General features: G+C 50.1%; 50 protein-coding genes (1 of these 50 running past the window's edge). 26 read left to right on the top strand and 24 right to left on the bottom strand.

What is annotated here, in order from left to right; all coding sequences use genetic code 11:
* A protein-coding gene (locus ACLPHM_RS08460; RefSeq protein ID WP_430220819.1) for a retention module-containing protein crosses the window boundary here: on the bottom strand, positions 1-3,879 show its 5' portion. 1,035 nt of this gene lie to the left of the window's left edge; only the first 3,879 of its 4,914 coding nucleotides appear in the window; its start codon is at positions 3,877-3,879; the stop codon falls past the left edge of the window.
* Between the two features lie 654 nt (positions 3,880-4,533).
* On the opposite strand from ACLPHM_RS08460, the gene ACLPHM_RS08455 reads away from it, so the two are divergent.
* From ACLPHM_RS08455 to ACLPHM_RS08415, 9 genes are all read left to right on the top strand, one after another.
* The gene (locus ACLPHM_RS08455; protein WP_430220818.1) at positions 4,534-4,761 is read left to right on the top strand and encodes a DUF2061 domain-containing protein; all 228 of its coding nucleotides are present in this window, start codon (positions 4,534-4,536) and stop codon (positions 4,759-4,761) included.
* 401 nt (positions 4,762-5,162) lie between these two features.
* Positions 5,163-5,927 carry an IclR family transcriptional regulator gene (locus tag ACLPHM_RS08450; protein ID WP_430220817.1) on the top strand — a complete coding sequence of 255 codons (765 nt, stop codon included), beginning with the start codon at positions 5,163-5,165 and terminating at the stop codon, positions 5,925-5,927.
* 89 nt (positions 5,928-6,016) lie between these two features.
* Entirely contained in the window at positions 6,017-7,615 is a 1,599-nt protein-coding gene (locus ACLPHM_RS08445) for an ABC transporter substrate-binding protein (RefSeq protein WP_430220816.1), read from the top strand.
* Between the two features lie 461 nt (positions 7,616-8,076).
* Positions 8,077-9,042: an ABC transporter permease gene (locus ACLPHM_RS08440; RefSeq protein WP_430220815.1), complete on the top strand. Its 966-nt coding sequence runs from the start codon at positions 8,077-8,079 to the stop codon at positions 9,040-9,042.
* Between the two features lie 5 nt (positions 9,043-9,047).
* On the top strand, positions 9,048-9,947 hold the full coding sequence (locus ACLPHM_RS08435) for an ABC transporter permease (protein ID WP_430221382.1): 900 nt from the start codon (positions 9,048-9,050) through the stop codon (positions 9,945-9,947).
* Positions 9,944-10,960, top strand: coding sequence for an ABC transporter ATP-binding protein (locus ACLPHM_RS08430; protein WP_430220814.1), 1,017 nt, complete (start codon positions 9,944-9,946; stop codon positions 10,958-10,960). The genes ACLPHM_RS08435 and ACLPHM_RS08430 overlap by 4 nt, the downstream gene beginning before the upstream one ends.
* Positions 10,957-12,060, top strand: coding sequence for an ABC transporter ATP-binding protein (locus ACLPHM_RS08425; protein WP_430220813.1), 1,104 nt, complete (start codon positions 10,957-10,959; stop codon positions 12,058-12,060). Before ACLPHM_RS08430 ends, ACLPHM_RS08425 begins: the two co-directional genes overlap by 4 nt.
* Positions 12,057-13,721 carry an amidohydrolase gene (locus ACLPHM_RS08420; protein ID WP_430220812.1) on the top strand — a complete coding sequence of 555 codons (1,665 nt, stop codon included), beginning with the start codon at positions 12,057-12,059 and terminating at the stop codon, positions 13,719-13,721. Before ACLPHM_RS08425 ends, ACLPHM_RS08420 begins: the two co-directional genes overlap by 4 nt.
* Positions 13,718-14,683 (top strand): CobW family GTP-binding protein, encoded by a 966-nt coding sequence (locus ACLPHM_RS08415; protein WP_430220811.1) that lies wholly within the window; start codon positions 13,718-13,720, stop codon positions 14,681-14,683. The genes ACLPHM_RS08420 and ACLPHM_RS08415 overlap by 4 nt, the downstream gene beginning before the upstream one ends.
* 25 nt (positions 14,684-14,708) lie before the next feature.
* On the opposite strand, the gene yfaE is transcribed toward ACLPHM_RS08415, so the two are convergent.
* From yfaE to ACLPHM_RS08390, 5 genes are all read right to left on the bottom strand, one after another.
* Positions 14,709-15,023, bottom strand: a complete 315-nt coding sequence (gene yfaE / locus ACLPHM_RS08410) for a class I ribonucleotide reductase maintenance protein YfaE (RefSeq protein ID WP_430220810.1) — start codon at positions 15,021-15,023, stop codon at positions 14,709-14,711.
* The gene (gene nrdB / locus ACLPHM_RS08405) at positions 15,020-16,174 is read right to left on the bottom strand and encodes a class Ia ribonucleoside-diphosphate reductase subunit beta (RefSeq protein WP_430220809.1); all 1,155 of its coding nucleotides are present in this window, start codon (positions 16,172-16,174) and stop codon (positions 15,020-15,022) included. Before nrdB ends, yfaE begins: the two co-directional genes overlap by 4 nt.
* A gap of 18 nt (positions 16,175-16,192) precedes the next feature.
* Complete coding sequence (gene nrdA, locus ACLPHM_RS08400) at positions 16,193-18,454, bottom strand: class 1a ribonucleoside-diphosphate reductase subunit alpha (RefSeq protein ID WP_430221381.1); 2,262 nt, start codon at positions 18,452-18,454, stop codon at positions 16,193-16,195.
* A 595-nt stretch (positions 18,455-19,049) separates the two neighbouring features.
* On the bottom strand, positions 19,050-20,108 hold the full coding sequence (locus ACLPHM_RS08395) for an ATP-binding protein (RefSeq protein ID WP_430220808.1): 1,059 nt from the start codon (positions 20,106-20,108) through the stop codon (positions 19,050-19,052).
* Entirely contained in the window at positions 20,105-20,839 is a 735-nt protein-coding gene (locus tag ACLPHM_RS08390) for a response regulator (RefSeq protein WP_430220807.1), read from the bottom strand. The genes ACLPHM_RS08395 and ACLPHM_RS08390 overlap by 4 nt, the downstream gene beginning before the upstream one ends.
* 255 nt (positions 20,840-21,094) lie before the next feature.
* Here ACLPHM_RS08390 and ACLPHM_RS08385 point away from each other — a divergent pair, with 255 nt between their 5' ends.
* Both ACLPHM_RS08385 and ACLPHM_RS08380 read left to right on the top strand, forming a co-directional pair.
* On the top strand, positions 21,095-21,403 hold the full coding sequence (locus ACLPHM_RS08385) for a glycine zipper 2TM domain-containing protein (protein ID WP_430220806.1): 309 nt from the start codon (positions 21,095-21,097) through the stop codon (positions 21,401-21,403).
* A 48-nt stretch (positions 21,404-21,451) separates the two neighbouring features.
* Positions 21,452-21,940, top strand: coding sequence for a GNAT family N-acetyltransferase (locus ACLPHM_RS08380; protein WP_430220805.1), 489 nt, complete (start codon positions 21,452-21,454; stop codon positions 21,938-21,940).
* A gap of 111 nt (positions 21,941-22,051) precedes the next feature.
* Here the strand turns inward: ACLPHM_RS08380 and ACLPHM_RS08375 are convergent, their stop codons facing one another.
* On the bottom strand, positions 22,052-23,695 hold the full coding sequence (locus ACLPHM_RS08375) for a Na+/H+ antiporter (protein WP_430220804.1): 1,644 nt from the start codon (positions 23,693-23,695) through the stop codon (positions 22,052-22,054).
* 126 nt (positions 23,696-23,821) lie between these two features.
* Here ACLPHM_RS08375 and ACLPHM_RS08370 point away from each other — a divergent pair, with 126 nt between their 5' ends.
* Genes ACLPHM_RS08370 through ACLPHM_RS08355 form a run of 4 tightly spaced genes read left to right on the top strand, consistent with a single transcriptional unit; the run spans position 23,822 to position 28,435 of the window.
* Positions 23,822-24,088 (top strand): YtcA family lipoprotein, encoded by a 267-nt coding sequence (locus tag ACLPHM_RS08370; protein ID WP_430220803.1) that lies wholly within the window; start codon positions 23,822-23,824, stop codon positions 24,086-24,088.
* Between the two features lie 5 nt (positions 24,089-24,093).
* Positions 24,094-25,152, top strand: coding sequence for a multidrug transporter subunit MdtN (gene mdtN / locus ACLPHM_RS08365; RefSeq protein ID WP_430220802.1), 1,059 nt, complete (start codon positions 24,094-24,096; stop codon positions 25,150-25,152).
* A complete protein-coding gene (locus ACLPHM_RS08360) occupies positions 25,152-26,987 on the top strand; it encodes an FUSC family protein (RefSeq protein WP_430220801.1) in 1,836 nt (611 codons plus the stop codon). Before mdtN ends, ACLPHM_RS08360 begins: the two co-directional genes overlap by 1 nt.
* Entirely contained in the window at positions 26,984-28,435 is a 1,452-nt protein-coding gene (locus ACLPHM_RS08355; protein ID WP_430220800.1) for a TolC family protein, read from the top strand. Before ACLPHM_RS08360 ends, ACLPHM_RS08355 begins: the two co-directional genes overlap by 4 nt.
* 49 nt (positions 28,436-28,484) lie before the next feature.
* Here the strand turns inward: ACLPHM_RS08355 and ACLPHM_RS08350 are convergent, their stop codons facing one another.
* Both ACLPHM_RS08350 and ACLPHM_RS08345 read right to left on the bottom strand, forming a co-directional pair.
* Complete coding sequence (locus ACLPHM_RS08350) at positions 28,485-29,879, bottom strand: amidase (protein ID WP_430220799.1); 1,395 nt, start codon at positions 29,877-29,879, stop codon at positions 28,485-28,487.
* Between the two features lie 31 nt (positions 29,880-29,910).
* Positions 29,911-32,016 carry an LTA synthase family protein gene (locus ACLPHM_RS08345; RefSeq protein WP_430220798.1) on the bottom strand — a complete coding sequence of 702 codons (2,106 nt, stop codon included), beginning with the start codon at positions 32,014-32,016 and terminating at the stop codon, positions 29,911-29,913.
* A gap of 198 nt (positions 32,017-32,214) precedes the next feature.
* Here ACLPHM_RS08345 and ACLPHM_RS08340 point away from each other — a divergent pair, with 198 nt between their 5' ends.
* The 3 genes from ACLPHM_RS08340 to serA all read left to right on the top strand — a co-directional run bounded on the left by ACLPHM_RS08340 (position 32,215) and on the right by serA (position 36,016).
* Complete coding sequence (locus ACLPHM_RS08340; protein WP_430220797.1) at positions 32,215-33,411, top strand: amino acid aminotransferase; 1,197 nt, start codon at positions 32,215-32,217, stop codon at positions 33,409-33,411.
* Positions 33,412-33,703: 292 nt separating this feature from the next.
* Complete coding sequence (locus ACLPHM_RS08335) at positions 33,704-34,657, top strand: cytochrome-c peroxidase (RefSeq protein ID WP_430221380.1); 954 nt, start codon at positions 33,704-33,706, stop codon at positions 34,655-34,657.
* 153 nt (positions 34,658-34,810) lie between these two features.
* Complete coding sequence (gene serA, locus ACLPHM_RS08330; RefSeq protein ID WP_430220796.1) at positions 34,811-36,016, top strand: phosphoglycerate dehydrogenase; 1,206 nt, start codon at positions 34,811-34,813, stop codon at positions 36,014-36,016.
* Between the two features lie 687 nt (positions 36,017-36,703).
* Here the strand turns inward: serA and ACLPHM_RS08325 are convergent.
* A complete protein-coding gene (locus ACLPHM_RS08325) occupies positions 36,704-37,144 on the bottom strand; it encodes an RrF2 family transcriptional regulator (RefSeq protein WP_430220795.1) in 441 nt (146 codons plus the stop codon).
* Complete coding sequence (locus tag ACLPHM_RS08320; protein WP_430220794.1) at positions 37,135-37,548, bottom strand: group III truncated hemoglobin; 414 nt, start codon at positions 37,546-37,548, stop codon at positions 37,135-37,137. Before ACLPHM_RS08320 ends, ACLPHM_RS08325 begins: the two co-directional genes overlap by 10 nt.
* Positions 37,549-37,720: 172 nt before the next feature.
* Here ACLPHM_RS08320 and ACLPHM_RS08315 point away from each other — a divergent pair, with 172 nt between their 5' ends.
* Together ACLPHM_RS08315 and ACLPHM_RS08310 are read left to right on the top strand one after the other, a co-directional pair.
* A complete protein-coding gene (locus tag ACLPHM_RS08315; protein WP_430220793.1) occupies positions 37,721-38,062 on the top strand; it encodes a protein tyrosine phosphatase family protein in 342 nt (113 codons plus the stop codon).
* Positions 38,063-38,156: 94 nt separating this feature from the next.
* Positions 38,157-38,624 carry a universal stress protein gene (locus ACLPHM_RS08310; protein WP_430220792.1) on the top strand — a complete coding sequence of 156 codons (468 nt, stop codon included), beginning with the start codon at positions 38,157-38,159 and terminating at the stop codon, positions 38,622-38,624.
* A 169-nt stretch (positions 38,625-38,793) separates the two neighbouring features.
* On the opposite strand, the gene ACLPHM_RS08305 is transcribed toward ACLPHM_RS08310, so the two are convergent.
* The 7 genes from ACLPHM_RS08305 to ACLPHM_RS08275 all read right to left on the bottom strand — a co-directional run bounded on the left by ACLPHM_RS08305 (position 38,794) and on the right by ACLPHM_RS08275 (position 46,623).
* Positions 38,794-38,928: an MFS transporter small subunit gene (locus tag ACLPHM_RS08305; RefSeq protein ID WP_430220791.1), complete on the bottom strand. Its 135-nt coding sequence runs from the start codon at positions 38,926-38,928 to the stop codon at positions 38,794-38,796.
* 12 nt (positions 38,929-38,940) lie between these two features.
* Positions 38,941-40,350: an L-lactate MFS transporter gene (locus ACLPHM_RS08300; RefSeq protein ID WP_430220790.1), complete on the bottom strand. Its 1,410-nt coding sequence runs from the start codon at positions 40,348-40,350 to the stop codon at positions 38,941-38,943.
* A gap of 110 nt (positions 40,351-40,460) precedes the next feature.
* Positions 40,461-40,718 carry a formate dehydrogenase subunit delta gene (locus tag ACLPHM_RS08295; protein WP_430220789.1) on the bottom strand — a complete coding sequence of 86 codons (258 nt, stop codon included), beginning with the start codon at positions 40,716-40,718 and terminating at the stop codon, positions 40,461-40,463.
* Positions 40,719-40,734: 16 nt separating this feature from the next.
* A complete protein-coding gene (fdhD, locus tag ACLPHM_RS08290) occupies positions 40,735-41,583 on the bottom strand; it encodes a formate dehydrogenase accessory sulfurtransferase FdhD (RefSeq protein WP_430220788.1) in 849 nt (282 codons plus the stop codon).
* 14 nt (positions 41,584-41,597) lie between these two features.
* Positions 41,598-44,534: a formate dehydrogenase subunit alpha gene (fdhF, locus tag ACLPHM_RS08285; protein ID WP_430220787.1), complete on the bottom strand. Its 2,937-nt coding sequence runs from the start codon at positions 44,532-44,534 to the stop codon at positions 41,598-41,600.
* Between the two features lie 11 nt (positions 44,535-44,545).
* Complete coding sequence (locus tag ACLPHM_RS08280; RefSeq protein WP_430220786.1) at positions 44,546-46,120, bottom strand: formate dehydrogenase beta subunit; 1,575 nt, start codon at positions 46,118-46,120, stop codon at positions 44,546-44,548.
* A complete protein-coding gene (locus tag ACLPHM_RS08275; RefSeq protein ID WP_430220785.1) occupies positions 46,117-46,623 on the bottom strand; it encodes a formate dehydrogenase subunit gamma in 507 nt (168 codons plus the stop codon). Before ACLPHM_RS08275 ends, ACLPHM_RS08280 begins: the two co-directional genes overlap by 4 nt.
* A 198-nt stretch (positions 46,624-46,821) precedes the next feature.
* Between ACLPHM_RS08275 and ACLPHM_RS08270 the strand changes: the two genes are divergently transcribed.
* The 3 genes from ACLPHM_RS08270 (at position 46,822) to mobA (ending at position 49,745) form a co-directional block, all read left to right on the top strand.
* Positions 46,822-47,925 carry a substrate-binding domain-containing protein gene (locus ACLPHM_RS08270; protein WP_430220784.1) on the top strand — a complete coding sequence of 368 codons (1,104 nt, stop codon included), beginning with the start codon at positions 46,822-46,824 and terminating at the stop codon, positions 47,923-47,925.
* Positions 47,926-48,079: 154 nt separating this feature from the next.
* A complete protein-coding gene (gene moaA, locus ACLPHM_RS08265) occupies positions 48,080-49,153 on the top strand; it encodes a GTP 3',8-cyclase MoaA (protein ID WP_430220783.1) in 1,074 nt (357 codons plus the stop codon).
* A gap of 1 nt (position 49,154) precedes the next feature.
* A complete protein-coding gene (gene mobA / locus ACLPHM_RS08260) occupies positions 49,155-49,745 on the top strand; it encodes a molybdenum cofactor guanylyltransferase MobA (protein ID WP_430220782.1) in 591 nt (196 codons plus the stop codon).
* A gap of 20 nt (positions 49,746-49,765) precedes the next feature.
* Here the strand turns inward: mobA and ACLPHM_RS08255 are convergent, their stop codons facing one another.
* The 6 genes from ACLPHM_RS08255 to ACLPHM_RS08230 form a co-directional block, all read right to left on the bottom strand.
* The gene (locus tag ACLPHM_RS08255) at positions 49,766-50,971 is read right to left on the bottom strand and encodes a molybdopterin molybdotransferase MoeA (protein WP_430221379.1); all 1,206 of its coding nucleotides are present in this window, start codon (positions 50,969-50,971) and stop codon (positions 49,766-49,768) included.
* Positions 50,972-50,979: 8 nt separating this feature from the next.
* Positions 50,980-51,438, bottom strand: a complete 459-nt coding sequence (locus ACLPHM_RS08250) for a molybdenum cofactor biosynthesis protein MoaE (protein ID WP_430221378.1) — start codon at positions 51,436-51,438, stop codon at positions 50,980-50,982.
* A gap of 2 nt (positions 51,439-51,440) precedes the next feature.
* Entirely contained in the window at positions 51,441-51,698 is a 258-nt protein-coding gene (gene moaD / locus ACLPHM_RS08245) for a molybdopterin converting factor subunit 1 (RefSeq protein ID WP_430220781.1), read from the bottom strand.
* Positions 51,691-52,230 carry a cyclic pyranopterin monophosphate synthase MoaC gene (gene moaC, locus ACLPHM_RS08240; protein ID WP_135864006.1) on the bottom strand — a complete coding sequence of 180 codons (540 nt, stop codon included), beginning with the start codon at positions 52,228-52,230 and terminating at the stop codon, positions 51,691-51,693. Before moaC ends, moaD begins: the two co-directional genes overlap by 8 nt.
* Before the next feature lie 80 nt (positions 52,231-52,310).
* The gene (locus ACLPHM_RS08235) at positions 52,311-52,952 is read right to left on the bottom strand and encodes a response regulator transcription factor (protein WP_430220780.1); all 642 of its coding nucleotides are present in this window, start codon (positions 52,950-52,952) and stop codon (positions 52,311-52,313) included.
* Positions 52,945-54,837, bottom strand: a complete 1,893-nt coding sequence (locus tag ACLPHM_RS08230) for a PAS domain-containing sensor histidine kinase (RefSeq protein WP_430220779.1) — start codon at positions 54,835-54,837, stop codon at positions 52,945-52,947. The genes ACLPHM_RS08235 and ACLPHM_RS08230 overlap by 8 nt, the downstream gene beginning before the upstream one ends.
* Positions 54,838-55,021: 184 nt before the next feature.
* Between ACLPHM_RS08230 and ACLPHM_RS08225 the strand changes: the two genes are divergently transcribed.
* The 3 genes from ACLPHM_RS08225 to ACLPHM_RS08215 all read left to right on the top strand — a co-directional run.
* The gene (locus ACLPHM_RS08225; RefSeq protein ID WP_430220778.1) at positions 55,022-56,008 is read left to right on the top strand and encodes a TRAP transporter substrate-binding protein; all 987 of its coding nucleotides are present in this window, start codon (positions 55,022-55,024) and stop codon (positions 56,006-56,008) included.
* A 136-nt stretch (positions 56,009-56,144) separates the two neighbouring features.
* Complete coding sequence (locus ACLPHM_RS08220) at positions 56,145-56,765, top strand: TRAP transporter small permease (RefSeq protein ID WP_430220777.1); 621 nt, start codon at positions 56,145-56,147, stop codon at positions 56,763-56,765.
* A partial coding sequence (locus ACLPHM_RS08215; protein ID WP_430220776.1) for a TRAP transporter large permease occupies positions 56,762-57,671 on the top strand: 910 nt, incomplete at its 3' end. The genes ACLPHM_RS08220 and ACLPHM_RS08215, both read left to right, overlap by 4 nt.

Here is a 57,671-nt window from a genome sequence, read left to right as displayed (position 1 = left end):
AGAGCCTTGGCTGACGAACGAACCCGGTATAACGGTGCTAATTTTGAGCCCGTTGCTGTCAATGCCACTGTGATCGCCGGGGATGATAACGGTACCATCCTTGATGGGGATCTCAATTTTCTTGTCTTCCACTACGTCAACGTGAGTCAGACTGATGTCGACGCTAGGCAACTCTGTAGCGATTGGTTTCAGGTTAACGGTTTCAGAGAAGGCGTACTGCGAATCGTGATTGCCTTCCATGACGCGGTTACCGTTATCCAGCTCAGCGCCATTGGCTGGGTGGTTATCCAGTGGGTACTTGACGTTGCCATCCTCATCTTTTTGAGGATTGTTGATATCAGGTTCGTAGCGAGCACCCAATTTCCACTCGGTTTCCTCAAAGTATTTGCCACCATCGTGGTTGACGTTTACATTGAGGCCGTTTTCGGCGTATTGATTCCATACGTCGGCGCGCACATAAACTTCATTACTTTTATCGCCTACGCCTTGGATAAGCTCAGGGTACTCACCATTTTTAATGGCATCTGAGCGTGTGGCGCCGCTTACCGTAACGTCAGTCTCGGTCTCAACGCCAGTGCGGTTGAGTTCGTTTTGGGCATTACCAAAAATCTTGTCGGATGCATGCAAGGAGATTTTGATGTACTCATGCTCGCCACCCAGAAGATTCTGTGTGAAGACGGCTTTACCGTCCTTGCCTGCCACAAAGTGCTCACCATCACGCTCTTCAATTTTGTTGAGCGTGACCAAGAACTCCATGTAATTGTTCAGGCCCACTTCTTTGCTTGGGTTCAAGCTGCCATCTGGGTCTGCATCAGGGTTCTTGCTGTAGCCTAGGTAGTTAGTGCTGCAGACTACGTTACCGTTGCAGCCCACTTCGCCGCCCGTGTCCATATCGATAGTGTATGGGCGATCTTTTTCAGCCGAGGCAGTATTGCCTGCTGCGTCTTCTGTCTCGACTTTGGCGTGTACATTGGTGTCTTGGGCCAACTCGGAACCTGGTACCTTAACACCCCATGTTTTGCCGTCAGTATTAACCGTGGTGGTGTAGTCTTGACCGTTAACGGTCACCGTCACGGTGTCGCCAGCTTTGACATCTTTACCTACAGTACCGGTAATCTCTATTTCGGACTCAGATTCGGTTTGATCAATGACGTCGTCACCCGCGATGGTGTCGATGGTGATTTCAGCTTCAAGCTCTGTCGTATTAACGCTGTAGCCGCGATCGTTTTCGGCCGATGCTGTGTTACCGGCGTCGTCTTCAGTTTCGACTTTAGCGTGAACGTTAGTGTCTTTGGCGAGCTCAGTACCGGGAACGTTTACAGCCCACGTTTTGCCGTCAGTGTTAACGGTGGTCGTGTAGTCTGTGCCGTTCACCGTCACAGTGACGGTGTCGCCAGCTTTCACGTCTTTACCGACTGTGCCTGTGATGGTCACATCAGATTCAGACTCTGCCTTGTTGATCACGTCATCGCCAGCAATGGTGTCGATGGCGATTTCAGCTTCAAGCTCGGCAGTGTTAACGCTGTAGCCACGGTCAGTTTCAGCTGAGGCGGTGTTACCGGCGTCGTCTTCCGTTTCGACTTTAGCGTGAACATTAGTGTCTTTAGCTAACTCAGCACCAGGAACATCAACGTTCCACGTTTTGCCGTCAGTGTTAACAATGGCGGTGTAGTCTTTACCGTTGACGGTGACAGTTACAGTGTCGCCGGCTTTAACGTCTTTACCGACGGTGCCAGTAAGAGTTACGTCTTTTGTAGACTCAGCTTTGTTAATGACATCGTCACCAGCGATGGTATCGATAGTGATTGTTGCTTCAAGCTCTGTCGTGTTAACGCTGTAGCCACGATCAGTTTCAGCCGAGGCGGTGTTACCGGCGTCGTCTTCGGTCTCGACTTTAGCGTGAACGTTAGTGTCTTTGGCTAACTCAGCCCCCGGAACATCGACGTTCCACGTTTTGCCATCGGTGTTAACAATGGTGGTGTAGTCTTTACCGTTAACAGTCACAGTTACGGTGTCGCCGGCTTTCACGTCTTTACCGACGGTACCGGTGAGCGTTACGTCTTTTGTAGACTCAGCTTTGTTAATGACATCGTCACCAGCGATGGTATCGATAGTGATTGTTGCTTCAAGCTCTGTCGTGTTAACGCTGTAGCCACGGTCAGTTTCAGCCGATGCTGTGTTACCAGCGTCGTCTTCAGTCTCGACTTTAGCGTGAACGTTAGTGTCTTTGGCTAACTCAGTCCCCGGAACATCAACGTTCCACGTTTTGCCATCGGTGTTAACGGTGGTCGTGTAGTCTGTGCCGTTGACGGTGACAGTTACGGTGTCGCCAGCTTTGACGTCTTTACCGACTGTACCGGTGAGCGTTACGTCTTTTGTAGACTCAGCTTTGTTAATGACATCGTCACCAGCGATGGTATCGATAGTGATTGTTGCTTCAGGCAGATCAGTGTCTACGCCGTATGGTCGTTCAGCGTTGGCGGTAGCTGTGTTACCAGCAGCATCCTCCACGGTAACTTTGGCTTCCACTTTGGCGTGGCCCAATAGCTCTTTGCCGGGAACATCCAAGTTCCAGCTTTTACCGTCTGCATTCACGGTAGTGGTGTAGGTTTTGCCACCGATAGTAATGATGACGGTGTCGCCCGCTTTCACGTCTTTGCCAACTGTGCCGGAGAGCGTGATGTCTTTTTCGGACTCCGCTTTATTGATCACATCGTCGTCCGTGATGGCGCTGATGGTGATTGCTGCCTCTGGCAGATCTGTACTGACACTGTAGCCACGATCTGTTTCAGCGGTAGTGCTGTTGCCCGCTGCGTCTGTAGTAGTGACCGTAGCGTGTACGTTGTCGTCGTTGGCCAACTCAGCACCGGGAACATCTACAGCCCACGTTTTGCCGTCAGTGTTAACCGTGGTTGTGTAGTCTTTACCGTTTACAGTGATGGTCACGGTGTCGCCAGCTTTAACATCTTTGCCAACGGTGCCGGTGATGGTCACGTCTTGCTCGGACTCGGCTTTGTTGATCACGTCGTCACCAGCGATCACATCAATGGTGATTTCTGCTTCTGGCGCTAAGGTGTCTACCGTCGTGGTATCTTGATCGCCCAAGCCGGGTACGCCAGCTTCGTTGGTGTAGCTGCCATCAGGCACGCGCACCACGATATCGCCTTCGTAGTTGTCTGGCACGATTAAATCGGCCACCCACTTGGTTGGATCGGTTGTGTCTGGACGCAGGTTTTCAATACGGCCACCGTTTGATACGTGTACGTCCGTCGCGTCAAAGCCCACAGGCTTCTCGCTAAAGCTAAAGCTCACGGTGCCATCTTTATTGATGGTGACTTTGAGGGTTGGTGTTGTAGGAGTAGTGGGCTCTCCCGTATTCTCGGTGTCGCCTGCACGACCATAGCCACCCATGCGCGGCAGTTCGCCTGCTGGAGTGATAGGTTTAGGATAGGCCAATGCTAATGGAGAGGTGCTTTCTACGACACTCATTAATCGTGTGAAGCTGCTACCGCCCGCACCGTCACCACCACCGCTAGTCACAGCAGCAGTGGGGTTGAGTTGTTCAAATGGGTCTTCGCCCGCTTGCACTGCTGCGAGTACACGTGCAACGTCTGGGTCTACGTGTGCAGAGATGGCTTGACCACTGGGATCCACATCATCATTGATGAGATCGTTCGTTACTTGGAATTGGCGGTTCTCGCCCACCATCAGCGGTGGCATGCCGTCTGCTTGCAGTTGTACGTTGGCACCACTGTCAGTGACGACCTCAGCGTTCACAGGGACACGCATTCCAGCACGCAAAGCCAGCAGAGAACCGTCAGCTTGGCGTACCCAAGCATTACCTGAAACATTGTTTACTAAAACCGTATCTACAGCCATTTACTACGCTCCGTAAGGATTACGCCATATTGGGGTGGGGAAATAGCGCAATATAAACCCACAGTAATTATTTAAATTTTACGGGTGATAGCGAACAAAGAGTATTGGCTGCGGCGACAGGTTTTGCGAATGTTTTTGTTTAATCATGTGGTTTTTATTGCTGATTCACAATTATTGATGATTTTGGATTTTTAATCACAAAGCTGTGAGCATGGTCTGGAGGATCTTGGGGTGGACTGGCTTGTAGTCAGGCTTTCTGTCATACATAGATAGCGTAGCGAGAAGGGAGAGAGCAGAGTGTCGTATAGGTAAACTTGTTGTTATCAACTGAGGAGCCATAATTTATTTTTTACTTTATTTTTGATATGGAAATTGTTTAATTGTTCATTATGAAAAATAAAAGATATGGATTATTTTCTATTTATAACGCTACAGATGTAGTTGTTTTGTACAAGTTAACTTTCTATTAGTTTAGGTTTCAAGTATTTGGTGCCATGTTACGTGCTTGATCTAGTGGTATATAGAGCGAGTTGTCTGAGTGAGTGTCTGATAAGCGCTACGTTCATAGCGTGTGACTATAGGCTCAGTAAAAATAATTTACTGCAAATAAGATTCATTATCATTAGAATGGAATTATTGTCTTAGGAGCAAATCATGCTACTCGTTGCCTTTAAAACCAGCCAAATATGTCTTCACATGAGTGTGGCCTTTGCCGTGGCCTATGCGTTCACGGGGTCGCTAGCGGTGGGTGGAGTAGCAGCAGTGGTAGAGCCTATTTGCAACGTGACACTTATGCCACTGCACGATAAGTTATGGCAGCGTGCGCGCCAGCATCGCTTACGAGTGAAAGGCGTAGCGGCTAGTAGGGTTTCGGCGATTTAAGGCTGTATCACTCATTACTTCATCACTGATACATATCTTTATATAGACACAAGGGCATGCGTGACGCTGCCCTTTGTTTTTTTAAGGTTACTGGTGGGCTTGTTGTGTTCTGATACAAGTTTGGTAAAGGTGTAGGGCTCACCTGCTCTCTCTGGGAAATGTGTGTGAATAGTTCCCAAATCAGAAATTTTTCCTCTTCATTTCGGTGTGATTAAGGCTGCTATTCCGCACGGCATGTCCAATCACACTATGATTGTGCGTTTTGTCCTGTTAGCTCGTTTTTTTGATTATATAGCACAGCTAAGAAGGTATATGGTAAGTTCTAGGTATTGTATTGGGATACTAGTGACTATGCTGTAGCTAGTCTTATCCCTTAATGATTTGAAGGAAACATGACTCACATGTCACAAGATAAGCAAAGTAATTTATTTGTTCAGTCCGTTGCTAAAAGCATGAACCTGTTGGAAGCCTTTGGGCAAAACCCTGGGGTACTTAGCTTGAATGAGCTTGTGGACTTTACAGGGTTGGATCGTAGCGCAGTGCAGCGGATGGCCTATACGCTGGTGGCATTAGGCTATATGGAAAGAGGGGTAGGAGGACGAGGCTATAGATTAGGCACTAAATGTTTGGATCTTAGTTTTGACTTTTTGAGGGGCCATCCGCTGATTGAGCGTGCCTCGCCTATCCTCATTGACTTGCAAAATGAGACTGGTGAGCGTGTGGACCTGAGCTTGTTTGATGATTTGTCCATTATTTATGCGTTGCGCCGCCAAACGAAAAGACAAACATTCTTTTCTGGATTAAATGGCAGGCGCTTACCCACGTTTTGTACTTCAGGCGGTAGGGCTGTGATGTCCTGCTTGGCGCCAGATGAAGTGGACGATATTCTTCAGCGCTCTTCTCTTGAGCCTCTGACACCTAAAACGATTACCGATGCTGACATCATTAGGGAAAAGGTGAATGCGGCACGTACAGACGGTTATTCTCTGGCGTTAGAGGAGAGTGTGTTGGGCGAAATTGTACTAGCCAGTGCAATTGTGAATCGTAAGGGACGCCCGATTGGTGCTGTGCATATTTCTGGGTCGCGTGCTGAATGGTCTGAACCAGAGTTTGTGCAGCGTTTTGCACCTTTGGCAATTTCAGCTGCACGCTCTCTTCGGGGGTAGGTGTGTTGTAAGAGTATGGGACTAAGGAGGTGTGAGCGATACGGAAAATAGCAGGAGTATTGGTTCTGAATTAATTCTGAGGAGACAAGATGAGTATTAAAAACAAAGTATTCAATCTAATTGCAATACTAGGATTATCGTCGTTAGTCAGTATAGGAGCATCCTTTGCTGCGGAGGATCGGCCGCAACAGGGAGGGACGCTAGTGCTTGGTTCTTTCCAAGCGCCTCGACATTTGAATGGTGCTGTTCAGTCAGGTATGGCAACGGCTTTACCGAGTACACAGCTTTTTGCCAGTTTGCTTCGCTATGATGATCAATGGAACCCACAGCCTTATTTGGCAGAGTCGTGGGAATGGTCTGACGATCAAAAGTCGTTTACTGTACATTTGCGTGAGAATGCGGTGTTTCATGATGGTCAGCCTATTACCTCTGAGGATGTGGCTTTCTCTATCATGGCAATTAAAGAGAGCTCGCCTTTTAAAGGTATGTTTGAGGCTGTGGAACGGGTGGATACACCAGATCCGCATACGGCCATTTTCCGGCTCAGCAAAACCCATCCAGCTTTAGCGATTGCGCTATCGCCAACGCTGACACCAATTATGCCAAAACATATTTATGGTGATGGGCAAGACTTAATGAGTCATCCTCGTAATGTTAAAGATGTGGTGGGCTCGGGACCTTTTAAGTTAAAAAGTTTTGTGCCAGGCAAGGAAATAGTGCTTGAGCGTTTCGAGGATTATTTCTTGGAAGGCAAACCTTATTTGGATAGGGTTATTATCCAAATCAATCCAGATGCCACCACATTGTTAATTGGGCTGGAGCGTGGCGATTTACAGATGTTGCCGTTTATGGCTGACCCTACCATCTTGCGGCGTATCGCTACGGATGAGCAGTTGGATATGTATAAGAAAGGGTATGAGGCTGTAGGCGCACAAGGTTGGCTTGCATTTAATACTGAAAAGGCCCCTTTTGATGATGAAAGAGTGCGCAAAGCCATTGCTTATTCGTTAGATCAGGCTTTTATTACTAAAGTGTTGAATGCCGGTTTTGCGAAGCCTGCGGACGGGCCTATAGTTTCTTCAAGTCCGTACTATAGTGAGTCTGCTATACATGACTATCCATTGGATCTAGAAAAGGCGGCTGCATTGTTGGACGAGGCTGGGCTGGCTCCTGGTGATGAGGGTATACGTTTCACGATGAAAATAGATGTTCAGCCAGGCTCCGCCTCGCTGAATAAGAACATAGCGGAATATGTACGGGCACAGTTGAAGAAAGTAGGTATTCAAGCCGAAGTCAGGGAATCTGCCGACTTTCCCTCTTGGGCAAGTACTATTGCTAACCATGATTTTGACGTGACAACGGATAACGTTTGGAACTGGGGTGATCCGACTATTGGCGTGCACCGTACCTACCTGTCTAACAATATTAGAAATGTGATTTGGACGAATACTCAGTCTTATCGAAATGAAGAGGTTGATAGGCTACTTGAAGCAGCAGGTATGGAGATGGACATGGACAAGCGTAAAGCGTTATATGCTGACTTTCAGAGTATTGTGACGGATGAGCTGCCAGTTGTTTATACAACGCAGTCTCCTTACCACACCGTAAGCGCTAAAAATGTCGCAAATGTTCCCACAAGCATTTGGGGGCCGTTGTCTCCGTACGATGAGGTGTATTTCAAGCCTTGAGGTTATGTTGTGTTTTCTTTAGTGCGCTACGGCGCACTTTTTTTTTGTCTGCACAAGTCCTGCCGCATTTTCCTCGTAAACCCTATAACTCTTTTTATGAAGTAACAGATATACTATTAAACACTACCTAGGTATTGAATAACAATACTTGTTGTGTGGTATGAGGTTGTGAATATACGAAAAGAGGATAGAGGCGGTTAAGGGAGTAAGGAGTAACTACAAATGGAGAGACAACCAGAATGAGTCGTTTTACCAAGGCTGTGTGTATGGCCGCAGCAGTTGAACAATTCAAAAGAGTAGAAACCGTAGTTCAGGACAGAGGTTTGGCACTACGACATTTTTGTGGTGCTGTTTTGTCTGTAAGGTTGACGGACATGTGGCGCTACGATGACCAGCAGACGCTTGGGAATCCTTGTCACCTTATGACGATCTGTGCTTGGGATAAAAGGTGAGGAAATACTATGGTTAGATACCTGTGTAAGAGATTACTGCACGCCGTCCTACTGTTACTAGCGGTGTTAGTTCTTAATTTCTTGTTGATTCATTTCTCGCCAGGGGATCCTGTCCAGACTATTGCTGGAGCGATGGGCGGTATGACAGAAGAGTTGCGCACGAAATTGACGCAACAGTTTGGATTAGATAAGCCACTGTATGTGCAACTGGGTATTTACTTGGGCAACGTCTTACAGGGCGATTTGGGGCAGTCGTACTATTTTAACTCCTCAGTTGTGTCATTGATTTGGGAGCGTGTACCAGCAACACTGCTGCTTGTGGTGGTTGCGGTGCTAGTGGCGTTCTTGGTCGGCACCTTTTTAGGTGTATTGGCAGCGCGGCGTCCTAATGGTTTCTTTTCACAAGTGGTCACGCTGTTGTCAATCGTGGGGTATTCAGCTCCGGTTTTCTGGACTGGCATAGTGTTGATTATTCTGTTTGCTTCAGTGCTTCCTATCTTTCCTGTCTCAGACATGCGTACACCGGGTTTAGAGGATGGTTTCTGGGGGGGGGTATGGGATGTGGCAAAGCATCTGGTTTTGCCCGCTTTTACATTGGCTTTTGTGTATATCGCCCAATATAGCCGTTTGGCTAGGGCAAGCATGATCGAGGCCTTGTCTGCGGATTACATACGTACAGCCAGAGCCAAGGGGTTATCCGAAAGCATAGTCTTGTATAAGCATGCATTGCGAAATGCAGTGTTGCCAGTAGTGACTGTGTTAGGTATGCAGTTCGGTAATGTGTTGGCCGGAGCTATTTTGGTAGAGACGGTTTTTAACTGGCCTGGTCTGGGGCGTTTATCTTTTGATTCCGTGTTACGCCGTGATTATCCAACGCTGCTGGGTATTTTGTTTTTTGCGTCCATGATGGTTGTGGTCATGAATCAACTCACGGATTTGGCTTACCGAATTATCGATCCAAGGATTAAATCATGACGCAGATGTCTACACATGTCGCCAAAGAGCAAGAGTCCTGTATTCCAGATAAGGGAAAGCCAGCAGGACAGTTCAAGGAGGCGTTAGGGGTTTTCTGCCGTAACCCAACAGCAGTATTTGGTTTGATATTGCTGATGGTGATTGTGGGTATTACGGTGCTGGGCCCTCAACTAATGGATGCGGATCCATTTGAGATCACGGGGTTGCCGTTGGAGCCGCCAGACTCAGAGTATGGCTTACTGGGTACAGACTATTTAGGACGTAACTTATTAGTAGGCATGGTCTATGGTGGTCAGGCCACATTGTTAACCGGAGTCATTGCTGCTTTTCTAGCTGTTTTTATTGGTGTGGTCATAGGAGCGGTATCAGGCTATTACGGTGGCTGGGTAGATGAAACCTTAATGCGTATTACGGAGTTCTTCCAAGTATTGCCTGCATTGCTGTTTGCCATGGTGATAGTGTCGTTGTTCTCACCCACTTTATGGTCTATTTCCATTGCAATTGGCCTGGCCAGTTGGACCAATACAGCACGTTTGACACGAGGGGAGTTTCTCAGACTTAAGCGGCAGGATTACATCTTGGCTGAGCGCGTCATTGGCGCTGGTAATGGTCGCATTATCTGGAAGGTGATTTTGCCTAATGCTATTGCGCCGTTGATCGTGTCAGCTACCTTGGCGGTGGGAACGGCGGTGTTATTTGAGGCTGGCTTATCTTTCCTAGGATTAGGGGATCCCAACATGATGAGTTGGGGGCTCATGATAGGTAGCAATAGACCATATATTCTCGTGGCGTGGTGGGCAGTCACATTGCCGGGTATTGCGATTTTCTTGACGGTGTTATCCGTTTCGTTAATTGGCGATGGCCTCACTGATGCGTTTAATCCAAGACTCAGGGAGCGTTCATGATAATGAAAGAGGAAGTAGCTCAGTTAGTTAGAGAGCCTTTACTGAGCATATCGGCACTGGATGTAGAGCTGACGGCCCGTACAGGTAAAGCCTATATTCTGAAAGATATTAACTTTGAGGTTCGCGCAGGGGAAACAATTTGCTTGGTAGGCGAGTCAGGCTGCGGTAAAAGCATGACGGCGCTGGCGGTTATGAAACTAATGCCTGAGAAAGTGAGTATTCCCACTGGTGCCATTTATTTACATGGCGAGGATTTGGCTCAGTATGATGCGGCAGAAATGTCCAGAATCCGGGGTAATAAGATATCCATGATCTTCCAAGAGCCTATGACAGCGTTGAATCCTGTCTATACAGTGGGGGACCAAATTAGTGAGCCTTTACGGCGACACCAGGGGATGAGCCGTGCACAGGCACGAGCTAAAACGGTGGAGATACTACAGTCTGTTGGCATCCCAGCACCAGAGCAAAGAATAGATAACTATCCCCATGAGATGTCAGGTGGTATGCGTCAGCGCGTCATGATAGCAATGGCGATGGCTTGTGATCCTGATGTGTTAATTGCTGATGAGCCGACGACGGCGTTGGATGTGACCGTACAGGCGCAGATATTCGATTTGTTACGGGAGCAGCAGGCGCGTCGCGGTACTGCCATTGTAATGATTACCCATGATATGGGGGCGGTGGCAGAAATGTCAGATCGTGTGGTAGTGATGTATGGCGGCAGGGTGGTAGAAGAGGGCCTAACTGATGAGGTGCTCTCCACGCCTTGCCATCCCTATACCAAGGGGCTAATTGCTTGTTTGCCTGAGTTGGATCCAGCGCCTACTGATGAACGGCCAGATCTACCTGAAATCGCTGGTGTGGTGCCGTCTATTTGGGAGCGAGGTAAAGGCTGCCCTTTTGTTGACCGTTGTAGCGTGGCCCTAGATAAATGTGGTGTCGCATTTCCGCCTTCCTTCAAGATAGCTTCTAGCCAGAGTGTGGCTTGTTGGTTATATGGAGAACAAGCATGACCTCTGTTGATGTTTTCGAACAAAGTAAATCAGTTGAGAGTGTATTTGTACCGCAGCCAGACACGTTATTGTCAGTAAAAGGGTTGAAAGTGCACTTTGATATAGGCCGCCCGGGTTTGGGCGGCGTTCAGAAAAAAGTGCATGCGGTAGATGGTGTGGATTTTGATTTATTGCATGGCAGAACTTTAGCCATCGTTGGTGAGTCTGGATCGGGCAAAACCACCACTGCTTTTTCTGTCATGCGTTTGGCGCCGCTGACAGCTGGCACCATCCATTTTGATGGGATAGACCTTACTGGACTAGAGGGGGAGGCACTACGTAGGCAACGCCGCCATTTTCAATTCATTTTCCAAGACCCATACTCCTCCTTGAACCCTCGCCAAAGAGCGGGGGACATCGTACGTATGCCGTTGAGCTTACAGGGTATAGGTTCGCCGGCTGAACAACAGCAAAAAGTGTCAGAGCTGTTTAGTTTGGTGGGGTTGCGTGAAGATCAGCAGATGCAGTTTCCTCATCAATTCTCTGGAGGTCAGCGTCAGCGGTTGAATATTGCGCGGGCATTAGCGACTGATCCGCAATTGGTGGTGTGCGATGAACCCGTATCTGCATTGGATGTAGCGATTCAAGCGCAGATTTTGAACCTTCTACGCCGTATTCAGAAAGAGCGTGGACAGTCGTTTCTGTTCATTAGTCACGATATGGCGGTGGTGGAGCATATTTGTGACGACATCGCCGTGATGTACCTAGGGCAAATTGTGGAGCATGGTTCACGGGAGGATTTTTTCTCACGTCCCCTACATCCTTATAGTGTGGCACTTATGTCTGCTGTACCCACGGTGGTGGGTGGGCGCGAAAGGGCACTGAACCGTATACGACTTAAAGGAGATCCACCCAGCCCTATCAATTTACCTATGGGTTGCCGTTTTGCGGGGCGATGCCCAGTGAAACAGGCTGTGTGTGAGAAGGAGTCCCCCGTGTTACGTGAGGTGGTGCCGGGTCATAAGGTTGCTTGTCATTTCGTCAACGCGGAGGGGGGGCAAGTAGTCACCCCTTTGGATCGGCAAGTGGCTAATGGTTACATAAGAGAGGGAGTGCTATGAGTCGGGATGTAATGCAGGGTGTCACAGTCTATAAAGCAAGAAAAATATTGACGATGAATCCAGCACAGCCTGTAGCCACGCATGTGGCTGTGTGCAACGGTAGAATCCTCGCTGTAGGAGCAGCAGAACAAGCAGAGGCATGGGGAAGCGCAGGTACGGATGAACGCTATGCTGAAAAGGTGTTGATGCCAGGCTTGGTGGAGGGGCATTGTCATTTGCATGAGGGTGTAGTGTGGCTCTATGTGTATGTGGGGTTCTATGACAGGCGTGGGCCGGATGGAAGTATCTGGAAGGGGCTCAAAACTACGAAGGAGGTGGTGCAGCGGTTAGCACAGGCTCAACAAGAGTTGAATCCGGGGCAGCATCTTATCGCCTGGGGGTTTGATCCTATCTACCTAGGTCAGCAGCGTATGTCCATAAACGATTTGGATGATATTCCGGGTGAACAGGCGGTGGTCATTATGCATGCCAGTATGCATCTAATGAATGTGAATTCCGTGGCATTGAGGATGGCTGGCATTGATCGTGATACAGATGTTGAGGGCATCACGAGGTTTGAAAACGGGGAGCCCACCGGTGAGTTGTGTGAGTTTGCAGCCATGTTCCCTGTGATTCGTCTCATTGGTAATCCGTTTCGCTCTTTGGGGCAAAGCGCTGAATGTCTCAGGCTCTTTGGTCAGATTGCTGTGGCGGCAGGAGTCACGACAGCGACAGATCTGGTGAATGAGTTACAGGAAGCCTCTATTCTTTCTTTAGCGCAGGAAACTAGACGCAACGATTTCCCCGTGCGTATTGTGCCAGCAGCATCAGGGCTGCTATTTGGTCGGGATGTAGAAGCGTGTTTGAGCAGGTTGGAGAGCCTAAAAGCCAACAACCATGAAAAATTACATTTGGGCGCTGTTAAATTGGTCGTAGATGGAGCTATTCAAGGGTTCACCGCCAGAGTCTTGTGGCCAGGGTATTACAATGGTGCGCCAAATGGTATTTGGGTCATCTCGCCAGCAGACTTGTCATACATTGTTGAGCAATACCACAAAGCAGGTGTACAGCTACATATACATACCAATGGTGATGAGGCCACCGAGGTTACGCTGGATGCGCTTGAGAGGGCCTTGGCATTGCAGCCTCGTTTGGATCATCGTCATACATTGCAGCACTGTCAAATGGCTTCTCCCGCACAATATAGGCGTATCAAAAAATTGGGATTATGCGTTAATTTATTTTCCAATCACATTTTCTATTGGGGGGATGCTCATACAGAAACGACGATAGGGCCTGATCGAGCAAACCGTATGAATGCATGTGCAACGGCACAGCATCTGGGTATTCCATTTGCCATTCATTCCGATGCACCTATCACCCCATTAGCACCGTTTTTTACGGCGTGGTGTGCAGTCAATCGCATTACTGCTTCGGGGAGAGTGTTGGGAGAAAGTGAGCGTATAAGTGTAGCGGATGCTTTACGGGCCATTACCTTAGGTGCCGCGTATACGTTAGGTATGGATGACAAAGTTGGTTCAGTGGAGGTTGGGAAATATGCCGACTTCTGTGTTTTGGAGGATGATCCGTTAAGCATGGCGCCTGAATCACTTAAGGATGTGGTGATTATAGGTACGATGGTGGGAGGGCGAGCATTTGATGTGCCCAGGGCGTCACTATGATGCAGGCTATTCCTTTAGTAGTGATTGGTGGTTTTCTTGGAGCAGGTAAAACCACCTTGCTGAATCATTTACTGACGCATTCTGATGGCCTGCGTATAGGAGTGCTAGTCAATGATTTTGGTCCACTGAATGTAGATGCAGCATTGGTGGCTGGGCATGATGGTGAAACGCTGAGCCTGACTAATGGTTGTGTGTGTTGCTCCGTGGGATCGGGGTTTGAGGATGCTTTGATTCGCGTTCTGGATTGTACACCGGCGATGGACTTGATTGTTATTGAAGCCAGCGGGGTGTCTGATCCAGGTCGTATTGCGCAGGTGGGGCTCTCTGAGCCTATGTTGCAGCTTGCTGCTGTAATTACGCTGGTGGATGCAGAGCATATCGTGACGCAACTGGATGATCTTTTGTTGGGCGATACATTAGAGCGACAAATAAGTGCGGCCAGTGTAGTACTGATAAACAAGATTGATCTGATATCAACAGCTGCACTAGAGTCGGTTCAAGAGCGTCTTCGGCAACAGTTTGGTGATATGGCCATGATGCAAACACAGCAGGCACAGCTGCCAATGTCTAGGCTGCTCCGTGATGATTTGGGTGTAACGCAAGCAGTAGATGTGATTAGGCAGGCATCTATAGGGCATGCTTTGCATCATGAGCCAGATCATCCGTTTGAAGGGGGCGTATGGTCTAGTCAGGGCGTATTGGAAGCAGATGAACTTATTCGTGCACTGAGAAATTTGCCTAAAGCAGTTATTCGCGTTAAGGGCTGGGTGGCCACGGATAGGCACGGCACTGCTCTGGTGCACTTGGCGGGTGGTCGTGTGAGGATTGTACGAGCCACTTCACGGTCCGAGAATGCGATGAATACGTTGGTGTATATAGGTATGCGTAATGCCGACATAACAACTACCATTCACAGTGCATTGGCACCTTTGTTGAAAATGCGGGTGGAGGAGGGCCACTAAGTGTGTGGCCCAATGCAGAGGTACACTATTCTTCTGGCAGTTCCAACTGCTTACCGGGCATATCAAACTGCAATTGCTCGGGTACGCGGGTGATTCTGCATTCTATGGTAATCGCTTTGGTTACGCGGCAGCAGCAGGGCAGAATTTCCGAAGGGCCTATGAAGGCCAACGGCGGATCGGGATAATCCACTTCGCCGTCTATTAACGGAACTCTGCACATGCCACAGTAGCCGCTGCGGCATTGGAATTCGACCTCATGGCCTGTGCGTTCCAATGCCTCCAGCAAGCTTTCCCCGTCTAGGACACGGATGACTGTACTGCTGGTGGTGACGGTGGTCACAGTTCGATATTGCTCAAGTCATCTACCGAAACTTCGGCGTTGATCTGACCCACCAAGTACGAGCTAAGCTCTACTTCTTGTGGTGCAACTTGTACCGTATCCGAAGACAACCAGGTGTTGATCCACGGAATTGGGTTGTTTTTGATACGCTCAAACGCCGGTTTCAAGCCCACCGCTTCCATACGGATGTTGGTGATGTACTCAACGTACTGGCTCAAAATATCTTTGTTCAAACCAATCATGGAACCGTCACGGAACAGGTATTCTGCCCATTGTTTTTCCTGAATAGCAGCGTCTCTGAACATGTCAAAACACTCTTGTTCGCAATCTTGAGCCACTTGTGCAAACTCAGGGTCATCTTGGCCAGAGCGCATGATGTTCAGAATGTGCTGTGTGCCAGTCAGGTGCAGGGCTTCGTCACGCGCGATTAAGCGAATGATCTTGGCGTTACCTTCCATCAGCTTGCGCTCGGCAAACGCGAAGGAGCACGCAAAACTCACGTAGAAACGGATGGCCTCAAGAATGTTCACATTCATGATGCACAGGTACATACGTTTTTTCAGCGCGTAGAGGTTAATGTCGTGCTCTACACCGTTGATGATGTGTTTGCCTGTGCCCAGTTGCGAGTAGAGCATGGCATCACGAATCAAATCATCGTAGTAGGACGAAATATCGGCAGCGCGCAGCTTGATGTTTTCGTTACGTACGATGTCATCGAAAACGACGGAAGGGTCGTTCACGATGTTACGGATGATGTGTGTGTAGGAACGTGAGTGAATGGTTTCAGAAAACGCCCACGTTTCAATCCATGTTTCTAGCTCAGGCAACGATACCAATGGCAAGAACGCCATGTTGGGGCTACGCCCTTGAATGGAGTCCAGCAGCGTTTGGTATTTCAGGTTGCTGATGAAAATGTGTTTTTCGTGATCTGGCAGTTTTTGGTAGTCGATACGGTCTTGCGTGATATCGACTTCTTCAGGACGCCAGAAGAACGAGAGTTGCTTCTCAATCAGTTTTTCAAAAATTGGGTACTTTTGCTGGTCGTAACGAGCAACGTTAACCGGCTGCCCAAAGAACATAGGTTCTTTGAGCTGGTCGTTATCGTTACGCGAAAAAGTACTGTAAGTACTTGGTTGAGTACTGTCATTCATCTTTGGAGTACCTCAGTATCAAATCTTGCACGCGCCACTTGCGCAGTCGTCTTCGGCTGCTACGCCCTGAGCATCATCTGCTCCATCGCGGGTATTGTGGTAGTACAGCGTTTTCACGCCCAGCTTGTAAGCGTGCAGCAAGTCTTTGAGCAGCTGTTGCATCGGAACTCGACCATCGGCAAAACGTTGAGGGTCGTAGTTGGTGTTGGCAGAAATGGACTGATCCACAAACTTCTGCATGATGCCTACCAAACGCAGGTAGCCATCGTTATTAGGCATTTGCCACAACAATTCGTACTGGTTTTTGAGCCTATCTAGCTCAGGAACAACCTGGCGCAAGATGCCGTCTTTGGACTGCTTAACGGATACCACGCCACGTGGAGGCTCAATACCGTTAGTCGCGTTGGCGATCTGGCTGGACGTTTCTGAAGGCATCAAGGCCGTCAGTGTAGAGTTGCGCAGACCGTGTTTCAGAATCTCGGCACGCAGTGCTTCCCAGTCGTATTGCAGGGCTTCGGCGCTGACACCATCCAAGTCTTTTTTGTAGGTATCAATAGGCAGCAAACCAGCAGCGTAGTTGGTTTCGTTGAAAGCTTCGCATGGACCAAACTCTTGCGCCAATTGCATGGACGCTTTGAGCAGGTAGTACTGAATAGCTTCAAACGTACGGTGTGTCAGGCCCAATGCGCTGTTATCGGAGTAGCGTGTGTTGTTCTTCGCCAAGTAGTACGCGTAGTTGATCACACCTACGCCCAATGAGCGGCGTTTCTCGGTAGAGATTTGTGCCGCTTTAACGGGGTAGTCTTGGTAATCCAGCAGTGCATCCAATGCACGTACGATCAGGTCGGCCAAGCCTTCCAGCTCGTCCAAGGACTCCAATGCGCCCAAGTTGAAAGCAGATAGCGTGCACAGTGCGATTTCGCCGTTTGGATCGTTGATGTCTTCCAGTGGTTTGGTAGGCAACAAGATTTCCATGCACAGGTTGGACTGACGTACCGGCGCTTTTTTGGAATCAAATGGGCTGTGTGTATTGCAATGGTCAACGTTCTGGATGTAGATACGGCCAGTGCTGGCACGCTCTTGCATCATCAACGAGAACAGTTCTACCGCAGGCATGCTGCGTTTACGAATGGAGCTGTCTTGTTCGTATTGGGTGTACAAGCGCTCGAATTCATTTTGGTCTGCGAAGAATGCTTCGTACAGATCAGGCACATCGTGCGGTGAGAACAGGGTGATGTGCTGGTTTTTGATCAGACGCTGATACAGCGTACGGTTGATCTGCACGCCGTAATCCAAGTGACGGATACGGTTTTCTTCAATACCACGGTTGTTTTTCAGTACCAGCAGTGACTCAACTTCCAAGTGCCACAGTGGGTAGAACAATGTGGCTGCACCACCGCGTACGCCACCTTGCGAGCACGATTTAACGGCCGCTTGGAACATTTTGAAGAAGGGCAGGCAACCTGTGTGTTGGGCTTCGCCGCCACGGATTTCGCTACCCAGCGCGCGGATGCGGCCACCGTTAATACCAATACCAGCACGTTGCGATACGTATTTGACGATAGCGCTAGTGGTTGCGTTGATGCTGTCTAGGCTGTCATCACACTCAATCAATACGCAAGAACTGAACTGGCGCATGGGTGTACGCACGCCAGACATAATAGGCGTAGGCAACGAGATTTTGAACAGTGAGATGGCTTCGTAGAAGCGACGAATGTAGTCCAGACGGCGCTCGGCAGGGTACTTGGCAAACAAGCACATTGCGACCAGCACGTACAACATCTGCGGGCTTTCGTAGATCTGTTTGGTGACTCGGTTTTGCACCAAGTACTTACCTTCCAGCTGTTTGACGGCAGCGTAGGAAAAATCCATGTCGCGCCAGTGATCAATGAAGTCATTGATCTGATCAAACTCTTCACGGCTGTAATCAGCCAATAGGTGAGGATCGTATTTGCCGATTTCGGTCAGGTGCTTCACATGATCGTACAGGTGAGGCGGCTCAAACTGGCCGTAGGCAATTTTACGTAAGTGGAATATCGCTAAACGAGCGGCCAAGTATTGGTAGTCGGGCGTCTCTTCAGAGATCAAATCTGCCGCTGACTTAATAATGGTTTCGTGAATATCGTTGGTACGGATGCCATCGTAAAACTGAATATGCGATTGCAGTTCTACTTGGGAAACGGATACGTTGTTCAGGTCTTTGGCGGCCCAGTCAATAACGCGATGAATTTTGTCTAGGTCGATGGGTTCAACCCGTCCATCGCGCTTAGTGACCATCATTTGTGTGGTTTGGTTCATTTGGCTACCTGGAAAATGTGTTTGGACTGTGTGATGCACAAAAGAAAGAAATGTTGCCTCGATCAGAGGAGGCGGGTGTACCTAAAGAACGTAGAAAGCAATAGGTCAGCGCGTTAGCACATCTTTTGTGTAGAAAGCTTGGTCACTAGATATACATCTATATATAGTGTTTACGGCTGAGAGTATACACCATATGTAGTGGATTTGTGTGCGGCAACTCTGTGGCTATTTCGCCTAATACTTTCCCTTCCATGTAGCAGTTGAACACGTTAAGGGAGGCGAATAAAGGCGTTTTCAGTCGCGGCTTTGCCCCTATTATGTAAGCTAAAGTGACAGTTTTTTTAGCTGAGAACACCCAATAAGCATGCTGCTTTTGGAGGGTGTTTTAAGGGGATTAAGTTACAACTAAATACGATTGTGACCAGTTCGGGCATGGCATTTTATCGCTCAGGAAGATTTTTCCTGTGCCGTCATGGGCGGTTTTCTGGTCATTGCACTCATTGCCTGAGTGCGAAAGAGCACGATGATACGCCAGTAACCTAGGGTAATCCACTAGTTTTTGGCATGTGAAATGTTGCTAAAGCGGCCACTCTATACGTAGTAGGGTACCGTGATTGAGCGAGGCCTGACACGATGCGGTACCGCCATGCGCTTCTGCAATGGCTTTGACCACCGCTAGCCCTAATCCTGTGCCGCCGCTATGACGAGCGCGAGAAGGTTCTACGCGATGGAAGGCATCGAAAATATGCAGGGCTTGCTCTGGCTCTATACCTGGGCCGCTGTCTGCGACGCTGATGCAGCACTGGTGATCCGTTGCGTAGGCACTGACCACTACTTCGCCGGGCAGTGCATGTTTTTGTACATTCTCAAGTAAGGCAATTAACGCCTGACGGATACGCACGGGGTCGCACCGCACGTCGCGGGTATTTTCGTAGTGTGCTTTCACGCTAAAGCCTCTGGCTTCAAGCGTAGGTTTAAACATCTGTACGACTGATTCTATGTCGTCACTTAAATTGACAGGAAAGAGGTCTAGTTCTAAATGGCCGCTTTCTTTCAGGCTCAGGATTCGTAAGTCTTCAATCAGCCTGTTTAGCCCTTCCACTTGGTGTAGAAGCCCTTGAAATAAGGCGGCGTCGGGTGTGAAGACACCGTCAGTCAGGCCTTGTAAGCGCCCCCGCAAAATCGTCACAGGAGTACGTAGCTCGTGCGCAATGGCAGCGTTCCAGAATGAGCGTTGTGTTTCCATGGATGCTAAACGCTCAGCCATAGAGTTAAAGTCATCCACCAACTGTGAGGTTTCATTGGGTGAGTTTTTGCTGGAAATAGCGCGCACATGCAGATTGCCTTCGGCTACTTGGCGTAGACTTTGTATGACGGATTCCAGTGGCGACAAAATGCGCCGTGACAGCTTGATGGCAATGAATGCTGCACTGGTTAGCGTGATGATGAAGATCGCGCCTAACCACGCCACGTCTACGCCGGTAAACATGGTGTCTTCGTCTATGCTGTCTGGCGAGTAGATCGCCAGTATGCTGTAGAACACGTAGGAGCCTACAAAGCACAGTAAGAGTACGCAAAATACCAATAGGCTGAGCGAGAGGATGGCAAGGCGACGCAGGCCAAAGCGCTGACTCATGAGCGGCTTCCAAATCTATAGCCTATGCCACGTACACTGGCTGGCACTCCCTCTATACCTAATTGTTCGATTTTTTTACGCAGCTTGCTGATGTGGCTGTCTACGGTGCGTTCTAATGAATCCCCCTCAGGCAAGCAGGCTTCTAGCAGTTCACTACGAGAAAAAGCACGATTGGGCGTGCGCATCATGCATTCCAAGAGCTTGAATTCTGTGAGGGTAATCTCAAGTGTGATCGCTTGGTCATTCTTGAACACACAAGCCTCGTGGCTTTCCAGGTCGATCTGGACGTCGCACACACGAATGACTTGTCGGGTATCTAGCGCTTGTACACGCGTACGACGTAATACCGCTTGAACCCGTGCGACGACTTCGGCGGGGTTAAAGGGCTTCACAATATAGTCATCAGCACCGATGCGCAGCCCCATTAACTTATCCACATCCTGATCCAACGCGGTCAGCATAATGGTGGGGGTATCGCTTTTATGGCGTATTTCATTCAGCACTTGCCAGCCGTCTATACCGGGTAACTGTATATCCAACAAAATGAGATCGGGCTTAAGGCTTTGATGCAGCGTTAATGCACTATGGCCATCAGGGGCGTGGGCCGTACGTAGGCCACTGCGTTCAAGATAGGCTTCTAAAATGGCAGCGATTTCGTGCTCGTCTTCAACAATCAAAATTAACGCTTGCGATACGTTTTTAGACGTAGAACGAGTAGGCGGTATCAGCACAGAAATTCCTTCTTATAACGGATGCCTAGCATTTTATCTCTATCGTCTTGGCTGGATATACGCTATTGGTATCAGAGGGTAGTAATCACTACGGCGACAGGGGAGCACTAGTGGTAGTAGTGTTTTTTTACTGAGTAATTTACACGTTTAGCTGTGCTTTGTTGCAAATGGCAACAAGGGGTTTGGGGCTTCATGCTACGGTTGCCATCAGTGTAATAGGTGGCACAGCAGGTGCGCAGACGGAGTAAACGTAGCATGAAAATTTGTACACGGTTGATGGCGGTAGCTAGTTTATCGGTGGTGTTGGTTGCGCCGGCATGGGCAGTCTCTGATAAAACTGCCAATACGGTGATAGGTGCAGGGTTAGGGGCCGCCGTAGGCGCAGTGCTGTCTGATGGTGATACCGGCGTGACATTAGGTGCGGCAGCGGCAGGTGGCGTGCTGGGTAACGTGTTGACCTCAGAGCCTTCTAGGCACCGTCATGCCGGCAGACATTCGCACCGACAGGACAACGGTTGGCATAAACACAACCACAACAAACATAAAAGACGTCATCATCGCTAGTAAGGCTGTGTTTACGCAGCATGTTTTGTTGTTGATGAAGAGTGTTTTATGAGGATTCAAATCATAGAATCTGCTAACTGGGCTGAGATTTTGCGCATTCAAGCCCAGTCGTATGCAGCAGATATTCTTGAGGATGAAGCGGTACTACGTAGCAAATGGGCATCGGCACCGCAACACAACGTGGTGTGTGTGGATGATCACAATACGGTGTTGGGCTATTTGCTGAATCACCCTTGGCATACCGAAGAACCACCGGGTTTGCACGAAAACCTGCAAGCGGGCTTGCCGATCAAAAGCTGGCATTTACACGACTTAGCGATTTCTCCTTTAGCCAGAGGCAAAGGGGTGGCGAATCTATTGGTGCAGCATGTGATGGACAACGTGCAACGTATGAGTATTGCATCGGTGAGTTTGATTGCGGTGCAAGGCTCTACGCCTTTCTGGTCTCGCTACGGTTTTGAGGCGCAAGTGGCCTCTGCGGCCACCTGTGAAAGCTATGGTGGCGAAGCCGTATGGATGAAGCGCCGTTTTTTGTAAGCTGATCAATTTTTGACCAGCATATAGCGAGCTAACGTCGTTGTTAGCGTTGAGGCTATTACCCCCGCCTTGTCCTCAGTGTTATGCACAGGGTCGGGGGATAACCTATTTTTATCCCAAACGCATTTCGTTCATGTCTAGGCGATGCGTCATTTCGCGCGCGAGTTCATCAGAGATTTTCTGTTGTCTGGCGAGCTTGAAAATAGTGCTGCGAGCCGCGTGCAAAGCGGCTTTGGTCAGACGCATTTCCATCTCGTACTGTTGACGCGTCACACTTTGAGTGTCGGAGTGATCGGGGCTGCCTAGCGCTTCATGCAGATTATCGAGCACACGCTGCAGGGTGTCTTCGCCATGATGCTCAAAGAAATCGTGGTATAGCTCTTTTTCTTTTTCCACAAGGGTAGAGAGGATGCGGTTGGCTTCGTCGTGGGCGCTATTCCACGCTAATAGACGTTGCTCTTCACGCTCAGCGTACTGGGCTTTGGCCTGATTTTTTAGGAAATAAGGCAGCGCAATACTGGCTGTAATCAGCGAGACAATAATCACGCTGGCGGCGAGGAATACCGCTAAGTCTCGGGCAGGGAAGGGAGTGTTATGCCCTAGCGTTAAGGGCAACGACATCACACCCGCTAAGGTCACGGCGCCCCTTACACCACCAAACGAGATGAGCCACAGCACACGAGAACTCAAGTGTTCAGGTAGGTTTTGTGGACGATAGCGTTTGGGCAGTTTGTTTAATACCCATAAGATGGCAGCCACCCACACGAATCGGAACAGCGACAGCACGATACAAATGACCAAGGCATAGAGCAGCATCCAGCTAGGGTTTTGGTGACCGGTTTCGCGTACTACATCCATCGCGCCATGGAAGATCCCTGGCAACTGCTCACCGAGTAACACGAACATCGTGCCATTCAAGGTGAATTGCAGCATGTCCCACACAACGTAACGACGTACACGGGTCATGGCGCCTTCCAAACCAGAGAGGTCAGAGTGAGCCAAGGTAATGCCCGCGGCCACGGCAGCAAGAATCCCCGATGCCTCTAGGTGTTCGGCCAGCATGTAGGCACAAAACGGCATGAGCAGGCTAAAGAGGATTTCTGAACCGGCTTCTTCACCATAGCGTCGGATGAATTGGTTGCGTAAGAAGATCAGAACGCGGGCAACCACCATGCCGGCTACCAGCCCTACGATGGCTACCCATAAAAAAGATAGGGTGGCCGACGACAACACAAAGGTGCCAGTGGCTGTCGCGGCTACTGCTAACCTGAAGGCCACCAAACCGCTAGCGTCATTAAATAGCGCCTCACCCTCTAAGAGCGACATGATGCGTTTGGGTACAGGCAGTTTGCGGGTGATACCAGACACCGCTACGGCGTCTGTGGGGGACACAATAGCCGCCAAGGCAAAGGCTACAGGTAAAGGCATGGCTGGGATCATCCAATTGATCAAGTACCCCAAACCTACAACCGTAATGAGTACCAAGCCAAAGGCAAGATGAAAAATACCTAACCTATCTCGGCGCAGGCTGTCTTTGGGAATACGCCAACCATCCATAAACAAGAGCGGTGGCAAGAAGAGGAAAAAGAAGATATCCGGATTAAGCGTAATCCCTTCATTGAATACCCCAGAGATCAGCATGCCTAAGGCAATTTGAATAAGTGGCAATGGAAAGGGAATGGGTAAAATCCGTAATATGGCACCACTAATTAAAACGGCAATAAAAATGGTCAGAATAAGACTGATCAGTTCCACGGTTTTTCCTCTGTTGTCTTTATTCTACTGAAAGCCCAAAAGGGCATCGTTTGGTAGGTATAGGCAGTGTTACTATCTTGTTTGCATTTTACGAGTTTGTCGTGTCCTGGCTCAAAGGTATTGTGAATGAAACCCCTTAAGCTGTTGTTTCTTTTTTGTATAGCGACCTTATCTGGGTGTGGCCAGGCTAGAGCACCATCTTTTCTTTTATTCGGTTCGTATTTTCCGTCTTGGTTAATAGGCGTAGGTGTGGCTATCCCTATTGTGCTGTTGATTAGATGGGGGCTGATACGTACAGGCATAGAAGAATACCTACCTGCACGTTTATTGGTTTATGTGTCCATGGTGGTGTTATGCGCCATGGCGTTCGCTTTTATTTATTCTCCGCGTTGATCGTTATGGCTGATACCAGACAGCATCCTGCGAAAAAAAATCTGGCACGGGTAATTGCTGTGCTGGTGGTCGCCTTGGCAATAGGCATAGGGTATCTTTTTTGGGGTTTTCTTAAAAACCACCCAGTATCTGAAGATGCCACTATTCAAGCAGAAATCGTACATATTAGTTCTGCTGTACCCGGGAAAATCATAGAACTAAATGTTAAAGAAGGGGATCGCGTTACTAAAGATGCGGTGCTGTTTAGGTTAGATCCCGACGTCTATGAGTTGCGTGTGCAGCAAGCAAAAGCCGAAGTGGCTGTCGCCACGGCAACCTTAGCCACCATTAAACGTCATATACGCGCTGAAACCTCTAATGCATCGATTGCCGATGAGCAAATACGTAGAGCACAGACGAATTTGGAATTAGCGAGCCGGACCGTACAACGTTTGCGCCCGTTGGCTCAAAAAGGCTATGTGACCAAACAAGAGTTAGATACGGCGGTAACGGTAGAGCGTGATGCGCGCGTGAGCCTCACTCAAGCACAATCGCAAGCCGAAGCGGCAGAGGCTCTCATTGGTGAAACGGCAGCAGCTGAAGCCACCTTAGAAGTCGCACAAGTCGCGTTAGCATTGGCAGAAAAAGCCTTAGATGACACTGTTATACGCGCCCCTAATAATGGGTTGGTAGTGGGCCTACATGTGTCAGAGGGCGAACGCTTGTTGCCTGACCAGTCGTTATTCACCTTGATTAATTCAGATCATTGGTTTGCCACGGCCTATTACCGCGAAACCGATTTGCCTGCTATAGCGTTGGGCTCATGCGCGACGGTTTACACCATGATGGCGCCTCAGCGCACCATAGAAGGCAAGGTGGTAGATATAGGTTGGGGGGTAAGTACCGAAGACATGTTGTCGTTGCCGCGCTCATTGCCCTTTGTGCAGAAATCACTGAACTGGGTGCGAGTGGCACAGCGTTTCCCTGTACGTATTGAATTGGATAATCCTCCTGCTGAATTGATGCGCATGGGTGCATCAGCCTCGGTCTCCATACGCTCTGGCGATGCGTGTCAGGAGCCCTAATGTCGGCAGCATTGTGGCAAGCCATCAAAACGGAATTATTGCCTTTTGAAGGTAGGCTAGCTATGGCGTGGCGTGTGGCGGCCATTTGTTCGCTCACCGCCATGATGTTCATGATTTACCAAATACCGCTCGTGGCAATCGGTTGTTATTTGGTGCTGTTTTTGATCCGTCCTAATACCGCAGAAAGCATGTTGATGGCCTTAGGCATTTGTGTGCTGGTGTCGGTGGCGGTATTGATGTTAGTGATGCTCACACGCTTGGCGGTAGAAAGCCCGCTGTGGATCATGATCATTATTGCCGTAGGGTCTTTTGTTTTCTTGTACTTAGGTGTAGCGAGTAAGCTTGGGCCTGCAGGCAGTATTGTGGCGTTGGTGGTGGCATTCATCATGACGTTGGTGGGGTATGTGCCATTTGGTGAGATCGCTACACGCGCCATTCTTTATGCGTGGTTAATGACGCTAGTGCCCATGGGCGTGCTGCTGGCATTTTTGGCTGTGGTCGGGCCATCACCGCGCCGGTTAACGCGTCAGCGTCTGGCCGAACGGTTGCAATTGATCGCGGCTACCTTGCGACGTCAGGGTACTACCGAGGCGTTAGAAACAGCGCTACGTGAAGGTAATGACTTCCTGACTAAAACGATTGTGTTTGTGAAGTTGTTTAGCTTGAGCTCGCGCGCAGAGTTGCAGCGTTTGCAGGCATTGCAACATAACAGTTATCAGTTGCTGTTGGCGTGCAAAGCCTTGCTCCGATCGCCACAGCAATGGGACGAGGAAAGTGCCCAGTGGCTGGCGCAGCGTTGTGAGGCTTGGGCTGACGCGGTGTTACGAGCAGATGTGGTGAGCGAAGAAAGCATTCCCACGTTGCGACTTCCTTCTCGTGCATGGCAACGGGTAGAGGGTTTAGTCCTGCATATTGTAGAGCTAACACCATCCAGAGAGAAAATTCCAACATCGGGATTTTTCTTGCCAGATGCGCGCACGAATCCTACATACCAGTACTACGCCTTGAAGACGACGGCAGCGGCCATTATTTGCTATTTGGTGTACACCGCCTTGCAATGGCAAGACATACACACTGCCATGATCACATGCTATGTGGTGGCGTTGGGTACTACCGGAGAAACCGTACATAAGCTGACCTTGCGTATTGTGGGCTGCTTGATCGGTGCGGCACTGGGCGTAGGATCGTTGTTGCTGTTGATGCCGTATATGACCTCTATAGGCCAATTGATGCTGCTGGTGTTTGCTGGCACGTTATGCGCGGCATGGGTGTCAGTGGGGTCAGAGCGCATTTCTTATGCCGGGGTACAAATAGGTTTGGCATTTTTACTGACAGTGCTACAGGGCTTTGGGCCTGACGTAGAGCTGTCTGTTGCCATGGATCGTATTTTAGGTGTGCTACTGGGTAATGCCGTGATGTATGTGATGTTTACGCGTGTGTGGCCGTGGAGTACGAATAAAGCGGTGACGCAGCGTTTGCAGCAGTTGTTGGGGTGGTGGCGAGAGAAAGCATCTGAGCAGCCAGCTTGGCAAGCGTCACAATGGCAGGATGTGGGTGAGTACATCATGGGCGAGATAGCTACGGTCAGAGAGCAACTGGTGATGCGGCATTTCGAGCCAGCAGCCTTACGGCCCGCTACACAGCAGCAACAATTGCTGTTAACCATGCCTGATGCATTAGAAACCCTGTATTTACAGGCGGCTTTTCCGCCGCACGAGGTTAGCGAGCAGCAGGCAGCCGACTTAGTACATGCTTTAGAACAATTGGATCAACAGCTGTTGGATAGCGCAACGGACACTCTAGGGTCGTTGGCTATGGCAAAGGGACAAGAATGAAAGAGCCATTACGTACAACGGCATTACGACGGATAACGGTGATTGTGCTGGGGGCGTTGCTCAGTGGTTGTGCTTACACCAGCATAGAGCGAGCACCCGCACAACATGATAAGCCGTGGCAGGGCAATAAGAGCATGGTGGCCTCTATGGCTTACCAACCTGCCGGGGTAACGCTGGAAGAAGGGCATGAGTACAGTTTGGCTGAGCTTATAGACTTGGGTCAGCGCAACAACATGGAAACGCGACAGGCATGGAACCGAGCACGTGAAGCGGCCTTGTCGGTAGGTTTGGTAGAAGCTACATTCTTGCCAGTGTTGAGCGCTAGCGTTATTGCTGGTCACCAACGTTCATCTAGCCCTTCACCATTGGCGAATCTGGGTGGTGGTGATCGCATTCGTACGTCTGTAGAGGGCGTGGTACCCGCATTGACCTTGGGGTGGTTGCTGTTTGATTTTGGTAAGCGCGAAGCCTTGCTAGAGGGGGCTGAACACATCTCCTTCGCGAGTAATGTGCTGTTCAATGCGGTGCATAAGAAAGTGATACGCGATGTGACGGATCAGTTTTACCAGTACAACACCGCCAGACACCGAGCGCAGCTTGCGCAAGAAGCACTGAAAAATTACCAAGCAGTCGAAGACGCTGTGACGGCGCGTTTGAATGCAGGTGTGGCGACACGTTTAGACCTAGTGATGGCGCAGCAAGCCGTTGCTCAAGCCAAGTTGTATGTGGTGACTAGCCAAGGTTTAGAGAAAAATGCGTACCTAACCTTGTTGAAAGTGGTGGGGGTGAACCCCGCCGAGCAGGTCAATATTGCATCCGCCGCCGATCACCGACTCCCTGCACCGTCCGATCCTATGACTGAGCAGGTATTACAGAAAGCCATTCTAGAGCGTGATGATGTGGCGGCAGCGTATGCAGCGTTAAAGGCTGCAGAGGCGGGCGTGAAAGTAGCCAAGGCAGATTTTATGCCTAGCGTTTTCATGGGGGCGGTATTAGCGAAAAACCGTACACAGTTTGATGTGCAAGATTTGCCTATTCCTTTACCTGGCTTAACCAACCGCTCTACCTCTACCGGGGTGTTGGTAGGTGTCAGCATTCCTATCTTTGATGGTGGCTTACGCAGTACGTTATTAAGTAAAGCCGAGATCCATAGGCAAGAAGCAGAAAACACCTTGCAAGCGTTGCAGCGTGATGCGTTGCGTGAAATTATTGCTGCCGAAACCATGCTGGACTCAGCATTGCAAAGTTATCAAACCGCTACGGACTTAGTGCATGCAGCAGAGACGGCGTATGACGCTGCCTTGGATGCGTACCAAGTCGGTGTGGGCACTATTACTATGGCGACTGAAGCCGCCAGTGCTGTGTTATTAGCCAAGCAAGCACAAGTGGATGCGCACAGCGCATCGTTAATAGCGGCGGCGAACTTAGCGTTTGTGATGGGTGAATAACACAACAGGCCGCATGATGCGGCCTGTTTGTTGTGCGCAAACACAAGGGTTACAGCGCGGGTGTTCCTAAAATTTGCTGTCCTGTACCCAGTTGCTTTTCTATGGCACGCCCAATAGATAACAAGCGTCGCTCTTGTTTGTTGGCGCACATCAATTGCAAGCCTACGGGCAAGCCTAAGCTGTCAGCCCCGACCGGCATACTCAACGCACACAAGTCCAGCAAGTTGGCGATAGAGGTATTACGCAGTGTTAGCAGGTTAGCGTGACGGTAGGCGTCGGTGTGGCGCATAGCCTCAATTGTGGGCGGTGCAATAGCGATAGTAGGCGTCATCACTACATCCACCATTTGGAACAGCGGTTTCACTTGCTCGGCACCTGTGCGTAGTACGCGACGTCGGCGTAGGTACTCATTGGAGGTCATGGTGCTGGCGGCTTCTACACGCATTTGCACCATAGGGTCTAAACGGTCTAGCCAGTCAGGCAAGTTGTTGTGCAGAAGATCGGATAGCTCAGGAGCGCCTAATCCACCTACTTTAAATACGTCATACACCTCATTGCAGTGAGGAATCTGTACAGGCACTAAGGTGGCTCCCCATTGCTCAAATTGGCTCAAAGTTTGACGTATGAGCTGCTCAATATCGGGGGATACCTCATCCCAGAAGAAGTGTTCAGGCACACCAATACGCAACCCTTGTAGACCATGCAGTGTTGGTACCGTACTGTCATCGTGGTTGATGTGACTATCCATGGCGCAAAATGCAAACGCCAAATCCTCTACGCTACGCGCTAATAAACCGGGGGTGTCCAGAGTGGGGGATAGCGGCACAATATGCTGGTTTGACCACAACTGAGCGCTCAGCTTTAACCCGGTAGTACCGGTAAACGAGGCGGGTATGCGTACTGAGCCGGCCGTATCTGTACCCAGCGCCAACAAGGCACTGCCTTGCAGTAGGCTGACCCCAGCCCCTGAGCTTGAGCCACCAGGAACACGATGTTCGCCCTGTACTGACCACGGGTTAACGGGAGTACCCCAGTGGGCATTAGTGCCTATTCCGCCAAAAGCAAACTCCACCGTGTGGGTTTTTCCGGTAATGGGGGCAAGTTGAGATAACAGGCTGCGTACAACGGGGCCAGCTTGTTGCCAGTTGCTGGGCAACGCATGCGATGAGCCCGCAAATACAGGCATATCAGGCACACCATACAAGTCTTTAACAGAGGTAGGGATTCCCATCAACGGGCCCAGATCAATGCCTTGTTTAAGCAAACTATCAATGGCTGTAGCCTGTTTTTGTGCGGCGTCGCCATTCCAGTGTTTATAGGCGTGCAACACAGGTTCGTGTTGAGCGTATTGCTGAGCGCATTCTTGCATCAACGCGTGGGCACTTAGCGTGCCATCCCGTAGTTGTTGATGCAAAGCCTGTAAGGAGGTTGTTTGTGTGGTCATGGGTAGTCTCGTATTCTGATTGTTGCTGGTATTAGTGCTTAGGCTGCGTAGCCGAAATGGCCTGATGACGAATGCGCCAATCGCTTAGCGCTAAGCAAGCCAACTGGCGTTTGCCTTGTGCCACAAGTTGGGCAGAAGGGGCGTCCGTAGGTTGTAGTTCGCCACGCTCATTCCAGTTCAAATAGCGGGGTCTCCACAAGTTACTGATCGCGCCGTTGTCGCTGATGGAGATGCCATTACCGCCATCAGACGACGATAGCGACACGGCGGTTGCCTCGGTAGGGGCTACTGGCGTATAGAGATCGCGACCTGATGAGCGCGGTAGCGGTTGCTCCGGTAGGGAGTGTGCCCAGAGTGTTGGGAAAATATCTTGGTGACTGCTCCACGCATGTAGATCTGCAGGCTCGTTACCGTGTTTGTAGGCGGTAGGAATGTAGAACAGTATAGGCACCCCAAACTTATAGGCCAGTTTGGTGCTGTCTGGGTAGGCAAATAGCGTTCTGCCGTTGTGGTCTCCCGAGGCAGCAAAAAGGGTGTGATCCAGCAGTTTCTGTTGCTCGAGGGTATTGAGGAACTCGCCCAGTGCGTTATTGGCGTACTGGTAGGTTTGCAAAATGGATAACCCCATGGCGGCATCGGTAGCCATGTCTGTACCCAACGCTGCAGTGTCTAGTGCGGCTGGCGTGTAGTGAGCAGGAATACGGTAAGGAGGGTGATTGGTGACAGACAGCATGAATAGCATGACTTTTTCGCCGCGCTCATCCGCTTGTTGTAGCAACTCGGCGGCATACTTAAACATCCACTCGTCATCTAAGCCCCAGGTGTGGGAAGACGCATCAGGGAAGCGAGCACGTATGTCGTTTTCGTCATGTACTTCATCAAAGCCTTGGCGTAACAAAGCAGTATTCAGTTGTCGCCAACTACCGGGGCCAGCAGTTAAAAATACGGTGCGGTAGCCGGCGTCTTGATAGGGTTTGATACGTGAAGTGTCGTAGGTTTGATAACCATAGCGACTTTGGGTGAGTGGTGAGATAGGGCTATCGAGTAACACCGCCTCTAAGCTTGGGTGTGTACCATTTTCTGAGGAAATAGCACGGTCGAAATAGTCGGCTTTACTCTCAACCCAAGGGCGCAACTGCCCTAAGACGTCGTTGTGTTTAGGATCGTCATAGTCCATCAAGTGGCGTCCCCAAGACTCCATCAACGCGAATACTACATGGGGAGCAGGCGTATCAGCGCTAAAGGTTGCCGGGTAACGTTGAAATAGCAGGCTGTTCTCGTCTAGCGAGGAACTTGAGTCGGCATAGCATTGTTGGGCGGCTTCTTGCCATGACGAAAAACCCGCCAGTTGCAATGCTTTGTTGGGGTCTTTGCCCAAGTCATTGCTGCGACGTTCTTTACGGGCTAAATCCAGCGCATGCAGCCCACTGGGGACGAGGTTGTTCACAAACGTATCTTGTGACACCGTCATGTGCATGCTGCGTAGTGGGAATTTGCCTATACTGCCACGCCCCAGTAGCACCAGCACCGCCACACTACCAATGACTAACACAGCCAAACCGGCAGCGCTGCTGTGTGCGAGCGGATGCGTTAGTCGATATTGGCCCCAACGTTTAGCCAGCCACCATTGAATGCTGCTGCCAATGAGTATCAGTGCGATAAGCGATACCACAGGGAAATCGTGCCACATCGTTTGCACAATGGCCGAGGTATCGTCCTCACCAAAACCAAAGATCAGCGCATTAATAGGGCCTTGATAAAAGGTAAAGTAATAGAAGTTCACCACGCTCAGCAGGTTCAGCGCGACCAGCAACACAAAGGCGTAAATCAGGAAGCAGGCGTAAAAAGCTTTCCAAAGTGTTGCTGAGACCCTATAAAACACCATGCTGATCAAAATAAAAGGCCCTATTAAGATGGCCAAGAACTTAAGATCAAAGCGTAAACCTATCCAGAATGCACGCCCTACATCTGCTTGAAACAACGACAGGTTGGCGGGCCCTTGAAAGTACATCAAGGCGAGTCTGGCCAGCGCTAATCCTAGAGCGGCAAGAAAAATCAGCATCCATACCGTGCGAAATAGGCAAGACCAGCGGGTACGGTAAGTGTGGTTGGGGGAAGCGTGAAAGACGGTGCGCATGAAGTGCAGGGGGGTATTTTAGGTTTGAATATGTTGTCTGTATGCGATGGATACAGTATAGCTGGGAACTGTGCGGACAAATGGCCCCTTGCATGAGTACAATTCACTAAGATGTGGTTCTATGATAATTGCATCGGTTTTATAGCAAGCGTTCCTGATTGAATGAGGTGAACGCATGAATCCTGAGGATTTTCAATAATGTTTGAACATATTGACGCATATGCTGGCGATCCTATCTTTAAGTTGGTTGAGCTGTTCCAAGCTGACCCACGTAAAGATAAGGTGAACCTGACTATTGGCCTTTACTATGATGAAGAAGGGAAAATTCCCTTACTGGCATCAGTCCAGGAAGCGGAGAAGCGCGGTGCGGCGTTGAAAAAGCCACGAGCGTATCTGCCTATGGAAGGTCTGGCTAGCTACCGTCAGGCTGTTCAGCATTTGTTGTTTGGTGCAGATAGCGTTGCGATTAAAGACGAACGCGTTGTAACCGTGCAAACACTGGGTGGTACGGGCGCACTGAAAATCGGTGCTGATTTCCTGCACAAAGCGTTTCCTGCTGCTGAAGCACGCGTGAGCGATCCAGCGTGGGATAACTACTATGCGGTGTTCCAAGGTGCTGGTGTGCCTACATCGTCATACCGTTACTACGATGCGACAACTCAAGGCTTGAACTTCACAGCCATGATGGAAGACATCGCCGCGTTGCCAGCACACACCATCGTGGTGTTGAACCCATGCTGTCACAACCCTACAGGTGTTGATCCTAGTGCAGAGCAGTGGGCTCAGTTGATCCCTGTGCTGAAAGAGCGCAATCTGATTCCATTTGTGGATATCGCTTACCAAGGTTTTGGTCGTGGTCTGGAAGAAGATACTTCTGTGATCCGTAGCATGGTAGATGCTGGCCTTACTTTCTTGGTTGCTAGCTCCTTCTCCAAAAACTTCTCTTACTACGGCGAACGTTGCGGTGCATTGTCCATCGTGTGCCAAAGCAAAGAAGAAGCAAACCGTGTGCAAGGCCAGTTGAAAGCCACGATCCGTCGTGTGTACTCCAACCCACCTACACAAGGCGCGCAAGCCATTGCTGCTGTATTGCAAGACGCTGAACTGTTCAAACAGTGGGATGCTGAAGTTGCTGTAATGCGTGATCGTATTGCGACCATGCGTAAGCTGGCTCACGAAAAGCTGAAACAAAAAGCGCCGAACTACGATTCCAGCTACTTTGTGGATCAGTTTGGTATGTTCTGCTACACCGGTTTGACTAAAGAGCAAATTCTGCGCTTGCGTGATGAATTTGGTGTGTACATGCTGGAATCCGGTCGTGTGTGCGTACCTGGTTTGAACAGTGGCAATATCGATTACTTCGTGGACGCTGTAGCCGCTGTAGTGGCACCGTAACTACCAAAAAGGTATATGGTGCTGTATGGCGCAAGTCTATTTTAAAGGCCCATTTCATGGGCCTTTTTTTTGCCTGTCGCATTTAGGGGATTGTTACTACAAATGTGACAAAGTTTAAGCGAGACTTGAGTTGGCTCAAAGGGCGGCATAGGGAAGAGGGCTAGAGTAGTTGTGACAGCAGTAGGGTTTTATCAAGATTCTACCTGCCGTCATTCTGGCACTACTTAATTTGAAGGAAGTCATTATGAAGCCATTAAGAGCCTCTGTACTTGCTTTGTCGATTGCACTGGGCATGTCCAGCTTTGCTATGGCGCAAAGCAATGAACCGGTGCAACCAATTCCCGAAGCAAAAGCAGGCGATCCAGCTAAAATCGAGTTGGGTAAAAAACTGTTCTTTGAACCACGTTTGTCCAAATCTGGGTTCATTTCCTGTAACTCGTGTCACAACATGAGTCGTGGTGGTTCAGATAACCTGCCTACCTCTATCGGGGATAAATGGCAGCAAGGCCCTATCAACTCACCAACCGTCTTGAACTCTAGCCTGAACTTGGCTCAGTTCTGGGATGGTCGTGCTGGTGACTTGCGTGAACAGGCTGGTGGCCCTATTGCTAACCCAATGGAAATGGGCTTTACCCACGAACTGGCGGTAGGCATGCTGAACTCTATTCCTCAGTATGTGGAAGAGTTTCAGGCTGTGTACAACAAGCCTGTCATTGGTATTGATGAAGTAACGGATGCCATCGCTGCATTTGAAGAGACACTGGTCACACCGGATTCTCCTTTTGACTTATGGTTGAAAGGCGATAAAGATGCCATCACAGATCAGCAGTTGGCGGGCTATCAGCTGTTTAAAAACAGCGGCTGTATTGCGTGTCACAACGGTCCTAACTTGGGCGGTAGTTCCTACCAAAAAATGGGCCTAGTTGAGCCATACCAAACCGCTAACGCAGCCGAAGGTCGTGCAGCGGTAACAGGTATTGATGCCGATCGCTTTAACTTCAAAGTGCCTACACTGCGTAACGTGGAAATGACTTACCCTTACTTCCACGACGGTGCGGTGAATACCTTGACCGAAGCGGTAGACATCATGGGTAGACTGCAGTTGGGCAAGAAATTTACGCCTGAAGAAAATGCCCAAATCGTGGCGTTTTTGAAGTCGTTGACAGGTAAGCAGCCACAAATCGTGTTGCCAATCCTGCCGCCTTCTGCGGATGACACACCACGTCCTACACCGTTTGATTCCTAATCAACGGTTATGCCTAGAAAGCCCGGCAGTACGCTGGGCTTTTTTGTGGGTGTGGCGTAGCTGCACAGCAGTGAGATGCACTTGCCAGCAGGTTCAGGCAGGGTTTACGATATAAACAGTACTATTTTTATCCTATTTGTTCTGGGAACTCTCATGAAGCGTATTGTTCTGTTCGAAAATATCCACCCCAGTGCTCGCGAAGTCTTTGAAGCAGCCGGCTATACCGATATTGTGACGTATAAGTCTGCTCTCAACGGCGAAGAGCTGTTGGACGCGTTGTCTGGCACGGAAATTGTGGGTATACGCTCTCGTACTCAGTTGGATCAGAATGTGCTGTTGGCAGCGCCTTCGGTGCAAGCGATTGGGTGTTTTTGTATTGGTACCAACCAAGTAGACCTAAACGTAGCGGCGCAAGCAGGTATTCCTGTATTTAACGCACCATTTTCTAACACGCGTTCGGTAGCCGAGCTGGTGCTGGGCGAAGCCATTTTATTGTTGCGTCGTATCCCCGAGAAAAATGCCCGTGTACACCAAGGCTTCTGGGATAAGTCCGCCGAAGGCGCGTACGAAATTCGCGGTAAAACACTGGGTATTATTGGTTACGGCAACATCGGTTCGCAAATCGGTACCTTGGCAGAGGCCTTGGGTATGCGCGTGCTGTTCCATGACGTAGAAACCAAACTGCCATTGGGTAACACTAAACCTTTTGTCTCCCTGAAACGGTTGCTTGAGCAGTCCGATATCGTGACCTTGCACGTACCGGGTGGTGAACGTACTAAGAACATCATTAATGAGCAAACACTGGCGCAAATGAAGCCAGGTTCTATTTTGATCAACGCGTCGCGTGGTACGGTGGTTGACATTGATGCTTTGCACGCCGCGTTGACAAGCGGCCATTTGGCTGGTGCAGCACTAGACGTGTTTCCGGTTGAGCCTAAAGGTGTGAACGAGCCTTTGGATAGCCCATTACGTGGTTTAGACAACGTGATCCTAACACCGCACATTGGTGGTAGCACACAAGAGTCTCAAGAAAACATTGGGCGTGAAGTTGCTGAAAAACTGGTGCTGTTCTCACGTAGTGGGGCGACTAAAGGGGCGGTGAACTTCCCTGAAGTACCGTACGTAGAATGTGCCGGTGCGGCGCGTATTTTGCATATGCACCAGAACGTTCCCGGTGCAATGGGGGCGCTTAGCAATGTGTTGGCTGAAAGTGGCTTGAACATTGTGGGGCAGCAGTTGCAAACACGTGGTCAGTTGGGCTATGCCGTGACGGATGTGGATGCGCCTGTGTCTGAGCAAGTATTGGAAAAGCTGCGTGTACAACCCGGCACAGTTCGGTGTGATACGTTAAAAGCGTAAACGGCTCTACGTAAACGTAGTTGTGCATAAACCTCTGGTGTGTAGCCAGAGGTTTTTTGTTTTTAGCGGTCTTTATTGCTGAGAGGATGAAGACTATGGCTACCGGAGGTGAGTATGCTGCGGTATTCATCGCACGCGCTGGGAACTGCAGGAATACTTTTTGTGATTTGTACACCAAATCAAAAAAGTTTCCTCTCCGTCCCCCGGTTGATCTGAGTGTAGTGAGATTTACAGCCCTTTCTTTTGGTTTGTTGGCAAAGCTTGATCCAATTGGGATGCAGGTGTTTAGATAGGTCTGTATGTCAACTGTAGCATCAGAAAATGCCGCTTGGCTTTTTGATGAGCGCAGCAAGTGCCGAAATTATCAGCCCACTGAATACGCAGATATCTTCAGAAATTGGTAAATCTGCCCCTTTCATCTGCCACAAAAGTACGCACTCATTTCAACGGCGACCACACTAAAAATCGTGGCAAGCGATGAAGGGAAAACGGAGGAAAGTATTTTTTTATTTGGTGCACAAATTAAAAAATACTTTTCGCAGTGCTAGCTACAGCAGCCAGTGATGAGTACGTTGATGCTGCATTCATTGCACACGCCGGGAACTATAGAAAAGCTTTTTGTGATTTGAGACACCACATCGCAAAAGTTACCTCTCCATCCCACGATTACTTTGAATATGGTTAGGTTTACTGCCCTTTATTTTGAGGCTGCAGCATCCGTTGTAGCCCATCATCGTTCACCAGATCAGCCAGCGTATAGCGATCCAAATACGCAAAAAAAGCCTGTAACGCCCCGTAGAGAACACCTGTCAGTTTGCAGCAGCCCTGCAGCACACAGGAGGACTCTGGCCCCATGCATTCCACCAATTGGCAGTCAGCTTCGGTTTGGCGCAGCAACTGGCCTATGAGTATGGTGTGAGCAGGGTGTGCTAGCTGCAGTCCACCACCTTTGCCACGACTGCTCTCTACCCAGCCGTGTAGGCTCAGTTGGTGAGCAATCTTCATCAGGTGCATACGGGAAATAGCGTAGTGTGCCGCGATGTCTGCGATGGTGTGACGTTGTTCGGGGTTAGCCGCCAAGTACATCATTAACCGCAGCGCGTGATCGCTGCTGCGGTTTAAGCGCATGATTCACCACAGTTCAGCTCACGAGGCGGCTGATCAGGGTTTTGGTCTATTTGGTAACCCATCCATAAACTGCGGGCGATGCGTTTAGAAAACTCTCGCGCATGATTAGCCAGTTGTTGATTGGGATGACGTGAGGTACTGATCTCGAATTGAGCTAGCCAGGCACAGAATAGCTCAGCGCTTAGTTCAGGTAAGCGTGCGTGTTTCATCATCGGTGAGCCAGAGTAACGGGCGCTACGGCACAGTAGTGAAGACCAGAAATCCACCATGGTGGCTAAGTGGTGATCCCAATCGGTGATGTGTTGGTTAAAGATGGGGCCTAATACGGCATGTACGCGTATATCGTCGTAGAAGTCATGCACCAGTTGATGGATTTCATGTTCTTCGTAGGTATCTAGGGTCATGATTGGGTGTTGTTACTACATAAGATGAATATAAAACTCATCTTATGGCTATGCCTAGAATGGGTCAAGTTAAACGCTGTGACAAGTTTTTAAGTCTAAAAGGGCTATCACAAAGTGACGACTACTGTTTACTATAGGGACTTGATGATTTTCAGTATTTTCGGAGTGTAGGATGGCATTTGACTTTCACCGTATTAATGATGATTTTGCCGTGGCCCCTCAGCTGAGTGCAGATGATATGCAAGCAGTAGCCGAAGCCGGATTTAAAAGTGTGATTATTAATCGCCCAGACGGTGAAGGCGGCGCGAACCAGCCAGCCTCGGACGATGTCATGAACGCCGCAAAAACCGCTGGGTTGCATGTGGTGTACCAGCCTGTGGTCAGCGGCCAGATGACAGTAGATAACGTAGAGACCTTTGCTGGTCTGCTGCAAAGTATGCCTCAGCCCATCTTGGCATATTGTCGTACCGGCACGCGTTGTGCCAACTTGTACTATGCGGCCACGGAAGCCTGATATAACTCAAGTATTGCGGTAATTCAGTATTGCTGCGACGGAGTAATAGGCTTAGGCTATTGGTAATCGTATTTATTCAATGGGGAGTATTCTCATGTTCAAAAAAATTCTGATCCCTACAGATGGTTCTGCATTGTCGTCTCAGGCAGCCAACAAAGGGGTAGTTTTTGCAAAACAGATCGGCGCTGAAGTAGTAGCATTGCACGTCACTCAGCCTTTTGCAGCCACTGTGGGTTTTGATGGCATGGCAGCCGCCTACGCTATCACCGACGAAGACTACGAAAAAACAGCTTCTGAACAAGCGAATAAATACTTGAAAGCGGTATTGGATCGTGCTGAAACAGCTGGCGTGCCAGTGACTTCCCGCTCTGTGTCCAACTTCAATGTGGCTGATGGTCTAGTGAAAGCCGCTGAAGAAGAAGGTTGCGACCTGATTTTTATCGGTTCACACGGCCGTAGCGGTTTGTCCCGCTTGTTGCTGGGTAGCGTAACCGCCAAAGTATTGAACATGGCTCGCTGCGCCGTGCTGGTGTACCGTGTAAATCAACAAGAGAACGACTAAGCGTTGCGCTACTGTTGATTAAATAAAAAAGCCACATTACGTGGCTTTTTTTATTGCGTGTAACTTGCTTGGTAGCAGTGTGAAAGATGTAACTCACACTGAAGGGTAGCCAAGGCATCGCAGGAAATAGAAACTGCTACTGCGCTGAGCACAGTAGCATTTTTATTGCCTATTTAAACAGCGCGCTGGCTTTTACCAGGGTTTCCCATACACCGATGAGCAAGGGTATGCTCACGTACAGCCAGAATAGGACTAGCAGTACAGGAGAGGTCTTTTTGACAGTGGCAGAGGTAGGTTGTGTCATAACGGTCTCCTGTTACTCAGCGGGCTGCAGAGAGCGCAGTGATGCGTCTGCAGGTTTATCGGAAGGCATATGGTGTTTGGCACTTACAGGGCGAACCATCAGGTTACACAAGAAACCAATCACTAATAGCCCCGCCATGATGTACATGGTGGTGGTATAGGCTTGCGAAGCCGGTACACCGTTATCGACTTGGTACTGACGAATGTAGTTCACCAGCACAGGGCCCAGCACACCCGCTACCGACCATGCCGTTAGCAGGCGACCGTGGATCCCCCCTACAAAGCGTGTACCAAAGAGGTCAGCCAAGTAGGCTGGAATCGTGGCAAAGCCGCCGCCATACATGGACATAATTACGAAGTACGCAATCACGAACAGTGCTACGTTACCGGCAGAGCCAAAGCCTGGTACGGTGAAGTACAGCACAGACCCCAAGATGAAGAAGATCATGTAGGTGGTTTTGCGGCCAATGTAATCGGATACGGATGACCAGAAGAAACGGCCCAGCATGTTAGCCAAGGACAGCAAGCCTACAAACCCAGCGGCAGCGGCAGGTGTGATACTAGCAAAGCTATCTTGGATCATCACCGAGGCTTGGCCCAATACCCCAATACCTGCAGTCACGTTCAAGCACAGAATCCACCACAACAACCAAAATTGCGGTGTTTTCAATGCTTGATCAATGTGTACGTGATTGCGAGAAATCAGCGCGTTTTGTACTACGGGTGGTGTCCAACCCTCAGGTTTCCAGTCTGGTGCAGGGATACGTACCGCCAAGGAACCAATGGTCATGGAGATAAAGTACAAACACCCCATTACCACAAAGGTTTGCGTGACCCCCATAGACGTAGGTGAGGCAAAGTAATCCATTAAGCCTACCGACAACGGCGAGGCAATGAATGCACCACCACCAAAGCCCATGATGGCCATACCAGTAGCCATACCGCGCTTATCGGGGAACCACTTGATTAGGGTGGAAACAGGCGAAACATAGCCTACCCCCAACCCTATCCCCCCCAGCACCCCATAACCTAAATACACGAGCCAAATTTGGTGTAGGTGTATGCCTAGTGCAGCCACCATAAAGCCACCACCAAAACAGCAGGCTGCAGTGAACATGGCTTTGCGGGGGCCTACTTCTTCCAACCATTTACCCGCGAATGCGGCGGATAAACCCAGGAAGACGATGGCCAAACTGAAAATCCAGCCTAGAGTGGGCAAACTCCAGTCGCCAGGTGCAGAGGAGGTAATCCCCAGCAGTCGGGTCATGGGTTCATTGAAAACGGAAAAAGCATAAGCTTGACCAATACATAGGTGTACTGCCAGAGCGGCTGGAGGAATCATCCAGCGGTTAAAACCAGGACCTGCTGTAATACGGGCTTTGCTGAAAAAGCCATTGGAAGCTTGAGCGTTGGAAGTGCTCATGTTTGTCTCCTTATGCGCCATATGCTTGTAGTTGGCGTTTAGTACTATTGTTTTTTAAGAAGCTAGGAGAGCCGGGGGATAGACTGCCCCGGTCAGGTACTACAAACAGCTCAGGCGGTTGGGGCTGCAGGGTCCAGCTTGTCCCTGTAGCGGGTAATAGACTCCATAACAATGGCAGAGAGCTCGCCTCTTTCGCTTTTGCCATCAGGGTGTTGATCTACGTAGTTGTACAAGGATTGCCGCATGCGGGGATCCCAGAACAAGCGGATATGGTTGGCAATACCTTCTAGAGACTCCTCACGGTTAGGTTGAGACTCAAAAAAAGTTCCTATGCGATTGATCATCGGTATCAGGCTTTTACTATTCATACTCTATCGCCCAAAATTAAAAAGACAGTAAACGTTGTGGGTGGCTGTAAACATTGAAATGCTGTTCACGTCCAAAACCTATGAGTAATAGGTTGAGATCTTCTGCGAGTTGTGTGGCAAGGGTGGTGGGTGCAGACACGGCAACCAAGGTAGGAATACCGGCAGCAGCCGTTTTCTGCACCATTTCAAAGCTGGCGCGGCTAGAAACCAGCGCCATACTTTGCGCTGCCATTGCCAACGCATCATTACGCAGCAGGTGGCCAATGAGCTTGTCCAGTGCATTGTGTCGGCCTACATCCTCACGAATAACCTGAATCTCTCCCGCTAGGTTTGCCAGTGCTGCGGCATGGGTGGCACCTGTTTTTTGGTGCAACACTTGCTGCTGACGCAACTGGTGCAGGGCGCTCACTATAGCAGCAGGGGCTACGTTATAGAAAGGCTCAGGCAAGGCTGGCAATGCACGCTTGACGTCTTGCAGGCTTTCTAAGCCACACAAGCCACAGCCTGTACGACCAGCCAGTTGCCGTCTACGTAGCTTGAGCTGCTGTAAGCAGGCGCTGGCAATATCTAGGTCAATCACAATACCGTCAGGGGTGTGTTGCACCTGTATATCGTAAATGTCGTTATGACTGCGTACGATACCTTCGGTATAAGAGAAACCTACCGCCAAATCCTCCAGATCTAGTGGCGTACCCAGCAATACAGCATGGCTAATGCCATTGAATTGCAGCGCTATAGGTACCTCTTGGGCGATCAGGTCTGGCATCTCATGCAGCGCAAGGCTGGAAGCCTCGCACCGCACGATTTGAAACGTTGCCAGACCTTCTGCGGTCTGAGGTAGGGAGATGCATTCATCCGTAAGCATGACAGCTCCCGCGATTAGCTTTGGGTACTCAATGCTGGTTTTTTGTCTTGGCTGACAGGTGTTGCGACAGCAAGACTTTCCTCAGCTTCTTCTGGCGCTCGAGCTTCATCCAGCAACTGTTGTTGGATGTCGTTAAAGCGTGACCAGCGTGACTGCCAGTCAGAGACTTGGCCAGAGGTTACCTTGCTGATCTGTACCGCCGTGACCTTGTACTCAGGGCAGTTTGTTGCCCAGTCAGAGCTGTCGGTGGTGACCACGTTCGCCCCTGATTCAGGGAAGTGGAACGTGGTGTAGACCACACCGGGTTGCATACGCGAGGTTACAGTTGCACGCAGTACTGTTTCACCGGCACGGCTTTTCACCGCTACATAGTCACCTGTACGTACGCCACGGTCTTCTGCATCGTGTGGGTGCAGTTCCAGAATGTCTTCTTTGTGCCATGCCACGTTTGCGGTACGGCGGGTTTGTGCGCCCACGTTGTACTGCGACAAGATACGGCCAGTAGTGAGCAGCAAGGGGAACTTGCGGGTACTACGTTCATCGGTAGGCACGTACTGCGTAATGATGAATTTACCTTTACCGCGCACGAACTCATCAATGTGCATGGTTGGGGTGCCTTCAGGCGCATCGGCGTTACATGGCCACTGTACGCTACCACCCAGCTCATCAATGCGCTGGTACGACACACCCGTAAAGGTAGGTGTGAGGCGTGCGATTTCGTCCATGATCTCGCGTGGGTGTTTGTACAGCATGGGGTAACCCAAGGCGTTGGACAACGCGCAGGTCACTTCCCAGTCAGCCATGCCATTTTTGGGCTCCATCACTTTGCGTACGCGAGAAATACGGCGTTCGGCGTTGGTGAAGGTACCGTCTTTTTCCATGAAAGAAGAGCCTGGCAAGAACACGTGAGCGTACTTGGCAGTTTCGTTCAGGAACAGGTCTTGAACGATAATGCACTCCATCGATGCCAAGGCAGCAGCAACGTGCTGTGTATCTGGGTCAGACTGAACAATGTCTTCCCCTTGGCAGTACAAGCCTTTGAATGAGCCGCTCAGCGCTGCATCAAACATGTTTGGAATACGCAGACCGGGTTCAGGTTGCAGCGTCACGCCCCATTCACTTTCAAACTCGCTACGAGCTTCGTTGTTGGAAATGTGACGGTAGCCTGGCAACTCGTGTGGGAAAGAACCCATGTCACACGAACCTTGCACGTTATTTTGACCACGCAGCGGGTTCACACCCACGCCTTCGCGGCCAATGTTACCGGTAGCCATCGCCAAGTTAGCAATAGCCATCACTGTTGTGGAGCCTTGGCTGTGTTCGGTTACGCCCAGACCGTAGTAAATAGAACCGTTACCACCCGTTGCGTACAAGCGCGCAGCACCACGTACCAAATGTGCGGCAACGCCAGTGATCTCTTCAGTGGCTTCTGGAGAGTTCTCAGGGCGGCTCACAAACTCACGCCAGTCGTTAAAGGATTGGTCTTCGCAGCGTTCGCGCACGAACTCTTCGGCGATCAGGCCTTCGGTAGCAATCACGTGTGCCAACGCGGTCAGCATGGCTGTGTTCGTGCCTGGGCGCAGTGGCAAGTGGTAGTCGGCCTTGATGTGAGGGGAATCCACAAGCTCAGTAGCACGAGGGTCAACAATGATCAAACGTGCGCCTTCGCGGATACGGCGTTTCAGGCGTGATGCGAATACGGGGTGGGCATCGCTAGGGTTGGCACCAATCACAATCGCCACGTCGGTGTGCATCACCGAGTCAAAGGTTTGTGTACCAGCAGACTCGCCCAGCGTTTGTTTCAGACCATAACCGGTAGGGGAGTGACACACTCGAGCGCAGGTATCTACGTTGTTAGTACCGAATGCGGCACGTACCAACTTTTGTACCAAGTAGGTTTCTTCGTTGGTACAACGTGAGGAGGTAATACCTCCCACAGAGTCACGACCATATTTATCTTGAATACGGCGGATTTCAGACGCTGCGTAATTTAGCGCTTCTTCCCATGACACTTCGGTCCAGGCATCTTGGATGCTCTTGCGGATCATGGGTTTGAGGATACGATCGGCGTGTGTGGCATAACCAAACGCGAAACGGCCTTTCACGCAGGAGTGACCACGGTTCGCTTTACCGTCTTTCCATGGCACCATGCGCACCACTTCTTCGCCTTTCATCTCGGCTTTGAAACCACAACCCACACCACAGTATGCGCAGGTAGTGATGACCGCGTGCTCTGGCTGACCCAGTTCAATGACTGAGTTCTCCATCAAAGCAGAGGTAGGGCAGGCTTGTACACAAGCACCGCAGGACACACAGTCGCTGTCTAAGAACGCATCGCTTTGGCCTGCCGCAATACGGGACTCGAAACCACGGCCTTCTACGGTCAGTGCAAACGTACCTTGTACTTGCTCACAGGCACGCACACAGCGGCTACACACAATACAGTGCGAGGAGTCGTAGGTGAAGTAAGGGTTAGAGGTGTCTTTGCTTTCGTGTACGTGGGTAGCACCCTCAAAACCGTAACGCACGTTACGCAGGCCCACTACGCCTACGGTGTCTTGCAGTTCGCAATTACCGTTAGCAGGACACATCAAGCAGTCCAGTGGGTGGTCAGACACATACAGCTCAACCACGTTTTTACGCAGTTTGTTGAGTCTTTCGTTTTCGGTAGTTACCACCATGCCTGCTTCGGCAGGGGTGGTACAGGACGCGGGCGTACCACGGCGGCCTTCAATCTCAACCAAACAGACGCGGCAGGAACCAAAAGGCTCTAGCATGTCCGAGGCACATAGTTTGGGGATGTTGATGCCACCTAGGGCAGCAGCACGCATCACAGAGGTACCTTCGGGCACCACGACCTGTTGACCATCAATGGTCAGTTCGATCATGGTGGTGCTTAGGGATGCCGGAGTCCCTAGATCGCGTTCGCGTACGGCAACAGTTTCTAGCATAGTGGGCTCCTTTAGGCGGGTTGCTGACTGGCGTCTGCCGCAGTTGCCTGCGACTCCAGACCAAAGTCAGCGGGGAAGTGCTCAAGGGCAGACAGCACAGGCACGGGGGCCATACCGCCTAATGCACACAGTGAGCCAGCAAGCATGGTGTCACAGAGATCGCGCAACAGTTCTACGTTGTCTTCGCGTTTTTCGTTGCGGCGGATTTTCTGAATAACTTCTACGCCACGGGTAGAACCCACCCTACAGGGGGTGCATTTACCACAGGATTCGATGGCACAGAACTTCATGGCGTATTCAGCCATGTGACCCATGTCTACAGTTTCGTCAAAGGCCACGATGCCACCGTGACCTACCATTGCGGATACGGCAGCATAGGCTTCGTAATCCATAGGTACATCCCAGTGTTTTTCAGGCAGGTAAGCACCCAATGGGCCACCAACTTGGGCCGCACGTAAAGGTAGGCCTGTCGCAGAGCCGCCACCGTAGTCATACAGCAGTTCGCGCAGGGTAATACCAAAGGCTTTCTCTACCAGACCACCTTGTTTTAGGTTGCCGGTTAATTGGAAGGCTAAGGTGCCGCGTGAGCGACCCATACCGTAGTCACGGTAGTATTCGCCGCCTTTGGCCAAGATAGTGGGTACCGAGGCCAACGAAATGACGTTGTTCACCACGGTAGGTTTACCCAAGAAACCTTGCAGAGCAGGCAGTGGGGGTTTGAAACGAATCACCCCACGTTTTCCTTCTAAGCTTTCTAGTAGCGAGGTTTCTTCACCGCAAATATAAGCGCCAGCGCCTTTGCGCACTTCTAGGTCAAAGGTTTTGCCACTACCGGCAATGTTGTTGCCTAGCCAGCCCGCTTCATAAGCACGTTTGATGGCGTGGTCCAGTGCTTGAATCGCCAGAGGGTATTCAGAACGCACGTAGATATAACCCGAGGTGGCTTCCACTGCCAGACCGGCAATGGTCATCCCCTCTATCAGCGTACAGGGGTCGCCTTCCATCAATAGACGGTCAGAAAACGTGCCCGAGTCGCCTTCGTCGGCATTACAGACTATGTATTTTTGGTCTGCTTTGGCATTCAGTACCGTATTCCATTTGATGCCGGTAGGGAAGGCGGCACCACCGCGTCCACGTAAACCAGAATCCGTCACCATTTTGACGATGTCTGCCGGTGCCATGGTTAGGGCGCGTTTTAACCCCTCAAAACCACCGTGCGCTTGGTACTCATCCAAGTTAAGCGGATCAATCACACCCACACGGGCGAAAGTCAGGCGCTCTTGGTTTTTTAGGTAAGGAATTTCTTCAGTTAGGCCGTGGCATAGTGGGTGTGTTTTCCACTCAGCGGCAAATAGGCTTTCTACGTCATCTGGAGTCACGGGGCCGAAGGCGACACGGCCTTCGGGTGTACAGGCTTCAACCAAGGGTTCTAACCACAGCATGCCGCGAGAGCCGTTGCGTACCAGCTCAACTTCTATGTTTTTCTCGGCAGCGTGTTGCAAAATGGCAGCAACTACCTCATCGGCACCCATTGCAATAGCGGCGGTGTCGGCGGGTACATACAGTCGTAAAGGGGCTGTGCTCATTTTTGTACTCCTTCCTTGGCAAGCAGTGCATCCAGACGATCTGGGTTCATGCGTGCGTGCGGTTTGCCATCAAGCATCACAGCAGGAGATTGGGCACAGAGGCCCAAACAGTAGACGGGCTCAAGGGTAATGTCGCCATTGGGCGAAGTTTCGTGGAAATCACAGGACAGCTTTTGACGTGCGTGCGCGGCCAAGGCCTCGCTACGCATGGCCTGACAGGCCTCGGCCATACAGACTTCCAGCACATGTTTACCAGCAGGTTTCTGACGGAAATGGCTGTAGAAAGTGATCACGCCATGGACTTCTGCGCGCGATAGGCTAAGCGCACGCGCCACCAACACGACGACGCTATCTGGTAGATAGCCGATTTCATCCTGTACATGGTGCAGGATAGGTAGCAAATTGCCCTTTTTGTGGGCGTGGGCCGCAATAGCAGCATCCACAATTGCCTGATAGTGGCCGTCAGCGGGTTCAAATTGACTGACATGAGAAGGGATATGCATGGTGTACATCCTAAAACATCAGAATTTGGGTATTCTGAGGTTGCTTATATGAATTTATTTGCATAATATAAATAATGTTTTTCCTTAATCTACAAAGCAAACACAAATATATCAATAGGAAAACACTTGCATATTCAACAAGCATAATATGCAAACAATTACATAATTAAGGGTTAATACTCATCAAAAGGACAGTAGATGAGCAACCAATTTAAGGCCCAAATTGAGGCCGAATGGGTATTGGAAAATCACGATGGCGTCGCCTTTAAATTAGGCGAGGTGTTGAATTTATTGGGCGCTATCGAAAGCACTGGCAATATCACCGGGGCAGCTAAAGCTTGTTCGTTGTCGTACAGGCATGCTTGGGGGGTCTTGCGTCAGGCAGAGCAACAGTTCCAAGCCAGCCTGATTGAAACATCCCGCAGACAAGGGACAACCCTGACACAATTTGCCAAACGATTGTTGTGGGCAAACCGCCGCGTGCATGCTCGATTGATGCCCATGCTAGAAAGTATGGCGTCGGAGCTGCAAGAAGAGCTTTCTAGGTTATATGCGACCGAGCCGCCACGGCTGCGTTTGCACGCCAGCCATGGTTTTGCCGTAGAAGGCTTGATGCGTCTGGCTAACGACCTATCGTATTTGCCGCTAGAGCTACGTTATAGAACGGCGATAGAAGCGTTGAATTCGCTGCTGCGACGTGAGTGTGATATTGCGGGTTTTCAAGTACCACTAGGTAAGTATCAGTCTCAGGCATTGCATCATTACAGTGCATGGCTGCGTCCTGATCAGCACCAACTGATTTTCTTGAGTGATCGCAATACAGGATTATTTGTACAGCACGGCAACCCTAAAGGGGTGCGTGGTGTAGAGGATCTCTTGCGCCCTGATGTGCGTTTTGTGAACCGACAAATAGGTTCTAGCACACGCCATTTGTTGGGGCTAATTATTCAAGACCTGAATTTAGATTCCAATAATATCCAAGGCTATGACAGCACCGAACTGACGCACATGGCGGTAGCAGCACACGTTGCTAGTGACATGGCTGATGTGGGCTTTGGCGTAGAAACCGCTGCCTGTAGATGTGGGTTGGATTTCATCCCTATCGCCAGAGAGCGCTACTTCTTTGCTGTGCACAAAGACATCCTAGAGTCTGAGCTGATTAAACGGTTTTTGGCCCTCATACGGGGCGATGATTACCGTGGCTATATGAGTCAGTTAATAGGCTATCAGGCTGAAGGGATCGGTACGGTTATGGGTCTGGATGAAGCCTTTGGTACGGAAAAGTTGCCCGCTATATCGTAGCCTAGCGAACGGTATACGCAACACTTCTGCGGCAAAAGTGCTTCATTATCAGCATGATGGCTGATAATGGAACCATAAAATAATGTCTCCGTTACGGTACTGCGGAGGGGCAATGAATAAAAGCCTGACACAAATTACTCAGCACACTACAAGCATGACAAATTCGTCTCCTAAGCAGGCGTCACCACGAGTGATCCCTCTTGCCGAAAGCGGGGTGAAGGATCAGTTAGGGCGTCCACTGCATGATTTGCGTATCTCCGTTACGGATAAATGCAATTTCCGTTGTACTTACTGTATGCCGCGCGAGATCTTCGGGCCTGAGCACGAGTTCTTAGCGCAAAAACAGTTATTAAGCTTTGAAGAGATCACGCGAGTTGCGGGGTTGGCAGTGCGCATGGGCGTACGCAAAATACGCCTAACAGGTGGCGAGCCGTTACTGCGCAGACGCATTGAAGACTTAGTGCATATGTTGGCGCAATTACGTACTGTTGATGGCAAACCAGTAGAGCTGGCCATGACCACCAATGGCACATTATTAGCAGCCAAAGCTCGTGACCTGAAACAAGCAGGCTTGCAACGGGTGACGGTCAGTCTAGATGCCTTGGATGATGCCCGTTTTACGCACTTAAGCGATAGCAAAGTCTCGGTACGCCAAGTGTTAGACGGCATAGAAAAAGCGAGTGCCGAAGGTCTCTTTCCTGTCAAAGTTAATATGGTGGTGCGCAAGGGGTTGAACGACGATCAAATCTTGCCCATGGCCGAATATTTCCGCAATACGCCGCATATACTGCGTTTTATTGAGTATATGGATGTGGGCAATAGCAATGGCTGGAACATGCAGGAAGTGATGACGGGTGCCGAAATCGTATCCCGCATTCACGAGCACTATCCTTTAGAGCCTGTGCGAGCAAATTACACGGGTGAAGTGGCGGGGCGTTATCGCTATGTGGATGGTGCCGGTGAAGTAGGTATGATTACCAGCGTATCCCAACCCTTCTGTGGTGACTGTTCCCGTGTGCGCTTGTCTCCTGAGGGGCGTTTGTTCCTGTGCTTATTTGCTTCTCAAGGGGTGGATATACGAGGCCCGCTGCGTGCAGGTGCGACAGACGATGCATTGGCGGGCTTATTAGCAGGTACATGGCGAGCCAGAAAAGACCGTTATTCTGAAGTGCGTGGCGAAGTAGGGCAGCACGCCGAAAAAGTAGAGATGAGCTATATAGGTGGTTGAGATGCGCATTGATGGGCTAATTCTAGCGGGCGGGCAATCCCGTCGCATGCAAGCCTTGGGGGCAGTAGATAAAGGTTTGCTCACGCTAGAGGGGCTATCTTTTGCTGAGCATGCCACCAAACGCTTAGGCCCGTATTGTCAGCAGCTCTTTATTAGCGCTAATGCGCACCAAGCCGATTATGCAGCGTGGGGCGAGGTGGTGGGTGATGGCGAATACGAAGCTCAAGGGCCGTTGGCAGGAATGCTCGCGGTGATGCGTCGTAGTCAGGCTGACTACATTGTGACCCTCCCCGTAGACAGCCCTTTTGTGTCGGATCAGGTGATTCGCACCATGGTGCAGCAAGCGTCTCTGTCACCAGAGGTGGCTATTCATTATGCGTATGCGGTGCAAGCACATCCACTGTGCGCCTTATTACGTACTGATTTAGTAGAGTCTTTACACGACTATTTGGCTCAAGGCGAGCGCCGCGTACAAAGTTGGTATGCATCGGTGAATGCTAAGACAGTGCACTTTGGTGACGCTGCCGAGGCGGAATTCTTGAATGTGAATACGCCTGAAGATTGGCAGCACGCGCAATCACTGCGCGGCTAGCTGCCAATCAGGTGGTGCTGCTACGCGCACCAGTGGGCAAAGTCGTAATAACGTACTTGAGTGCCGGGCGTGACGTCGGTGTCGGCAGGTACTCTGGCCAAGCCTGTAGCCCATGCTAAAGAGCTAATAATGCCGGAACCTTGTTGAGGGTAGGGCAGAAGGTGCAGAGAACCATCCTCACGAGTAATGGCTTGCACACGTAGGAATTCTTCGCGGGCCCCATGCAGGGTTTCATCGCAGTCTAGCTTGCCATAGCTGGTGCGAGGCAAGGCGATTGAACGGCCCTGCAACACACGAACCAGCGGTGTCACCATCAGCGCAAAGACTGCATAAGCCGATACAGGGTTACCTGGAAGACCAATAATTGAGGTGTTGTTGAGCGTAGCCAGCGCAACGGGTTTACCGGGTTTCATGCGCACTTTCCATAGTTGCAATTCACCACCAGCAGCTTCAATGGCCGGTTTGACTAAGTCTTTATCGCCCACTGAAACACCACCTACCGTTAGGACTAGATCACATTCGTGACTGAGCTTTTCCAGTGCAGCCTGAATGCTTTCCAGTGTATCGGGGGCGTGTATAACGTGCGTAACCTCTGTCTGCATTTCTTGCGCTAAGGCGCGCAGCATAGAGGCATTAGAGTTATAAATTTGCCCGGTTTTTAAGGGTTGGCCGGGCTCAGTGAGTTCGTTTCCAGTCGTTAGAATCCCCACGCGTAAGCGATCATATACCTGAACTTCAACGATGCCTTGTGCTGCCAACATAGCGATGTGGCTGCTATCCAGTAAGGTGCCACGTTGCAGAATTGGTTGCTGCTGCGCCATGTCTTCACCAGCGTAGCGCACGTGTTGCCCTTTGATGGGGGCTTCTAGAATGCGTAGTTGGTTATCGTCTTCAGAGCACAGTTCTTGAATGACAACGGTGTCGGCATTTGCAGGAATCAAACTGCCAGTGAACAAACGTACCGCGTAGCCTGCTTGCAGTGCTTCAGGCACATCACCGGCATACACACGCTGTTGTATGGGCAACGCTTTATCGGTGTGGTAGTCGGCAAAACGAATGGCGTAACCATCCATCGCGCTATTGTCTGCGGGGGGGATATTCAAGGCGGCATGTACGGTTTCTGCCAGCACTCTGCCTCGTGAGTTATGCAGTTGAACGGACTCTGTGCGGTCTAACGGTTTGCCTGCGTCTACCAGGCGTTGTTGGGCAATATCAAAATCTAGCAGGCTCATGATCAGTCGTTATCCCATAAAGCAGTTTTTTGGGCATCAGACTCATGTTGCTGTACCCAGATTTTTTGGCCGTCTTGCAGTTGTTCGCGTTTCCAGAAGGGGGCGCGGGTTTTGAGTGCATCAATAATGTATTCGCAGGCTTTGAAAGCTTCGCCACGGTGAATACTGCTGACGGCTACAAACACAATTTGCTCATCACGGTGCAAGGTGCCAACACGGTGCACGACACGGGTGGCGAGAATATCCCAGCGTTCTTTGGCTTGCGTGCAAAGGGCTTCAATTTCGCGTTCGCACATGCCCGGATAGTGTTCCAGTATTAGCGCTTCAGTGGGGTGTTCGGGTTGATAATCGCGTACGTAACCAATAAAGCTTAGCAGGGCACCAGTCTGGCCGGGGTGTTGCTTGTACAACTGCTGTATCAGTTCTTGCGCGTTGAAATCGGCTTCTTGTACGGTGACCATCATTAGCCTCCGGTAACAGGCTCAAATACAGCTACTTCATCACCGACGTGTATCGGTGTTTGCTTGTGGGCGTATTCTTGATTGACGGCAATTTTTAGTCGACGTTGTAGCGGTGCTAATTGGGGATAGCGTGCCACTAGGCTTTCAACCCAATCCGCTACTGAGATTTCGGCAGACAAGGGCCAGCTTTCTTGGCGTGTGCCAGTTAACTCTGCCACTTGGGCAAAATACAGTACGGTGATAGACGATGCATTAGTCATGAGCGGATTCCTCTGTTGCATGCCATTCCCCGCTTTTGCCGCCTGATTTGTGCAGCAGTCGTAACGTTTCAATCACGATACCTTTGTCTGCGGCCTTGCACATGTCGTAAATCGTTAGTGCAGCCACGCTACATGCGGTCATGGCTTCCATTTCTACCCCAGTGCCGTGAGTGGTTTTACAGGTGGCATGAATAATCACACTGCTGTTGGGGGCGTCGATGGTGAATTCTATAGTGACCACAGCCAGCGGCAGGCTATGGCATAAAGGAATGAGTTCTGCACAGCGTTTGGCGGCTTGAATCCCGGCAATATGCGCGGTGGTTAGTACTTCGCCTTTAGCGTTATCTTGCGCAGAAAGTAGAGCAAAGGCATGCTCGCCCAGACGTACACGTCCGTATGCCGTAGCAGAACGGGCGCTCAGGTTTTTATGGCTGATGTCCACCATGCGAACGCTGCCGCTTTCGTCAAGATGACTCAAACGAGCGTCTGAGCCTGGGATACCGAAGCCGGTAGAAGAAGGTGTGTTCGCCATGATGAGAAACAGAAGCTAGGGGTTAATCTACAGGGTTGCCTTATTATAGGCATGTCATGGTGGCACAGTATTGAACTGGCTCAGGATTCAAGGTTATCGGTGGGCATAAAGTTTTCGTTCCCACAGACACGGGCAAGTTCCAACAAATTTTTGGTGCCAGTTTTTTCTAAAATTCGGGCACGGTGTACTTCAATAGTGCGCATACTGACGTCTAGCACTTCAGCAATTTGTTTGTTCAGCATGCCTTGCAGCGCCAGTTGCAGTACTTGTTTTTCACGCGCTGATAATGAGGCTAGTTTGTCATGCCACACTTGCTGGCGCAGGTGCTCATCACGGTGCAGTTGATAGTCTTTGAGTACTTCCAGCACTCTATCCACAAGGTCGTTGTCATTGAAAGGCTTTTCAATGAAGTCCACGGCCCCCCGTTTGAGAGATGCGACGGCCATGGGCAGATCACCGTGTCCGGTTAAAAAGATCACGGGTTGCGTAGCCCCTTTTTCTAGCAACTGATCAAACACTTCTAGGCCCGATAAACCTTCCATACGTATGTCTAACAGCAAACAGCCGTTGAGCTCAGGATGCCAAGCTTGCAGAAAGCTTTCGCCCGAGTCCCATTGCTCGGTAGGTACTTTACGGGTTTTGAACAACCATGCTAGGGCATCCCGTATAGCCTGATCATCATCAATAATATGTACGATGGCCGATGAACGTGCGTTAGTCATGTTTGGCAAGAGGTAAGGTAAAGACGAAAGTGGCACCGTGGCTGGCAGAGGACTCATACCATAACGTACCTCGGTGAAGTTCAATGATAGATCTACAGATGTTTAATCCTATTCCCATACCATTTACCTTATTGGTAGAAAAAGGCTGGAATAGCAACGGCATCATTTCAGGTGCAACGCCGGGGCCTTGGTCGCTGATGGCGAGCAAGGCGTGTTGGCCACGGGTCTGAACGTTGATCTCTATTTTACGCTGATCCAGTGGCTGGTTTTTGAGCGCTTCTAGTGCATTACGTAGCAGATTGAAGAGTACTTGTTCAATCATGATGCGATCTGCCATCACGTACAGCTCAGCTTCAGGAATATCCAAGGTGACACGTACCTTGTGTTTAAGCATCTCATTATGGATAAAGCCCAAGCTATCGAGCACGATGGGCCGCAATTTCTCTGACTGAACCAAAGGCTCACGTTTACGCACAAAGTCGTTAGTACGTCGGACGATTTCACCAGCACGCTTATTTTGTGCGGCCAAGTTTTTTAGACCACTGCGTAGGTCGTCAGGGCTGCTGTCAGTATCTTCCAGTAAATTCAAGCAACCTGCCGCATAGCTCGCCACCGCAGATAAAGGCTGATTGAGTTCGTGTGCCAAGGTAGAGGCGACTTCACCCATACTCATTAAGTGGGCTGTTTTTTGTAGCTGCTCGGCTTGTTGGCTTGTACGTTCTTCTTGGGCTTTGCGCGATGAGATATCAATAATAGAGCCCATCCAGCCCATGTGCTTACCCTGATTATTAATCAGCGGGGCTTCGTGTACCTGTATATCCAGAATAGAGCCGTCACGATGCTGAAAGCGAGTCTCAAAGCTTTGGGCGGTAGGCATGCGATTTTGTTGGTAATGCCTATCTAGCGTTTCATTCACCATATCTGGTGGCCACCACGGCATGGGTGGTGCAAGACCAATAATCTCATTGGCTTCCCAGCCCACCAGTCTACAGAAAGCAGGGTTGACATAGAGAATACGGCCTTCTAGGTCGCGGGCACGCATACCCGTGGTCATGGAGTTCTCCATGGCTCGTCTAAAGGCTTGCTCATCTAACAAAGCGTGTTCGGCTTGTTGGCGTTTGCGGGCGTAGTAGTACTGCACCAATAAGCTGATGATGGCAAAAATAGCTAAGCCTACGATCACAATGATCAGTAGTGTTTGGGTAGAAGTAGAGCCAGAGGTGTAGGGTTTTAATTGCAGCCTCACACCGTGTAAGGGTGGGTCTACCGACATGCTGTGGCTGAGTTCACTGGTCTTTAGCGCGGCATTGACTCGTCTGGCAATGACCCTATCACTGTTGTTATCGACCAGAACAATCTCATACTGGCCAGCCACCCACCACGGTATTTGGCTGGTGAGCAACTGGTTAAGCGATAACGAGGTGCGTAATAGCCCAGTAGGTTGATTGTTGGCACCGAAAATAGGGACTTGGAAATCCACCAGCACTTCGTTGAGTTGTTCATCTTGGCGGGCAGGAAACCATGCCTTGAAGCGAGGTAAGGGGGCTGTTGCAGGTAGCGGGTTATACCCTCGAGGCAATGTAAGAGGGGCTTCTCGCTGCTGGTCAAACCAACTGATGACTTGTAATTCAGGGTGTATATCTTTTACATGCTGCAGGCGTGTGAGTAAAACATTTGGATCTTGCCCTTTACTAATCTCTTGTGCCAGTCGCTCAATGTTTTCTTCATGAGTGCGTAATTGGAAGAATAAATTTTGCTCAACCCATAATGCATCTTCAATCAGTTTAGTGCGTAACTCATCAACACGATCTTTGCGTAATAACAGAATAAACAGCGTAATCAGGATCACGATAATAGCGATAGCTAAAATCGGTGCGTAGCTCATAAAGGCGTTCAATCTGGATGAGCCGCTTAGGTGTTTACCCTGAAAAGTGCTGCTAAAAATACGCATATAGGTGGTTACTTCGGATTTCCACAATAGAGGAAGAAAAAAAATATTTTTACTCTGCGGGGTATTCGTTTTTTTATAACATTTGCAAATAGACCTGCAGGGTCATGGAGGGGAAAGAATGAAAAAGATCTTTACACTGACGCTGGTTGCCTCAGCACTGATGGCATCTAGTGCGTGGGCAGCTGATCCACTCGTGATCAAGTTCAGTCACGTGGTGGCCCCTGATACACCAAAAGGTAAAGGCGCAGACCGTTTCAAACAACTGGCGGAAGAATATACCGATGGCAAAGTAGTGGTAGAGGTATATCCAAACTCCCAACTGTACAAGGATAAAGAGGAACTGGAAGCCTTGCAATTGGGTGCTGTACAAATGTTGGCTCCGTCCTTAGCTAAGTTTGGTCCTTTGGGCGTGCGCGAATTTGAAGTGTTTGACTTGCCATTTATCTTTGAAACAAAAGACGATCTGCGTAAAGTCACCAACGGCCAAGTTGGTAAAGATTTGCTAGCAAAACTAGAGCCTAAAGGTATTAAAGGGTTGGCCTATTGGGATAACGGTTTCAAGGTCATGAGTGCGAACTCCCCTTTGCATACTCCTGACGATTTCTTGGGCCTGAAAATGCGTATCCAATCTTCCAAAGTGTTGGAAGCGCAGATGCAAGCATTGGATGCTGTTCCACAGGTAATGGCTTTCTCTGAGGTATACCAAGGCCTGCAAACTGGCGTGGTAGATGGTACCGAGAACCCACCATCCAACATGTACACCCAGAAAATGCACGAAGTGCAAAAGCACGCGACCAACTCTAATCACGGTTACTTGGGCTATGCCGTTATCGTGAACAAGAAGTTCTGGGAAGGTCTGGATGAAGAGACTCGTACACAGCTAGAAAAAGCGATGGAAGAAGCGACTGAATACGCTAACGAAATCGCTCAGCAAGAAAACGACGAGTCCTTGGCTGCGATGAAAGCCTCTGGCAAAACTACGTTCTACGATCTGACAGATGAAGAGCGTCAAGAGTGGATCACTCAGTTGCGTCCTGTACATGAGCAAATGGCTTCCCGCATTGGTCAGGAAACCATCGACGCTGTGTACAAAGCTGTTGAATAAAACCACGTCATGAGCTGGCGCAGCACTGCGCCAGTTTTTCTGGTTTTCAGGTCAGTGGTATAGACCACATCTTATAGGCTTGACCCTGACCCCGCTGTGGCGTTGCCGCGCGGGGTGTACTGGTCTCGGAGAAGCCATGTTTTTACGTTTTTTAGATAAGTTTGAAGAGATTCTGATCTCTTTATTAATGATTGCGGCCGTGCTGATTATTTTTGTCGCTGTGACACAGCGTTACTCTGTGTCGTTGCTGGCAGATATGGTGGCGTGGTCTAGATCGCATGATTATCCACAGATGGCGGCCGTGTTGCGCTCCGCTTACCGTTCGGTAGTGAGCGTGAATATGTTGTGGGCGCAAGAGCTGTGTATCTACCTGTTTGTGTGGATGGCTAAGTTTGGTGCTGCCTATGGCGTGCGTACGGGTATCCACGTGGGCGTAGACGTGCTGGTCAATGCTGTGTCCCCCGGTAAGCGCAAAGTGTTGATCGTGATTTCCTTGCTAGGTGGTGCGTTGTTTACCGCTTTGGTGGCATGGATTGGTGGCAGCTTCGTGTATGGCATCAGCCAGACAGCTCAAGTGTCCGCTGATTTGGAAGTGCCTGTGTGGATTGTGTACCTTGCTGTACCAGCTGGTTCGGCGTTGATGTGTTTCCGTTTCTTGCAGGCGCTGTACGCGTTCCTCACCCGAGGTGAGTACGAGCACGAAGAGCCTGGCGAAGAGTGGTTGGATGATATGAGGAAAGACGGAGAATCCGCATGACCAGTTTTATTATTTTCGCGCTGCTAGGCGTGCTACTGCTCACAGGGATGCCGGTATCCATCGCGCTAGGTCTGACGGTGATGACATTCTTGTTCACCATGACCAGCGTACCCATGGACAGTATTGCTCTGAAACTGTTCACCGGTATTGAGAAGTTCGAGATCATGGCGATCCCGTTCTTTATTTTGGCAGGGGGCTTTTTGACCCACGGCGGGGTGGCGCAGAGGATGATTCGATTTGCCTCCTCGATGGTGGGTCATTTGCCGGGCGGTATGGGTTTGGCCGCTGTATTGGCGTGTGCACTGTTTGCCTCTATTAGTGGTTCGTCTCCTGCGACGGTGGCGGCTATTGGTTCCATCATGATCCCTGCGATGGCCAAACAAGGTTATCCAGTACAGTTTGGTACCGGTATTGTGTCCACATCGGGTGGCTTGGGTATTTTGCTGCCGCCCTCTATTGTGATGGTGATGTACGCCGTAGCAACCAGTGGCATGATGGTAGAAGGCCCTGATGGTGTACGCGTCGGTACAGCCTCAATTGGTCAGCTATTTATTGCGGGTGTGGTGCCTGGTTTGATCTTGGCATGTATGTTGGGTATTACCACCATGTACCGTGCATGGAAGCTGGACTACCCACGTATGCCTAAAGCCAGCATGCGTGAACGCTGGGTAGCCTTCAAAGATTCCGTCTGGGGTCTGATGCTTGTGGTCGTAGTGATGGGCGGTATTTACAGTGGCGTGTTTACACCCACTGAAGCGGCTGCCATCAGTGCGGTGTATGCCTTTGTGATCGCCGTGTGGGTATACAAAGACGTTAAGCTTAAAGACGTACGCAAGATTGTGTTGGAGTCTGCCGCGATGAGCGCGATGTTGCTGTATATCATTACCAACGCGGTGATGTTTGCCT

Source organism: Paenalcaligenes sp. Me131 (genome assembly GCF_050487225.1).
Taxonomy (GTDB): domain Bacteria; phylum Pseudomonadota; class Gammaproteobacteria; order Burkholderiales; family Burkholderiaceae_B; genus Paenalcaligenes.
This window is presented reverse-complemented; position numbering and strand designations above follow the sequence as displayed.

What these genes read in the sequence shown, in the direction of transcription:
- fdhF (WP_430220787.1), bottom strand. Translation starts at nt 44,534, where the DNA reads ATGCTAGAAACTGTTGCCGTACGCGAACGCGATCTAGGGACTCCGGCA.
- ACLPHM_RS08325 (WP_430220795.1), bottom strand. Translation starts at nt 37,144, where the DNA reads ATGCGCTTAAACCGCAGCAGCGATCACGCGCTGCGGTTAATGATGTAC.
- ACLPHM_RS08425 (WP_430220813.1), top strand. Translation starts at nt 10,957, where the DNA reads ATGACCTCTGTTGATGTTTTCGAACAAAGTAAATCAGTTGAGAGTGTA.
- mobA (WP_430220782.1), top strand. Translation starts at nt 49,155, where the DNA reads ATGCGCATTGATGGGCTAATTCTAGCGGGCGGGCAATCCCGTCGCATG.
- mdtN (WP_430220802.1), top strand. Translation starts at nt 24,094, where the DNA reads ATGGCTGATACCAGACAGCATCCTGCGAAAAAAAATCTGGCACGGGTA.
- ACLPHM_RS08225 (WP_430220778.1), top strand. Translation starts at nt 55,022, where the DNA reads ATGAAAAAGATCTTTACACTGACGCTGGTTGCCTCAGCACTGATGGCA.
- nrdA (WP_430221381.1), bottom strand. Translation starts at nt 18,454, where the DNA reads ATGATGGTCACTAAGCGCGATGGACGGGTTGAACCCATCGACCTAGAC.
- ACLPHM_RS08345 (WP_430220798.1), bottom strand. Translation starts at nt 32,016, where the DNA reads ATGCGCACCGTCTTTCACGCTTCCCCCAACCACACTTACCGTACCCGC.
- ACLPHM_RS08350 (WP_430220799.1), bottom strand. Translation starts at nt 29,879, where the DNA reads ATGACCACACAAACAACCTCCTTACAGGCTTTGCATCAACAACTACGG.
- ACLPHM_RS08295 (WP_430220789.1), bottom strand. Translation starts at nt 40,718, where the DNA reads ATGAATAGTAAAAGCCTGATACCGATGATCAATCGCATAGGAACTTTT.
- ACLPHM_RS08220 (WP_430220777.1), top strand. Translation starts at nt 56,145, where the DNA reads ATGTTTTTACGTTTTTTAGATAAGTTTGAAGAGATTCTGATCTCTTTA.
- ACLPHM_RS08275 (WP_430220785.1), bottom strand. Translation starts at nt 46,623, where the DNA reads ATGCATATCCCTTCTCATGTCAGTCAATTTGAACCCGCTGACGGCCAC.
- ACLPHM_RS08435 (WP_430221382.1), top strand. Translation starts at nt 9,048, where the DNA reads ATGTCTACACATGTCGCCAAAGAGCAAGAGTCCTGTATTCCAGATAAG.
- ACLPHM_RS08445 (WP_430220816.1), top strand. Translation starts at nt 6,017, where the DNA reads ATGAGTATTAAAAACAAAGTATTCAATCTAATTGCAATACTAGGATTA.
- ACLPHM_RS08300 (WP_430220790.1), bottom strand. Translation starts at nt 40,350, where the DNA reads ATGAGCACTTCCAACGCTCAAGCTTCCAATGGCTTTTTCAGCAAAGCC.
- moaD (WP_430220781.1), bottom strand. Translation starts at nt 51,698, where the DNA reads ATGACTAATGCATCGTCTATCACCGTACTGTATTTTGCCCAAGTGGCA.
- ACLPHM_RS08250 (WP_430221378.1), bottom strand. Translation starts at nt 51,438, where the DNA reads ATGGTCACCGTACAAGAAGCCGATTTCAACGCGCAAGAACTGATACAG.
- ACLPHM_RS08370 (WP_430220803.1), top strand. Translation starts at nt 23,822, where the DNA reads ATGAAACCCCTTAAGCTGTTGTTTCTTTTTTGTATAGCGACCTTATCT.
- ACLPHM_RS08320 (WP_430220794.1), bottom strand. Translation starts at nt 37,548, where the DNA reads ATGACCCTAGATACCTACGAAGAACATGAAATCCATCAACTGGTGCAT.
- ACLPHM_RS08420 (WP_430220812.1), top strand. Translation starts at nt 12,057, where the DNA reads ATGAGTCGGGATGTAATGCAGGGTGTCACAGTCTATAAAGCAAGAAAA.
- ACLPHM_RS08430 (WP_430220814.1), top strand. Translation starts at nt 9,944, where the DNA reads ATGATAATGAAAGAGGAAGTAGCTCAGTTAGTTAGAGAGCCTTTACTG.
- ACLPHM_RS08355 (WP_430220800.1), top strand. Translation starts at nt 26,984, where the DNA reads ATGAAAGAGCCATTACGTACAACGGCATTACGACGGATAACGGTGATT.
- serA (WP_430220796.1), top strand. Translation starts at nt 34,811, where the DNA reads ATGAAGCGTATTGTTCTGTTCGAAAATATCCACCCCAGTGCTCGCGAA.
- ACLPHM_RS08440 (WP_430220815.1), top strand. Translation starts at nt 8,077, where the DNA reads ATGGTTAGATACCTGTGTAAGAGATTACTGCACGCCGTCCTACTGTTA.
- ACLPHM_RS08280 (WP_430220786.1), bottom strand. Translation starts at nt 46,120, where the DNA reads ATGAGCACAGCCCCTTTACGACTGTATGTACCCGCCGACACCGCCGCT.
- moaC (WP_135864006.1), bottom strand. Translation starts at nt 52,230, where the DNA reads ATGGCGAACACACCTTCTTCTACCGGCTTCGGTATCCCAGGCTCAGAC.
- ACLPHM_RS08230 (WP_430220779.1), bottom strand. Translation starts at nt 54,837, where the DNA reads ATGAGCTACGCACCGATTTTAGCTATCGCTATTATCGTGATCCTGATT.
- ACLPHM_RS08235 (WP_430220780.1), bottom strand. Translation starts at nt 52,952, where the DNA reads ATGACTAACGCACGTTCATCGGCCATCGTACATATTATTGATGATGAT.
- fdhD (WP_430220788.1), bottom strand. Translation starts at nt 41,583, where the DNA reads ATGCTTACGGATGAATGCATCTCCCTACCTCAGACCGCAGAAGGTCTG.
- ACLPHM_RS08305 (WP_430220791.1), bottom strand. Translation starts at nt 38,928, where the DNA reads ATGACACAACCTACCTCTGCCACTGTCAAAAAGACCTCTCCTGTACTG.
- ACLPHM_RS08380 (WP_430220805.1), top strand. Translation starts at nt 21,452, where the DNA reads ATGAGGATTCAAATCATAGAATCTGCTAACTGGGCTGAGATTTTGCGC.
- ACLPHM_RS08450 (WP_430220817.1), top strand. Translation starts at nt 5,163, where the DNA reads ATGTCACAAGATAAGCAAAGTAATTTATTTGTTCAGTCCGTTGCTAAA.
- ACLPHM_RS08385 (WP_430220806.1), top strand. Translation starts at nt 21,095, where the DNA reads ATGAAAATTTGTACACGGTTGATGGCGGTAGCTAGTTTATCGGTGGTG.
- ACLPHM_RS08415 (WP_430220811.1), top strand. Translation starts at nt 13,718, where the DNA reads ATGATGCAGGCTATTCCTTTAGTAGTGATTGGTGGTTTTCTTGGAGCA.
- ACLPHM_RS08340 (WP_430220797.1), top strand. Translation starts at nt 32,215, where the DNA reads ATGTTTGAACATATTGACGCATATGCTGGCGATCCTATCTTTAAGTTG.
- ACLPHM_RS08335 (WP_430221380.1), top strand. Translation starts at nt 33,704, where the DNA reads ATGTCCAGCTTTGCTATGGCGCAAAGCAATGAACCGGTGCAACCAATT.
- ACLPHM_RS08310 (WP_430220792.1), top strand. Translation starts at nt 38,157, where the DNA reads ATGTTCAAAAAAATTCTGATCCCTACAGATGGTTCTGCATTGTCGTCT.
- nrdB (WP_430220809.1), bottom strand. Translation starts at nt 16,174, where the DNA reads ATGAATGACAGTACTCAACCAAGTACTTACAGTACTTTTTCGCGTAAC.
- ACLPHM_RS08395 (WP_430220808.1), bottom strand. Translation starts at nt 20,108, where the DNA reads ATGAGTCAGCGCTTTGGCCTGCGTCGCCTTGCCATCCTCTCGCTCAGC.
- ACLPHM_RS08360 (WP_430220801.1), top strand. Translation starts at nt 25,152, where the DNA reads ATGTCGGCAGCATTGTGGCAAGCCATCAAAACGGAATTATTGCCTTTT.
- moaA (WP_430220783.1), top strand. Translation starts at nt 48,080, where the DNA reads ATGACAAATTCGTCTCCTAAGCAGGCGTCACCACGAGTGATCCCTCTT.
- ACLPHM_RS08315 (WP_430220793.1), top strand. Translation starts at nt 37,721, where the DNA reads ATGGCATTTGACTTTCACCGTATTAATGATGATTTTGCCGTGGCCCCT.
- ACLPHM_RS08270 (WP_430220784.1), top strand. Translation starts at nt 46,822, where the DNA reads ATGAGCAACCAATTTAAGGCCCAAATTGAGGCCGAATGGGTATTGGAA.
- ACLPHM_RS08455 (WP_430220818.1), top strand. Translation starts at nt 4,534, where the DNA reads ATGCTACTCGTTGCCTTTAAAACCAGCCAAATATGTCTTCACATGAGT.